This is a genomic window from Rhodococcus sp. NPDC003383 (assembly GCF_053589115.1).
This window is the reverse complement of sequence record NZ_JBSFRG010000025.1, coordinates 1-54927: the sequence shown is the minus strand read 5'-3', so window position 1 is coordinate 54927 and position 54927 is coordinate 1. Positions and strand designations below refer to the sequence as shown.

Annotated in this window: 56 protein-coding genes, 2 tRNA genes and 1 other RNA gene (1 of these 59 only partly in view); 28 read left to right on the top strand and 31 right to left on the bottom strand. The window is 68.9% G+C overall.

Annotated features, from left to right (window positions below):
* From ACWDTS_RS20520 to ffs, 3 genes are all read right to left on the bottom strand, one after another.
* Positions 1–1016 carry the 5' portion of a hypothetical protein gene (locus tag ACWDTS_RS20520; RefSeq protein WP_248674277.1) on the bottom strand. The gene continues 409 nt to the left of window position 1, outside the view, so the window shows 1016 of its 1425 coding nt (coding positions 1–1016); the start codon lies at positions 1014–1016; the stop codon falls past the left edge of the window.
* Positions 1017–1290: 274 nt separating this feature from the next.
* Positions 1291–2580 carry an aminotransferase class I/II-fold pyridoxal phosphate-dependent enzyme gene (locus ACWDTS_RS20515; protein ID WP_450109728.1) on the bottom strand — a complete coding sequence of 430 codons (1290 nt, stop codon included), beginning with the start codon at positions 2578–2580 and terminating at the stop codon, positions 1291–1293.
* A 47-nt stretch (positions 2581–2627) separates the two neighbouring features.
* Positions 2628–2722: signal recognition particle sRNA small type (gene ffs, locus ACWDTS_RS20510), an RNA gene on the bottom strand.
* A 117-nt stretch (positions 2723–2839) separates the two neighbouring features.
* Between ffs and ACWDTS_RS20505 the strand changes: the two genes are divergently transcribed.
* Positions 2840–2927: transfer RNA gene (locus ACWDTS_RS20505), tRNA-Ser, on the top strand.
* Positions 2928–2994: 67 nt separating this feature from the next.
* On the opposite strand, the gene ACWDTS_RS20500 is transcribed toward ACWDTS_RS20505, so the two are convergent.
* Entirely contained in the window at positions 2995–3390 is a 396-nt protein-coding gene (locus tag ACWDTS_RS20500) for a hypothetical protein (protein ID WP_450109729.1), read from the bottom strand.
* A gap of 76 nt (positions 3391–3466) precedes the next feature.
* Between ACWDTS_RS20500 and ACWDTS_RS20495 the strand changes: the two genes are divergently transcribed.
* Positions 3467–4003, top strand: a complete 537-nt coding sequence (locus ACWDTS_RS20495) for a signal peptidase II (protein WP_450109730.1) — start codon at positions 3467–3469, stop codon at positions 4001–4003.
* A 34-nt stretch (positions 4004–4037) separates the two neighbouring features.
* Here the strand turns inward: ACWDTS_RS20495 and ACWDTS_RS20490 are convergent, their stop codons facing one another.
* A complete protein-coding gene (locus tag ACWDTS_RS20490; RefSeq protein ID WP_450109731.1) occupies positions 4038–4982 on the bottom strand; it encodes a GmrSD restriction endonuclease domain-containing protein in 945 nt (314 codons plus the stop codon).
* A gap of 125 nt (positions 4983–5107) precedes the next feature.
* On the opposite strand from ACWDTS_RS20490, the gene ACWDTS_RS20485 reads away from it, so the two are divergent.
* Positions 5108–5773 carry a YoaK family protein gene (locus ACWDTS_RS20485; RefSeq protein ID WP_450109732.1) on the top strand — a complete coding sequence of 222 codons (666 nt, stop codon included), beginning with the start codon at positions 5108–5110 and terminating at the stop codon, positions 5771–5773.
* 9 nt (positions 5774–5782) lie between these two features.
* On the opposite strand, the gene ACWDTS_RS20480 is transcribed toward ACWDTS_RS20485, so the two are convergent.
* The 4 genes from ACWDTS_RS20480 to ACWDTS_RS20465 form a co-directional block, all read right to left on the bottom strand.
* Positions 5783–6337 carry a hypothetical protein gene (locus ACWDTS_RS20480; RefSeq protein WP_450118917.1) on the bottom strand — a complete coding sequence of 185 codons (555 nt, stop codon included), beginning with the start codon at positions 6335–6337 and terminating at the stop codon, positions 5783–5785.
* A complete protein-coding gene (locus ACWDTS_RS20475; protein WP_450118916.1) occupies positions 6334–6918 on the bottom strand; it encodes a hypothetical protein in 585 nt (194 codons plus the stop codon). The genes ACWDTS_RS20480 and ACWDTS_RS20475 overlap by 4 nt, the downstream gene beginning before the upstream one ends.
* A gap of 225 nt (positions 6919–7143) precedes the next feature.
* Positions 7144–7698 (bottom strand): COG4315 family predicted lipoprotein, encoded by a 555-nt coding sequence (locus ACWDTS_RS20470; protein ID WP_450118915.1) that lies wholly within the window; start codon positions 7696–7698, stop codon positions 7144–7146.
* A gap of 227 nt (positions 7699–7925) precedes the next feature.
* Positions 7926–8501, bottom strand: coding sequence for a TetR/AcrR family transcriptional regulator (locus tag ACWDTS_RS20465; protein ID WP_248674278.1), 576 nt, complete (start codon positions 8499–8501; stop codon positions 7926–7928).
* Between the two features lie 100 nt (positions 8502–8601).
* Between ACWDTS_RS20465 and ACWDTS_RS20460 the strand changes: the two genes are divergently transcribed.
* The 10 genes from ACWDTS_RS20460 (at position 8602) to ACWDTS_RS20415 (ending at position 17882) form a co-directional block, all read left to right on the top strand.
* The gene (locus ACWDTS_RS20460; protein ID WP_450118914.1) at positions 8602–9741 is read left to right on the top strand and encodes an acyl-CoA dehydrogenase family protein; all 1140 of its coding nucleotides are present in this window, start codon (positions 8602–8604) and stop codon (positions 9739–9741) included.
* Positions 9742–9799: 58 nt separating this feature from the next.
* Positions 9800–10984 (top strand): acetyl-CoA C-acetyltransferase, encoded by a 1185-nt coding sequence (locus ACWDTS_RS20455; RefSeq protein ID WP_450109736.1) that lies wholly within the window; start codon positions 9800–9802, stop codon positions 10982–10984.
* 66 nt (positions 10985–11050) lie between these two features.
* Positions 11051–11812: an SDR family NAD(P)-dependent oxidoreductase gene (locus ACWDTS_RS20450; protein WP_450118913.1), complete on the top strand. Its 762-nt coding sequence runs from the start codon at positions 11051–11053 to the stop codon at positions 11810–11812.
* 135 nt (positions 11813–11947) lie between these two features.
* Positions 11948–12505, top strand: coding sequence for a TIGR03086 family metal-binding protein (locus tag ACWDTS_RS20445; protein WP_197253263.1), 558 nt, complete (start codon positions 11948–11950; stop codon positions 12503–12505).
* 103 nt (positions 12506–12608) lie between these two features.
* Entirely contained in the window at positions 12609–13184 is a 576-nt protein-coding gene (locus ACWDTS_RS20440) for a TetR/AcrR family transcriptional regulator (RefSeq protein ID WP_197253261.1), read from the top strand.
* A 60-nt stretch (positions 13185–13244) separates the two neighbouring features.
* Positions 13245–13901, top strand: coding sequence for a hypothetical protein (locus ACWDTS_RS20435; protein ID WP_450109738.1), 657 nt, complete (start codon positions 13245–13247; stop codon positions 13899–13901).
* A gap of 103 nt (positions 13902–14004) precedes the next feature.
* On the top strand, positions 14005–14964 hold the full coding sequence (gene gluQRS / locus ACWDTS_RS20430; RefSeq protein ID WP_450118912.1) for a tRNA glutamyl-Q(34) synthetase GluQRS: 960 nt from the start codon (positions 14005–14007) through the stop codon (positions 14962–14964).
* A gap of 76 nt (positions 14965–15040) precedes the next feature.
* Positions 15041–15994: a hypothetical protein gene (locus tag ACWDTS_RS20425; RefSeq protein ID WP_450118911.1), complete on the top strand. Its 954-nt coding sequence runs from the start codon at positions 15041–15043 to the stop codon at positions 15992–15994.
* A gap of 93 nt (positions 15995–16087) precedes the next feature.
* Positions 16088–17026 carry an RDD family protein gene (locus ACWDTS_RS20420; RefSeq protein ID WP_450118910.1) on the top strand — a complete coding sequence of 313 codons (939 nt, stop codon included), beginning with the start codon at positions 16088–16090 and terminating at the stop codon, positions 17024–17026.
* A 100-nt stretch (positions 17027–17126) separates the two neighbouring features.
* Positions 17127–17882, top strand: coding sequence for a queuosine precursor transporter (locus ACWDTS_RS20415; protein WP_450118909.1), 756 nt, complete (start codon positions 17127–17129; stop codon positions 17880–17882).
* Between the two features lie 19 nt (positions 17883–17901).
* Here ACWDTS_RS20415 and tgt read toward each other — a convergent pair whose 3' ends face one another.
* On the bottom strand, positions 17902–19143 hold the full coding sequence (gene tgt / locus ACWDTS_RS20410) for a tRNA guanosine(34) transglycosylase Tgt (RefSeq protein WP_450118908.1): 1242 nt from the start codon (positions 19141–19143) through the stop codon (positions 17902–17904).
* 102 nt (positions 19144–19245) lie between these two features.
* Positions 19246–21969 carry a cation-translocating P-type ATPase gene (locus ACWDTS_RS20405; protein WP_450118907.1) on the bottom strand — a complete coding sequence of 908 codons (2724 nt, stop codon included), beginning with the start codon at positions 21967–21969 and terminating at the stop codon, positions 19246–19248.
* Positions 21970–22081: 112 nt separating this feature from the next.
* Here ACWDTS_RS20405 and ACWDTS_RS20400 point away from each other — a divergent pair, with 112 nt between their 5' ends.
* Together ACWDTS_RS20400 and ACWDTS_RS20395 are read left to right on the top strand one after the other, a co-directional pair.
* Positions 22082–22498, top strand: a complete 417-nt coding sequence (locus ACWDTS_RS20400; protein ID WP_450109744.1) for a pyridoxamine 5'-phosphate oxidase family protein — start codon at positions 22082–22084, stop codon at positions 22496–22498.
* Between the two features lie 33 nt (positions 22499–22531).
* On the top strand, positions 22532–23395 hold the full coding sequence (locus tag ACWDTS_RS20395; protein WP_450118937.1) for a cation diffusion facilitator family transporter: 864 nt from the start codon (positions 22532–22534) through the stop codon (positions 23393–23395).
* A gap of 9 nt (positions 23396–23404) precedes the next feature.
* Here the strand turns inward: ACWDTS_RS20395 and ACWDTS_RS20390 are convergent, their stop codons facing one another.
* Positions 23405–24007, bottom strand: coding sequence for a LysE/ArgO family amino acid transporter (locus ACWDTS_RS20390; protein WP_197252142.1), 603 nt, complete (start codon positions 24005–24007; stop codon positions 23405–23407).
* Between the two features lie 72 nt (positions 24008–24079).
* Here ACWDTS_RS20390 and ACWDTS_RS20385 point away from each other — a divergent pair, with 72 nt between their 5' ends.
* A complete protein-coding gene (locus ACWDTS_RS20385) occupies positions 24080–25012 on the top strand; it encodes a LysR family transcriptional regulator ArgP (RefSeq protein ID WP_197252130.1) in 933 nt (310 codons plus the stop codon).
* On the opposite strand, the gene ACWDTS_RS20380 is transcribed toward ACWDTS_RS20385, so the two are convergent.
* Complete coding sequence (locus ACWDTS_RS20380) at positions 25001–25474, bottom strand: MarR family winged helix-turn-helix transcriptional regulator (protein ID WP_450118906.1); 474 nt, start codon at positions 25472–25474, stop codon at positions 25001–25003. The genes ACWDTS_RS20385 and ACWDTS_RS20380 overlap by 12 nt on opposite strands.
* Before the next feature lie 74 nt (positions 25475–25548).
* On the opposite strand from ACWDTS_RS20380, the gene ACWDTS_RS20375 reads away from it, so the two are divergent.
* The gene (locus ACWDTS_RS20375; RefSeq protein WP_450118905.1) at positions 25549–26823 is read left to right on the top strand and encodes a multidrug effflux MFS transporter; all 1275 of its coding nucleotides are present in this window, start codon (positions 25549–25551) and stop codon (positions 26821–26823) included.
* Between the two features lie 66 nt (positions 26824–26889).
* Here ACWDTS_RS20375 and ACWDTS_RS20370 read toward each other — a convergent pair whose 3' ends face one another.
* Positions 26890–27729 carry a mycofactocin-coupled SDR family oxidoreductase gene (locus ACWDTS_RS20370; protein WP_450118904.1) on the bottom strand — a complete coding sequence of 280 codons (840 nt, stop codon included), beginning with the start codon at positions 27727–27729 and terminating at the stop codon, positions 26890–26892.
* A 309-nt stretch (positions 27730–28038) separates the two neighbouring features.
* Between ACWDTS_RS20370 and ACWDTS_RS20365 the strand changes: the two genes are divergently transcribed.
* Together ACWDTS_RS20365 and ACWDTS_RS20360 are read left to right on the top strand one after the other, a co-directional pair.
* The gene (locus ACWDTS_RS20365) at positions 28039–28716 is read left to right on the top strand and encodes a TetR/AcrR family transcriptional regulator (protein WP_450118903.1); all 678 of its coding nucleotides are present in this window, start codon (positions 28039–28041) and stop codon (positions 28714–28716) included.
* An 85-nt stretch (positions 28717–28801) separates the two neighbouring features.
* Positions 28802–29425 carry a class I SAM-dependent methyltransferase gene (locus ACWDTS_RS20360; RefSeq protein WP_450118902.1) on the top strand — a complete coding sequence of 208 codons (624 nt, stop codon included), beginning with the start codon at positions 28802–28804 and terminating at the stop codon, positions 29423–29425.
* Positions 29426–29432: 7 nt separating this feature from the next.
* Here ACWDTS_RS20360 and ACWDTS_RS20355 read toward each other — a convergent pair whose 3' ends face one another.
* The 6 genes from ACWDTS_RS20355 to ACWDTS_RS20330 all read right to left on the bottom strand — a co-directional run bounded on the left by ACWDTS_RS20355 (position 29433) and on the right by ACWDTS_RS20330 (position 37996).
* On the bottom strand, positions 29433–30737 hold the full coding sequence (locus ACWDTS_RS20355) for an ROK family transcriptional regulator (protein ID WP_450118901.1): 1305 nt from the start codon (positions 30735–30737) through the stop codon (positions 29433–29435).
* 64 nt (positions 30738–30801) lie between these two features.
* Entirely contained in the window at positions 30802–32700 is a 1899-nt protein-coding gene (locus tag ACWDTS_RS20350; protein ID WP_450109749.1) for an ABC transporter ATP-binding protein, read from the bottom strand.
* The gene (locus ACWDTS_RS20345) at positions 32697–34424 is read right to left on the bottom strand and encodes an ABC transporter ATP-binding protein (protein WP_248675266.1); all 1728 of its coding nucleotides are present in this window, start codon (positions 34422–34424) and stop codon (positions 32697–32699) included. Before ACWDTS_RS20345 ends, ACWDTS_RS20350 begins: the two co-directional genes overlap by 4 nt.
* 42 nt (positions 34425–34466) lie before the next feature.
* The gene (locus ACWDTS_RS20340) at positions 34467–36806 is read right to left on the bottom strand and encodes an MMPL family transporter (protein ID WP_450118900.1); all 2340 of its coding nucleotides are present in this window, start codon (positions 36804–36806) and stop codon (positions 34467–34469) included.
* A 41-nt stretch (positions 36807–36847) separates the two neighbouring features.
* Positions 36848–37447 carry a TetR/AcrR family transcriptional regulator gene (locus ACWDTS_RS20335; RefSeq protein WP_197252103.1) on the bottom strand — a complete coding sequence of 200 codons (600 nt, stop codon included), beginning with the start codon at positions 37445–37447 and terminating at the stop codon, positions 36848–36850.
* An 87-nt stretch (positions 37448–37534) separates the two neighbouring features.
* Positions 37535–37996, bottom strand: coding sequence for an RrF2 family transcriptional regulator (locus ACWDTS_RS20330; protein ID WP_450109751.1), 462 nt, complete (start codon positions 37994–37996; stop codon positions 37535–37537).
* Between the two features lie 171 nt (positions 37997–38167).
* Between ACWDTS_RS20330 and ACWDTS_RS20325 the strand changes: the two genes are divergently transcribed.
* Positions 38168–39103 carry a sterol desaturase family protein gene (locus ACWDTS_RS20325; RefSeq protein ID WP_450109769.1) on the top strand — a complete coding sequence of 312 codons (936 nt, stop codon included), beginning with the start codon at positions 38168–38170 and terminating at the stop codon, positions 39101–39103.
* Here ACWDTS_RS20325 and ACWDTS_RS20320 read toward each other — a convergent pair.
* Positions 39084–39770, bottom strand: coding sequence for a YceI family protein (locus ACWDTS_RS20320; protein ID WP_450118899.1), 687 nt, complete (start codon positions 39768–39770; stop codon positions 39084–39086). The two genes, ACWDTS_RS20325 and ACWDTS_RS20320, sit on opposite strands and share 20 nt — an antisense overlap.
* Before the next feature lie 144 nt (positions 39771–39914).
* Here ACWDTS_RS20320 and ACWDTS_RS20315 point away from each other — a divergent pair, with 144 nt between their 5' ends.
* The gene (locus ACWDTS_RS20315; protein ID WP_450118898.1) at positions 39915–40385 is read left to right on the top strand and encodes a VOC family protein; all 471 of its coding nucleotides are present in this window, start codon (positions 39915–39917) and stop codon (positions 40383–40385) included.
* A 32-nt stretch (positions 40386–40417) separates the two neighbouring features.
* Here the strand turns inward: ACWDTS_RS20315 and ACWDTS_RS20310 are convergent, their stop codons facing one another.
* The 4 genes from ACWDTS_RS20310 to ACWDTS_RS20295 all read right to left on the bottom strand — a co-directional run bounded on the left by ACWDTS_RS20310 (position 40418) and on the right by ACWDTS_RS20295 (position 43476).
* A complete protein-coding gene (locus ACWDTS_RS20310; protein ID WP_197252099.1) occupies positions 40418–40633 on the bottom strand; it encodes a hypothetical protein in 216 nt (71 codons plus the stop codon).
* A 23-nt stretch (positions 40634–40656) separates the two neighbouring features.
* A complete protein-coding gene (locus ACWDTS_RS20305; protein ID WP_197252098.1) occupies positions 40657–40971 on the bottom strand; it encodes a hypothetical protein in 315 nt (104 codons plus the stop codon).
* A 61-nt stretch (positions 40972–41032) separates the two neighbouring features.
* Positions 41033–42532, bottom strand: coding sequence for an amino acid permease (locus tag ACWDTS_RS20300; RefSeq protein WP_197252097.1), 1500 nt, complete (start codon positions 42530–42532; stop codon positions 41033–41035).
* Between the two features lie 56 nt (positions 42533–42588).
* A complete protein-coding gene (locus ACWDTS_RS20295) occupies positions 42589–43476 on the bottom strand; it encodes a universal stress protein (protein ID WP_450118897.1) in 888 nt (295 codons plus the stop codon).
* Positions 43477–43709: 233 nt separating this feature from the next.
* Between ACWDTS_RS20295 and ACWDTS_RS20290 the strand changes: the two genes are divergently transcribed.
* The 3 genes from ACWDTS_RS20290 (at position 43710) to ACWDTS_RS20280 (ending at position 46624) form a co-directional block, all read left to right on the top strand.
* Positions 43710–45221, top strand: a complete 1512-nt coding sequence (locus ACWDTS_RS20290) for a DUF222 domain-containing protein (RefSeq protein ID WP_450118896.1) — start codon at positions 43710–43712, stop codon at positions 45219–45221.
* A 111-nt stretch (positions 45222–45332) separates the two neighbouring features.
* Positions 45333–45815, top strand: coding sequence for a DUF2243 domain-containing protein (locus ACWDTS_RS20285; protein ID WP_248675248.1), 483 nt, complete (start codon positions 45333–45335; stop codon positions 45813–45815).
* Positions 45812–46624 carry a cytochrome c oxidase assembly protein gene (locus ACWDTS_RS20280; protein WP_248675247.1) on the top strand — a complete coding sequence of 271 codons (813 nt, stop codon included), beginning with the start codon at positions 45812–45814 and terminating at the stop codon, positions 46622–46624. Before ACWDTS_RS20285 ends, ACWDTS_RS20280 begins: the two co-directional genes overlap by 4 nt.
* A 46-nt stretch (positions 46625–46670) precedes the next feature.
* Here the strand turns inward: ACWDTS_RS20280 and ACWDTS_RS20275 are convergent.
* From ACWDTS_RS20275 to ACWDTS_RS20265, 3 genes are all read right to left on the bottom strand, one after another.
* Positions 46671–46761, bottom strand: a tRNA-Ser gene (locus ACWDTS_RS20275).
* A 54-nt stretch (positions 46762–46815) separates the two neighbouring features.
* Positions 46816–47283 (bottom strand): nucleoside deaminase, encoded by a 468-nt coding sequence (locus ACWDTS_RS20270; protein ID WP_450118895.1) that lies wholly within the window; start codon positions 47281–47283, stop codon positions 46816–46818.
* Positions 47284–47844, bottom strand: a complete 561-nt coding sequence (locus ACWDTS_RS20265; RefSeq protein ID WP_197256317.1) for a tRNA adenosine deaminase-associated protein — start codon at positions 47842–47844, stop codon at positions 47284–47286.
* Positions 47845–47892: 48 nt separating this feature from the next.
* Between ACWDTS_RS20265 and ACWDTS_RS20260 the strand changes: the two genes are divergently transcribed.
* Together ACWDTS_RS20260 and ACWDTS_RS20255 are read left to right on the top strand one after the other, a co-directional pair.
* Positions 47893–48855 (top strand): prephenate dehydrogenase, encoded by a 963-nt coding sequence (locus ACWDTS_RS20260; RefSeq protein WP_450118894.1) that lies wholly within the window; start codon positions 47893–47895, stop codon positions 48853–48855.
* Positions 48843–50213, top strand: a complete 1371-nt coding sequence (locus tag ACWDTS_RS20255; protein WP_450118893.1) for an amidase — start codon at positions 48843–48845, stop codon at positions 50211–50213. Before ACWDTS_RS20260 ends, ACWDTS_RS20255 begins: the two co-directional genes overlap by 13 nt.
* Here ACWDTS_RS20255 and ACWDTS_RS20250 read toward each other — a convergent pair.
* Positions 50189–50794, bottom strand: coding sequence for a putative glycolipid-binding domain-containing protein (locus tag ACWDTS_RS20250; protein ID WP_197256319.1), 606 nt, complete (start codon positions 50792–50794; stop codon positions 50189–50191). The genes ACWDTS_RS20255 and ACWDTS_RS20250 overlap by 25 nt on opposite strands.
* 73 nt (positions 50795–50867) lie before the next feature.
* Positions 50868–51905 carry a hypothetical protein gene (locus tag ACWDTS_RS20245; protein WP_450118892.1) on the bottom strand — a complete coding sequence of 346 codons (1038 nt, stop codon included), beginning with the start codon at positions 51903–51905 and terminating at the stop codon, positions 50868–50870.
* An 89-nt stretch (positions 51906–51994) separates the two neighbouring features.
* On the opposite strand from ACWDTS_RS20245, the gene ACWDTS_RS20240 reads away from it, so the two are divergent.
* Positions 51995–53146: a GIY-YIG nuclease family protein gene (locus tag ACWDTS_RS20240; protein WP_450109762.1), complete on the top strand. Its 1152-nt coding sequence runs from the start codon at positions 51995–51997 to the stop codon at positions 53144–53146.
* Between the two features lie 49 nt (positions 53147–53195).
* On the opposite strand, the gene ACWDTS_RS20235 is transcribed toward ACWDTS_RS20240, so the two are convergent.
* Positions 53196–53804 carry a hypothetical protein gene (locus tag ACWDTS_RS20235; RefSeq protein ID WP_450109763.1) on the bottom strand — a complete coding sequence of 203 codons (609 nt, stop codon included), beginning with the start codon at positions 53802–53804 and terminating at the stop codon, positions 53196–53198.
* Between the two features lie 294 nt (positions 53805–54098).
* Between ACWDTS_RS20235 and ACWDTS_RS20230 the strand changes: the two genes are divergently transcribed.
* A complete protein-coding gene (locus tag ACWDTS_RS20230; RefSeq protein ID WP_450118891.1) occupies positions 54099–54815 on the top strand; it encodes a flavodoxin family protein in 717 nt (238 codons plus the stop codon).
* Positions 54816–54927: the final 112 nt, after the last annotated feature.

The window sequence follows — 54927 nt, the reverse complement described above, 5'->3', positions numbered from 1 at the left end:
ACGTCGTCGAGCGCGGCACGGAGCCGATCACCGTCGAGATCCTCGTGGTTACGCAGGTGCGCGAGCATCTTCCAGAAGTCCCGCGAGCAGTTCGCCCGCATCGCGACCCACGGCAGCAGCCCGAAGATCATGTCCCCGGTTCCGTGAGTCGTGTAGTCGCTGTCCACCGAGGTCGCCTCGAGATCGAGCAGCACGGCGCCGCAGTCCTCCCGCACCGCGATCGCGGCGCCGGGTTGTGCGGGCGCCTCGACGAGCTGAACCCGATCCCACCGCCACACCACACCCCACGCGCGGGCAGTGGCCCGGACGCGAGATCCGGTCGCGTTGCCGTCGACGAGGTCGCGTACCCGCTCGCCCCCACTCGACACGATCTCCACCATCAGCGCCTCGACGACCTTGCGATCGCCGACCCCGCGATGCCGGTGCACGACGATCTCGGGCAGCGGCCGGTAGGTCGCGGGGACGGGCATCATCCGGTTGATCCCGGGGAACAGATCTTCGAGAGAAGCCGACGACGTCAGCTCGAACGGGGCGAGGAATCCGTCGACGGTGGGCCGGAAACCCTTCCCCTCACGGTCCTGCAGTGGATCGATACGCCGGCCGACGAGGGAGGGCTTGTCGGTCAGTGTCTCCAACGCGAGCACGAGTCCGTGTCCCGGGATCTCCCACAACGACGCACAGGTCGCGGGAGCGCCGACGAACGGACGAGCCGACGAGCCCGCCCGCAGCGCCCCGGTCGAGACGCCGAACGACACCTCGGGTCGTGTGCGATCGACGATGTGCCGGTACGCGAGCAGAACTGCCGGACGGACACCGTGATCGCTGGCGGGGTTCGCTCCGATCCGCGCGGGCAGGAACGGATCGACCGCCGCGGCGGGCGGAACAGGAGGTCGCGGGACCGTCGAGGCGTCGATATCGAGCGCCAGGAGAAAGACATCGAGCACGCCGTGGCATCCCGTAACGGACGCGACGGCGGTTGCGCCGGCTCCGGATTTCACGAGAGCGCGGTATTCCATCACACTCACCACTTCCGAACCCGCCGCGGAACTCGCGGCGACCCTGATCGGGCAGTATGGCATCTCCTGTGGAAAAAGCCCATTCCGGATATTTTCCGAGGTCACAGCCCTGTGTCGGGGAGTTGTCCACGGCCGGTCCACCGTCGGTCCACGGGTTGTCCACAGATTTGTCCACAGCCTGGGCACAACTCGCTCGAAACGGACGGACACCCGGGAAAGCAACCGCCGCCGCACCCGGTTCGGGTGCGACGGCGGAAGGAAGCCGGTGGCTCGCTCAGCCGGCGAGGGCCTTCTCCGTGGCGGCGAGCAGCACGCACGTGGCGACGCCGTCCATGGCCTTGGCCAGTTCGTCGAGCGACGGGAAGCTCGGCGCGAGCCGGATGTTCTTGTCGTCGGGGTCGTTCTTGTAGGGGAACGCCGATCCGGCGCCGGTCAGCGCGATGCCGGCGTCCTTCGCCAGCGCGATGACCCGCTTCGCGGTGCCCTCGACGACGTCGAGGCTGATGAAGTAGCCGCCCTTGGGTTCGGTCCAGGACGCGACCTTCGACGCGCCGAGACGATCCTCGAGGATGCGCAGCACCAGCGCGAACTTCGGCGCGAGGATCTCGCGATGCTTGGCCATGTGGGCACGCACGCCGTCGGCGTCGCCGAAGAACCGCAGGTGCCGCAGCTGGTTGATCTTGTCCGGGCCGATCGTCTTGATGCCCAGGAACTTCTGGTACCAGGCCAGGTTGGCGGCGGACGCCCCGAAGAAGCTGACGCCCGAACCGGCGAAGGTGATCTTCGAGGTCGAGGCGAGCGCGAAGATCCGGTCCGGGTTCCCGGCCTCGGCGGCGAGGCCGAGGATGTCGATGGCCGGCGCGCAGTCCTCGACGAGGGGGTGCACCGCGTAGGCATTGTCCCAGAAGATCCGGAAGTCGGGAGCCGCGGTGGGCATCGACACCAGCGCGCGGGCGACGTCCAGGGAGTAGACGGCACCGGTCGGGTTCGAGTACGTCGGTACCGTCCACATGCCCTTGATCTGTGGATCCGCGGCGACCAGCTCGGCGATGAGGTGGGTGTCCGGACCGTCGTCACGCAGCGGCACCGGGATCATCTCGATGCCGTAGGACTCGGTGATCGCGAAGTGACGGTCGTAGCCGGGGGCCGGGCACAGGAACTTGACGACCGGTTCCTGCGACCACGGACGCGGCGAACCGACGGTGCCGTGCAGCAGCGACGCGACGATCAGGTCGTGCATGATCTCGAGGCTCGCGTTGTTACCGGCGACGAGGTTCTCGACCGGGATGTTCAGCAGCTCGGCGAAGATCGCGCGCAGCTCCGGCAGGCCGGTGAGGCCGCCGTAGTTGCGGCAGTCGGTGCCGCTTCCGTCGCGGTAGTCGCCCTCGCCCGGCAGCGACAGCAGCTCTGCGGAGAGGTCGAGCTGTTCGGGGGACGGCTTGCCGCGGGTCAGGTCCAGCGTGAGCTTCTCGGTCTTCAGCCGGTCGTAATTGGCGGACTGGCGCTCGTGCTCTGCAACGAGTTCCTCATGGCTCATCAACCCGATCTGGGTTTGGACAGGCATGCGGAAGAACCTTTCACCGTGCACGGCGACACGGGCATCGGCGGAGACTAAGGGGACCCCGCGCACCCGGCAGAGCCCGTTGACCCTTGCTGCCTTCCGGCCCTGGGGGAGTTCACAGGATGCGCGCCGCGCGGGATCCATCGGCAAGTGTAGAGGACATGCCACCCAGGCGTGGAATCGCCCCGAGGCGACCCCGAGAAAAGTCACCGCCACCTGCTCGTTTGGCAAGAATCGCGGAGTGTTCGGTATGCTTCCCCACGGAGGATTCGCCTAGTGGCCTATGGCGCTCGCCTGGAACGCGGGTTGGGTTAACGCCCTCAGGGGTTCAAATCCCCTATCCTCCGCCACGGGAAACGCCCGTGACCGGCAGAAATGCAGGTCACGGGCGTTTTCCTTTTCGCGGTGCACCGCGGGTCAGTGCTCTGCTCGCGGCACCAGCCGCAGCCCGCCGGCCGGTGCCGGTGCCGGCACCGAAGCAAGCTGCTCACCGATCTCGCGGGCCGCCTCGATCTGCTCCCTCGTCGCCCGCAGCTGGCGACGGAACACCTCCTGACGGCGGCCGTCCTCGAGGACGAGGGCGATGCACCACAGACCGAGCCACGACGTCCTCGGTGCCCCCTCGGGGGTCGCCTCCGACAGGCGGCGGCCCCGATACCGGTCGAGAAACTGCACCGTCGCCGCGTTCACATCGATGTCGAGGGCGATCGACAGCGCGAGCATCGCGTCGTCGGAGGGCTGCCAGTCCTCGGGCAGAACAGGGTCGTCGACCGGACCGCCGGTGGTCAGGTGAAGGCGCGGCTCAGGCTCCATACAGTCATGGTCGCTTCCTCCGGTCTCCCGACGGGCCCGGACACGCCGGGTCGACCGTCCCACCTCGAGGAACCCGATGCTCGCAATCGTGCCGCGGATCGGGAACGATGACGCCGTGCCGTCGACCTCCCGATTCCTGCCCTGGATCCTCGCGTTGGCAACCGGCGTCGTCGTCGCCGACCAGCTCAGCAAGTGGTGGGCGGAATCGACCGTGTCCCCGGGCGTCTCGACGCCCGTCGTCGGCGAATTCCTCGAGTGGCGGCTCGTCTACAACCCCGGCGCGGCATTCGGGCTCGGCGCCGACTCCACCTGGGTGCTGACCGTGGTCGCGGGCGTCGCGGTCGTCGCCCTCACCGTGCTGGCGGCGCGAACCCTCTCTCCTGCATGGGCGCTCGGCGTCGGCGCGCTGCTCGGCGGCGTCACGAGCCACCTGGGTGATCGCCTGTTCCGCGCGCCCGGGTTCGCTCGCGGGCACGTCGTCGACTTCATCGCCTACAACAAGTGGTTCGTCGGCAATGTCGCCGACATCGCCATCGTCGGCGGCGCGGCCTTCCTGACGGTCCTGACCCTGCTGGGCATGCAGGCACGTCCGGCAGCCGTCTCCGCGGGCTGATCTCGCGGAAACTGCTCTGCCACAGCAGTTCCGGCTACTCGCAGGCAACCCCGTCGCGGTCGCCGTCCATCTCCGGGCGGTAGCCGGGTTGTCCGGCATACAGCGGTGCCGCTCCGGCCGCGCGGGCCGCGGCACAGTTCGCGAAGTACACACCGGTCGACGCCGGGACGGAAGGCTCGGGAGTCTGCGTCGCAACCGGTTCGGATGCCGCGGCTCCGTCGCACTCGGACAGCACCCGCGCGATCGCGTCGTGTTCGGCCTGCGTCACCCACAGCCCGTACGCCGCCTTCACCTGGACCTGCCGTGCCACATAGGTGCACCGGTACGCGCGGTTCGGCGGCAGCCAGGTGGCGGCATCACCGTCGCTCTTCTTCTGGTTCGTCGGGCCGTCGACGGCCTGGAGGTTGCGCGGATCGTTCGCGAAGTCCACGCGGGTCTGCGCGTCGAGTTGCTGCGCGCCCTTCTGCCAGGCGTCCGACAACGCGACGACATGGTCGATCTGCACGGCCTCCGACGTTCCCTGGCCGCGGGTGAACGGGATCGTCGTGCCGGTGTAGGCATCGTGCAGGGTGCCCGACAGGACGACGCAGTCGCGGGTACCCGGCTTGAACTCGATGTCGACGAGGTCGCGGCGCAGGATGTCGTTGCGAGTGTCGCAGCCGTTGTGGCCGCCGTCGACGTCGACGTCGTCGCTCCACGCCTGCCCGAACAGCTCGCGGTCGTAACCACTCTTCGGTGCGCGGCCCTTGATCGGCAGTTGCGCCAGGACCGCCAGCGCCGCCGTCGCCTCGGACGTGGAGGCTCCGCTCGGCTGAGGTTCGGAGTCGGTGGGTGCGGGGGCGGCGGTGACCGGCGCCGATCGGGAGACGGTCGCGGTCGTGGGGTCTGCGGTCACGCCGCATCCCGTAAGGGTTGCAATCGCGGCGACGGCGGCAACGAGCCGGCCGCCCCGGTTGAAGGTCGCCGATCGGCCGGTCACTCGAAATACTCCTGGTCGGGATGGATCCGTGGACTGTCGCCCGACCACACTGCCTCGTTGCACGAGGTAAGCAAAATCGGAGGCGTGGCACGTCGCACACCCACCGAATCATTAGCATTTGGGGAGTGGTCGGATACGACAGGAAACTCCAGGGCTTGGCAATCGCCCTGTCCTCCCTCGCGGGATTCGTCGACGCCCTCGGTTTCGTCACGCTCGGCGGGGTGTTCGTCTCCTTCATGAGCGGTAACTCCACCCGCATGTCCGTGGGTATCGCCGACGGACATTGGTCGCAGGCCGCACTCGTCGCGGGGATCCTCGGGTTGTTCGTCGCGGGCGTCGTACTCGGCGGCGTCGTCGCGGAGATCACCGGCCCGGATCGCCGCAGCCGCAAGTTCGCGGTCCTGGCGACGGTGTCCGCCCTGTTGTTCGCCGGCGCGGTCGCGGCGGCGCTCGGCTGGACGCCGGTGGCGATCATCGCGATGACCCTGGCGATGGGCGCCGAGAACAACGTGTTCCGGCGCGACGGCGAAACCAGCGTGGCGCTGACCTACATGACGGGCGCGCTGGTCAAGATCGGCCAGCGCGTCGCCGCGGCGATGTTCGGGGGACCCCGATGGTCCTTCCTGCCGTATCTCGGGCTGTGGGCCGGGCTTGTGGGAGGCGCCGTGCTCGGCGCACTCGCCCACCGCGCCCTCGGTCTGCACGCGCTGTGGATCGCGACGGCGGCCGCAGGGGCGCTCACCGTCGCGGTGAGATACCTCCCCTACAAGCCCGCTACCCGGCCGATGTGAAGCGTCCGCTCAGACCGAGAGCAACCGCTGGAAGAAGTCGCGGTAGCGCTTCAACGCGAGCCGGAGATCTTCGGTGGACGCTTCGTCGCCTCGGGCCCACTGCTCCTCGAGCCGCGACCGCGCGTCCGCGAAGCCGCTCGTGAGCCGCTCGACGACATCGGACACCAGACCGTCCGCCTTCCGGACACACTCCCGGGGATCGTCGACGAAACCGGCCTGGACCTCGTCCCAGCGCGACCTGAGTCCCGACAACTCTTCCTGCCCGAAAAGTTCGTCGCGAGAGTCCGATTCGGGCGCCGCGGAGGTCCTCTCGGCTTGCGCGCTCGGTGTACCGACATCGCCGGCCGCCCCGAGATCACCGGCGGGCGGAGCAGCACTCTCGGTCCTCGCGGCCGTCTCTCCCGTCGACACGGGGGTGTCCGCCGGCACTCCGGCGTCCGTCGGTACTGCGCTTTCCCCGGTCGTCGGGTCGGTGCGGTAGGTCGACGATCCGGCTGCCTCGGTCGATGGTGCTACTCCCCCGGTCGTTTCGGTGCTGCCGGGATGCGGTTCCTGGGTGGTCATGCGCGCGCCTCCTTCGGGTTGCCCTGCTCGTTGTCCCGCGCGAGGAGCGATTCGAAGAGCGTTCGATAGTGCACGAACGCCTCGCGCTGGTCCTCGGTGCGGACAGTGCCGTTCTGCTGCGTCAGGTAGATGCCGTGCGCAGCGCGATAGTTCTCGACGACCGTCGGGTGATCGACCGAGATGTCGGCCGCGCGCCGGTCGAAGTCGTCGACCGGGTAGCCGCGCTCGCGCATGACTTCGGTGACGAGCCGGTCCGCGGCGCCGACCGCACCCGAGGGATCGTCGATGAACGAGGTCTGCACCGTCCGCCAGGTCTCCTGGTACCTCTCGCGTGCTTCGGGCGAGAGCGCCACGATGTCGAGCGCTTCCCGCTTCTTCTCGCGGGCCGCGAGCTCGTTCTCGGCGGCACGTCGTTCGCCGACCTCGTCGACGGTCCGCTCGTACTCGGGCCCGAACCGCTCCTTCAGGTGCTCCGTCCGCGTGCGGCCGCGCGCGGCGCGCGCGGCGACAATCGCGGCGACGACGGCGATCACGGCGATCACCGCGAGCACCCCGATCAGGATCCATCCCCACACAGGCATCTCGTCGACCTCCTCGTCCCCGAGCGGATACCCGAAAGGCGGTGGCGGAAACGTGATGGGTCGACCTCGTGTCGGCACGACGTCCCGCAGGGATCGATCCGACGCGGGAACGGTTCGGACGGAACGGTTTACGGCTTCATTTGACCGAATCCATTACACGGGTGGGAAATTCGACGCGGGTGAGTCACCGCGCGACCCGGCCCGCGCGGTGACTTCGTGGCGAGATCAATTCGGCGTGGTCACCTTCTGGCCGGCGGGGTCGAGAACCCACCACACGCCGTCGTCTCCCTGGCCTTTGACCTCGCCGGGGGCGGTGTCGTCGACGAAGAAGTAGATCGGCCATCCGTTCACAGTTATCTGTTGCTTGCCGTCCGGTCCGGGAATCGTGCCGATCTGCCCGCCGACGCCCTCGACCTGCGGGGTGGTCGTATCGGTGAGGACCGGCGGCCACTCGACGAGGCACTGTCCGGTGCAGGAGCTCGTGCCGGAACCGGGGGTGTCCTGGTCGAAGATGTAGACGGTCATCCCGCTGCCGTCGACGATGATGTCGCCCAGTTCGGACCCTGCGACCGCGAGGGCCGCCCCCGCCGCGCCGGCAGGTGGAGGAGAGGCGGCTTCCGTCGTTCGGGTCTCGTCGCTGGTGTGCGTGGTCCCGTGGTCGTAGGCTCCGCTGTCGGTGTCCGTGTCGCCGTTGTCGGAGCAACCGGCCAGTACCAGGACGGCTGCGACGGCCACCGGCGTCGCGGCGCGCACAACTCTTCTCCGCACGAATCTGTTCATAGGAATCGGGTCCTTCTTCCAGTCGGTGCCCGTACCTGCGTACCGCAAGGCAGGGCCGGAATCTGCCGGACGCACCCCTCCGCCGACCTCGACAAACACTGTTGTGGGTCCGTTCGATTCTCTCACCGGGAAGGGTCACATCGGGGCGGATCGGGCCGACTGCAAGGAGATTTCGCCCTGGCGACAGCGCGGTCGGCGGCCGCCGGATTCCTGCTGAACGCTGTGCCTCAGGCGGTGACACCCGTTGTCAGAATGGAGGCGAGTTCGCGGTAGGCGCTCGCATCGTCGAGCCCGGTGGCGGCACGGACGCGGCCCTGCTGGATGCGCACCATCATCGTCGCGGCGAGGTCGGCGGCGAAGGCCGCGTTCACTCCTCGGAAGTCGCCGGTGGCGACGCCCTCGGTGATCAGTTCCTGGACGCGGCGGGCAGCGATCCGGGTGTTGCGTTCGTACACCTCGCGAGCCGGGGCGAAGGCGTCGAGGTCGTTCATGAACTGCTCCGAGGCTGCGGCGAGCGCCTCACCGACGGCCGTGAGATATGCGGCGATGCGATCCGCGGCGCCTGCGGCGGCGACCTTGGCCTCGACCTGTTCGGTCGCCCTTTTGAAGAAGTGCACCGTCGCCGCCGTGACCAGCTGTTCCTTGCTGCCGGCGAGGGTGTAGAGGGTGGACTTGGAACATTGGAGGCGCGCAGCGATCGCATCGAGCGTCAGATGTGCGAAGCCCTCCGCGAGGAACAGCTCCACCAGCCCGTCGAACAGTTCGGTGCGACGAGCGGTGGCGAAGGACGAGCGGGAATCCATACGAGCGATAGTACTGGGGGACTGATTGCAGTACGCCCCGGTCGGCAGTACTGTGAAGCAGAACCCAGTACTACTTTCCGTATTCCCCGAGGAGAATCCTGTGGCCGTCGACCGTCTCTTGCCCACCGACGAGGCCCGTGACCTCATCCAGCTCACCCGCGACGTGGCCGACAAGGTGCTGGCACCGATCGTCGACGAGCACGAGAAGACGGAGACCTATCCCGAGGGCGTCTTCGCCACCCTCGGCGAGGCCGGGCTGCTGAGCCTGCCGTACCCCGAGGAATGGGGCGGCGGTGGCCAGCCCTACGAGGTGTACCTGCAGGTTCTCGAGGAACTCGCCGCCCGCTGGGCCGCGGTCGCCGTCGCGGTCAGCGTCCACAGCCTCGCCTGCCACCCGCTGATGGCCTTCGGCACCGAGGAGCAGAAGCAGAAGTGGCTGCCGGACATGCTCGGCGGCAACACCATCGGCGCCTACAGCCTGTCCGAACCGCAGGCCGGTTCCGACGCGGCCGCACTCGCCTGCAAGGCCACCGCCACCGAGGGCGGGTACCGCATCACCGGCTCGAAGGCGTGGATCACCCACGGCGGCATCGCCGACTTCTACAACCTGTTCGCCCGCACCGGCGAAGGCTCCAAGGGCATCTCGTGCTTCCTCGTCCCCAAGGGCACCGAGGGACTGACCTTCGGCAAGCCCGAGGAGAAGATGGGCCTGCACGCCGTCCCCACCACCTCGGCGCACTACGACGACGCGTTCGTTCCGGAGGAGCGCCGCCTCGGCGCCGAAGGACAGGGTCTGCAGATCGCCTTCAGCGCCCTCGACTCCGGGCGCCTCGGCATCGCCGCCGTCGCGGTCGGGCTCGCGCAGGCCGCGCTCGACGAAGCCGTTGCCTACGCCCAGGAGCGGACGGCGTTCGGCCGCAAGATCATCGACCACCAGGGTCTCGGCTTCCTGCTCGCCGACATGGCCGCCGCGGTCGACTCGGCCCGTGCCACCTACATCGACGCGGCCCGGCGCCGCGACGCGGGCCTGCCGTACTCGCGCAACGCCTCGGTCGCCAAGCTCGTCGCCACCGACGCGGCGATGAAGGTCACCACCGACGCCGTCCAGGTCCTCGGCGGCTACGGCTACACCCGCGACTTCCGCGTCGAGCGGTACATGCGGGAAGCCAAGATCACCCAGATCTTCGAGGGCACCAACCAGATTCAGCGACTGGTCATCAGCCGTCACCTGGCCGGCTGACCCGCCGCCTCTCCCCACTGCCCCACTGCCCTACTGTCCTACTGCCGAAAGCTCACTCATGACCACCTCTGTGATCGTCGCCGGCGCCCGCACCCCCATGGGACGGCTGCTGGGCTCGTTGAAGGACTTCTCCGGCTCGGACCTCGGCGCCGTCGCCATCAAGGGCGCACTCGACAAGGCCCACGTGTCCCCCGACCAGGTCGACTACGTCATCATGGGCCAGGTCCTCACCGCCGGGGCCGGCCAGATCCCCGCCCGCCAGGCCGCCGCCAAGGCCGGCATCCCGATGGACGTCCCGGCCCTGACCATCAACAAGGTCTGCCTGTCCGGACTGACCGCGATCGCGATGGCCGACCAGCTCATCCGCGCAGGCGAATTCGACATCGTCGTCGCCGGTGGGCAGGAATCGATGAGCCAGGCACCGCACCTGCTCGAGAAGAGCCGCACCGGATTCAAGTACGGCGATGTCACGATGCGCGACCACATGGCGCACGACGGGCTCTACGACGTCTTCACCGATCAGGGCATGGGCAACCTCACCGAGTACGCCAACGTCGACGAGCGGGCCGTGTCCCGCGAGGAGCAGGACGAGTTCTCCGCGGCGTCGCATCAGAACGCGGCCCGCGCCTGGAAGGACGGCCTGTTCGACGACGAGGTCGTGCCGGTGCCGATCCCCCAGCGCAAGGGCGACCCCGTCCTGTTCACCGCGGACGAGGGCATCCGCCCGGACACCACCGCCGAATCGCTCGCCAAGCTGCCGCCCGCGTTCCTGAAGGACGGTACGGTCACCGCCGGGTCGGCCTCGCAGATTTCCGACGGTGCCGCCGCCGTCGTCGTGATGAGCAAGGCCAAGGCCGAGGAACTCGGACTGTCCTGGATCGCCGAGATCGGCGCGCACGGCGTGGTGGCCGGCCCCGATTCGACCCTGCAGTCGCAGCCGTCGCGGGCCATCGCAAAGGCCTGCGAGCGTGAGGGTATCGCCCCGACCGATCTCGATCTCGTCGAGATCAACGAGGCATTCGCCGCGGTCGGCATCGCGTCGGCCCGCGAACTCGGCCTCGACCGGACGCGGATCAACGTCAACGGCGGCGCCATCGCGCTCGGCCACCCTCTCGGGATGTCCGGGGCGCGCATCGTGCTGCACCTCGCGCTCGAACTCGGCCGCCGCGGCGGTGGTACCGGTGTCGCCGCGCTCTGCGGTGGCGGCGGTCAGGGCGACGCTCTCATCGTGCGCGTGCCGTGAGCTGAGCGCCCTGTCTCTTCCGGTTGCGAGAACCCCGTGACCGTCCCCCCGACCAGGAGAAATTTCATGAACATCGACGGAGCCGTCGCAATCGTCACCGGTGGTGCCTCGGGCCTCGGCAACGCCACCGCCCGGGCCCTGCACGAACGCGGAGCCCAGGTGGTGCTGATCGATCTGCCGAGCTCGCGCGGTACCGACGCGGCAGCGGCCATCGGTGAGGGCGCGCACTTCGTCGCCGCCGACGTCACCTCCCCCGACGAGGTCGCCGCAGCCCTCGATTTCGCTGCCGGTCTCGGTGATCTGCGGGTCGCGGTCAACTGCGCGGGTGTCGCCACGCCCGGCAAGGTCCTCGGCCGCAACGGGGCCCTTCCCCTCGAGGAGTTCGAACGCGTCGTCCGCATCAACCTCGTCGGCACGTTCAACGTGATCCGGCTGGCCGCGGAGAAGATCGCCGCGACCGATCCGATCGACGGCGAGCGCGGCGTCATCGTCGACACCGCCTCGGTCGCCGCCTTCGACGGGCAGATCGGTCAGCCCGCCTACGCCGCGTCGAAGGGTGGGGTCGCGGCCCTGACTCTGCCGCTGGCCCGCGAGTTTGCCCGGCATCTCATCCGGGTCGTGACGATCGCGCCCGGAATCTTCGAGACCCCGATGATGGCCGGTCTCCCCGAGGAAGCGCAGCGTTCACTCGGCGAGCAGGTTCCGCATCCCTCGCGTCTCGGTAAGGCCGACGAGTACGCGGCGCTGGCCGCCCACATCATCGACAACCCGATGCTCAACGGCGAGACGATCCGCCTCGACGGCGCCATCCGTATGGCACCGCGCTGACCGCGGTATCCGATCGCGCCGTGCCGGCCACGGACCGTAGGTAGCGGCACCGACAGCTACCCACGGTTCCTCGGCCGGCACGTCGGCGAGCGAGTTACCGCCTCGGATCGCTGGGCTTCGACCACAATCGAGGTCATGACGAACGCAGCGTCCCCCGCCGACCACTACCGCGACCTCGCCGCCAAGTTCACCGCCACCGTCGAAGCGGTCCCCACCGACCGGTGGAGCTCGCCGTCTCCGTGCGACGGCTGGACCGCGCGCGACGTGGTGCAGCACGTCGTCGAGACCCAGCGCGACATCGTCACCAAGGTCGGCCTCGAGCTGCCGTCCGAACCGTCACCGGAAGCGGATCCGGTCGGGGCGTGGATCGCGACCCGCGACGCGATGCAGGAGATCCTCGACGATCCGGCTCGCGGAAACCTCGAGTACGAAGGCTATTTCGGGCGAACGTCCCTCGCCGCGACCGTCGACCGGTTCTACACCTTCGATCTGGTGGTGCACGGGTGGGACCTGGCACGCGCGACGGGCCTCGACGAAACCATCGCCGACGCCGACCTCGATTTCGTCGAGTCCGCGGCGACCGCGATGGGGGAATCGATCCGCATGGCGGGTGTGTGCGGTCCGGCCGTCGACGTGCCCGAGGGCGCCGACCGCACCACCCGGGTCCTCGGGTACCTGGGCCGGCAGGCCTGAGCGTCGCATACCGGCGTCGTGCCTGGTCGCCGTGGTGCCGGTCGGTCTCCGGTAGCGGTACCCATACCGTCGTATGTCCGATTGATGCAGGTACGGTGCATCCATGCGCGCCCGTCCGTACGCCACCACGAACCCCAACCGGCTCGCCGCTGCCCTGCTCCAGGTCGCGGCACGCAGCGGCTTGGACTCGGCGAGCGTGCGCGAGGTCGCGAGTGAGGCCGGGGTCTCCATCGGCGCGGTACAGCATCATTTCCCGACGAAGGACGCGATGCTCGCGTTCGCCTTCCGGGCGCTCGCCGACCGGGTCCTGGCCCGGCTGAGCAGCACCGATCCCGACATCGACCCGTCCCGCACCTTGTTCGCGGCCCTGAGCCAGTTGCTGCCGCTCGACGAACAGCGAGCCAGCGAAGCGCAGGTCATGGCGGCCTTCACGGTCCGCGCGGTCACGTCGCCGCCGCTCGGGGCGATCCGCCACGCGACGCTGTTCACGATGCGCACGGGAGTGTCCGCCGTATTGATCCGGATGGGCATCCCGGAGCCGGAGACACGGGCGACGCTGCTGCTCGCCGCCGTCAACGGTCTCGCTCTCGACGCGATCGCATGCCCAGCGCTGTATCCGCCGGAGTTCCTCACCCACTCCCTGCACACCCAGATTCAGCTGGCCCTCGCCGACGACTGATGCGACCATCATTCGGTCTACCGAGTGAATGATCCCGTCACCCGGAACGAGGGCTCCGCGATGACCGAGGTTTCACCTTCCCCACGCGCGGAACAGCGCTGGACCGCCTCGGCGTTCGTGCTCGTGTCGATGGCCGTGCCGTTCCTGCTTCCCTCGCACTACTCGCCGGGTTACACGTGGTTGCTTCCCGTCATCGAGGGATCGGTTCTCGTCGCGCTCGTCATCGTCGACCCCGGTCGTATCGACCGCCCGGGCAGATGGGTGCGGGCGCTGTCCGTCGCCCTGGTGGTCGTGATCGCGGCGGGGGCGGCGTGGAGTGCGGCGCGGCTGGTGTGGGATCTGCTGCACAGCGCACCGACCGCCACGGTCGCGATCGACCTGCTGCTGTCCGGTGCGCTGGTGTGGATGCAGACCGTCCTGGCATTCGGCTTCCTGTACTGGGAACTCGACGGTGGTGGCGCCGTGAACCGGCACCTGCGGCCCCGGGCCCATCCCGACCTGGCGTTCCCCCAGCAGCTCGAGCCCGAACTCGCGCCCAGCGGGTGGCGGCCCGTCTTCGCCGACTACCTGTTCCTCGCCCTGATCAACGCCACCACGTTCGGTCCCGCCGACGTCCTGCCCCTGGCGCGGTGGGCGAAGCTGACCATGGCCGTGCAGTCCCTGCTGTCGCTGGTGATCCTCGGTCTGGTCGTGGCGAATGCGGTGAACCTCCTCTGACGGTGTTGCGTTGTGGCGGTCCCGACCGCCACAAAGGCACACGGGCGGCGGAGCCGCACTCAGGCACACGGGCGGCGGAGCCGCACCCGGATAGGGTGCAGGAATGTTCTATTCGGAGGCCGAGGCACCGGTGGGAGCCGGGCGGTTCGCGCCGAGTCCCTCCGGCGACCTGCATCTGGGCAACCTTCGGACCGCCGTGCTCGCGTGGTTGTTCGCCCGCAGCACCGGACGCCGGTTCCTGGTGCGCGTCGAGGATCTCGATCGGGTCCGGCCCGGCGCGGAGCACACTCAGCTCGCGGACCTGGCGGCGCTCGGCATCGACTGGGACGCCGAGGTCGTCCACCAGTCGCGGCGGCTTCGACTGTACGAGGAGGCGATCGACCGGCTCACCCGGGCCGGGCTGACCTACGAGTGTTTCTGCACCCGACGCGAGATCCAGCAGGCCACCTCCGCGCCGCACGCGCCGGCCGGTGCCTATCCGGGCACGTGCCGCAGGTTGTCGAGTGCCGAACGGGCCGAGAAGATGGCGTCGGGCCGCCCGCCGGCCGTGCGGTTGCGGGCCGGAACGGACTTCTTCACGGTGCACGACGTGCTGCACGGCGATTTCACCGGAATCGTCGACGATCTCGTGCTGCGACGCGGCGACGGGACCCCCGCCTACAACCTGGCGGTCGTCGTCGACGACGCCGCGCAGGGCATCGATCAGGTCGTGCGCGGCGACGACCTGCTCTCCTCCGCACCCCGTCAGGCGTATCTGGCTGGGCTGCTCGATCTTCCGGCGCCGGTGTACGCGCACGTCCCGCTCGCTCTCAACGCGGAGGGCAAGAGGCTGGCCAAGCGCGACGGCGCCGTGACCCTCGCCGATCAACGCGCCCTCGGGCACACTCCCGCGGATGTGCTGGGCCGGATCGCCGTGTCCCTCCGCCTGGCCGATCCCGGGGAGCCGGTGACGCTGCCGCTGCTGCTCGACCGCTGGAACCCGGCGCTGCTGCCCCGGCATCCGTGGGTGTTCGAGATCGAGCCCGTCCGGCCCGACGAAGCCGGGATCGCCGGACAAAGTTGATCATGCTGCGCGACGACCGAATCGGACGTAGTGTGCGGAATTGACTTGACGCTCAGCCGCCTCGAGAGGACGAGCTATGACGACCGGCGGTTACGACCCGAACCAGGACCCGTACAGGCAGGGCAACAGCCCCGAGAACCCGGATCCGAAGAATCCGCAGGGTGGCTACCCGCCACCACCGTCCGGCGGTTATCCGCCCCCGCCGGGCAACTACCCACCTCCCGGGAACTACCCTCCGCCCCAGGGCAACTACCCGCCCCCGCCAGGGAGCTACCCCCCGCCGTCAGGGAACTATCCCCCGCAAGGCAATTACCCGCCGCAGGGGAACTACCCCCCGCCCCCGGGTAACTACCCGCCCCCGCCGGGGAACTTCTCGTCGCAGCCTCCCGGCTACTCCCCCGTCCCGACGCAGCTGAGCGTGGGCGACGCCATCTCGTACGGATGGTCGAAGTTCAGCGCGAACGCCGGGGTGTGGATCGGTTTCATGATCGTGGCCCTCGTCATCCAGGGTGTGATCAACCTCATCTTCGGCGGTTTCAACACCGACGGTGACTTCACGCTGTGGCGCGCGATCGGCACGATTGTGAGCGCGATCGTCGGTTACCTCATCCAGGCCGCGTACGTCCGCGGGGCGCTGCACGAGATCGACGGCAACAAGCCCGCGTTCGGCTCGTTCTTCCAGTTCACCAACGTCGCCGCGGTGATCATCGCGAGCGTGCTCGTCGGCCTCGCCACCGTCATCGGGTTCGTGCTCCTGATCATCCCCGGCCTGATCGTCGTGTTCCTGACCTGGTGGACGCTGCCGTTCGTCATCGACAAGAACCAGGATGCGATCACCGCGATCAAGTCCAGCATCCAAGCGATCTCGTCCAACGTGGGGACGCTGCTGCTGCTCGCGCTGGCCGTGGTGGGGCTCAACATCGTCGGCGCGCTGCTGTGCGGACTGGGTCTGTTCGTCAGTGTTCCCGTGACGCTCATCGCCTCGACCTATGCGTACCGAGTGACCACTGGGGGTCCTGTGGCACCCTGATCGGGCAGCGTGCGGACATTTCGACCATATCGACGAGGGCTGCACGGGCGTTGTACCGTGCAGCATCCGCACGCCCGACGACAAGGGAGAGACATGACCACCGGGGGATATCCGCCTCAGTCCGATCCACACAGTCCGGGGGCATACCCCGCACCTCAGTACGGCGGACCGCAGGCATCCGGGCAACCGGCCGACTACACCACGCACTTCCCGAACCCGATCACCTCGGGCTACGAGCCGCCCCAGCAGAATCCCCCGCAGTACGGTGCCCCGGCGGGCGGACAGCAGTACGGTGCCCCCACCGGTGCGCCGCAGTACGGTGCCCCGCAGTACGGCGGTCCGCAGTACGGCGGTCCGCAGTACGGTGGCCAGTCCTCGACGCCGCAGTACACCGCCCCGCCCGCCGGCCCCCAGTACGGTGCGCCGCAGTACGGCGACCAGCAGGCCCCGCAGTTCGGTAACCAGCAGTACGGTGCCCCGCAGCAGCCCGGCCAGCAGTACGGCGCCCCCCAGTTCGGCGCTCCTCCGGCCGACCGGTTCGGCGCTCCACAGTTCGGCGCACCGCAGCCTGCCTCCGGCCCGGGTGCCGGGCAGCCGGGCGAGCTGCTCCCGCGACTGGGCGCGCGCGTCATCGACGCACTGATCGTGGGTGTCCCGTTCGCGATCCTCACCGCGATCGTCGCCATCGCCGACGTCTTCTTCCTGACCGCGGTGGTCGGCCTGCTCTCCGGCGTCGCGATGCTCGGCTACGCGACGTACTTCGAGTCCACGAAGGGCGCGACGGTGGGCAAGAAGGTGCTCGGTCTGTCGGTGACCGGCCCGAACGGCGGACTCCCCACGCTCGAAGAGGCCGCGAAGCGCAACGCCTACCTGGGGCTGCAGGCGCTGACCTGGATTCCGATCCTCGGCTGGCTGTTCAACATCGCCTCGTTCGCCGCATACATCGGCGTCGCAGTCACCATCGAGCAGAGCCCGACCAAGCAGGGCTTCCACGACAAGTTCGCGGGCGGCACGCAGGTCGTCAAGTCCTGATCCGTCCCACCCCGACCGCGGGCCCCGTCCACTCCGGACGGGGCCCGCGGCGTTTTGTCCGTACTTCGCGTTGTCGCGCCGCGAGTGCTTGGATGGCCGGGTGACAGAGCATGCATCGACCCCGAAGAATCCCGCCACCGGCCCGGTCGCCACAACCGATCATGCGGCGTTCGCGCACGTGGCGCGCAGCTACTACCCGGGGATCGTCGCATTGTTCACGACGGTGCTCATCATCTCCAACATCTGCGCGACGAAGGGCGTCGCATTCTTCGGCGACGCCGACGTCGCGGTCGGCTCACTGCAGATCCTGCCGATCCTGACGGACGGCGGTTTCTTCCTCTTCCCGCTCGCGTACATCCTGGGCGACGTCCTGAGCGAGGTGTACGGGTTCGCGGCGACCCGGCGCGCGGTGCTGTTCGGGTTCGGCGCGGTCGCCCTGGCCGCCCTGTGCTTCTGGATCACCGGCCTGCTGCCGCCCGCCGACTTCTACGAGAACCAGGAGGCGTTCGACGCCGTCCTCGGGGTCGTCCCGCGCATCCTGCTCGCCGGCCTCTCCGGTTACCTCGTCGGCCAGTTGCTGAACTCGTACGTGCTGGTGCGGATCAAGGAACACACGAAGGAGAAGTACCTGTGGGCCCGGCTGATCGGGTCCACGGTGGTCGGCGAGTTCGCCGACACGCTGATCTTCTGCGCGATCGCGGCGGGTGCGATCGGCATCTCGACGTGGACGGACTTCACCAACTACGTGATCGTCGGATTCCTGTGGAAGACGCTGGTGGAGATCGTCGTCATGCCGATCACGTACCGCGTGATCGCGCACGTGAAGAAGCACGAACCGACGTACTCGGCGGTCTGACCCCTATCCGGCGCTCCGACTAGGGGCGGGCACCCGCGTAGAACCGGCCGAGGGTGTCCGCCTTGTACTCGGCGAACCAGCCGCCCTCGATCGACGCGCGGATCTCGTCGACGAGCCGCACCGTGAACCGCTCGTTGTGGATCGTGCACAACGTCGACGCCAGCATCTCCTTCGCCTTGAACAGGTGATGGATGTAGGCGCGGGTGTAGTTCGCGCACGTGTAGCAGTCGCAGTTCTCGTCGATGGGCGTGAAGTCCCGCCGGAAGCGGCTGGTGTTGATGTTGAACCGGCCGTCCGGGTGGTAGATGGCCGCGTTGCGGGCGACCCGGGACGGATTCACGCAGTCGAAGGTGTCGGCGCCGTGTTCGATCGCGACGAACACGTCGTCGGGTTCGCTGATGCCGAGCATGTGGCGGGGTTTGTGGGCGGGCAGTTCCTCGGTGCACCAGCGCACGATGGTGCCGAGGTTCTGCTTCTCGAGCGCCCCGCCGATGCCGTATCCGTCGAATCCGCGCCCGGACTCGCCGACGATGGATTCGAGGCCGCGGCACGCCTGTCGCCGCAGATCCTCGTACTGCGCACCCTGCACCACACCGAACAACGCCTGGTACGGACGGTGAGCGCGTTCGGCGGTGAGCTTCTCGTGCTCGGAGATGCAGCGCACCGCCCACGCCTGCGTCCGCGCGAGCGACTCCTCCTGGTAGCGCCGCGTGTTCATCAGGGTGGTCAGCTCGTCGAACGCGAACATGATGTCGGCGCCGAGCTGGTGCTGGATCCGCATCGACACCTCGGGGGTGAACCGGTGCCGGGAGCCGTCGAGGTGCGACTTGAAGGTGACGCCGTCGTCGTCGACGTGCGCGAGCCGTTCCTTGCCCTTGGCGATGACGTCGTCGGACTGCACTCCGACCGCCTCCATCGCCAGCACCTTCTTGAATCCGACGCCGAGGGACATCACCTGGAATCCGCCGCTGTCGGTGAACGTCGGGCCGTCCCAGTTCATGAACTTGCCGAGCCCACCGGCCTCGTCGACGATCTCCGGTCCCGGCTGCAGGTACAGGTGATACGCGTTGGCGAGCAGGGCCTGCGCCCCGAGGTCCTTCATCGACTCGGGCAGCACCGCCTTGACCGTCGCCTTGGTGCCGACACCGACGAACGCCGGCGTGCGGATGTCGCCGTGCGGGGTGTGGATGGTGCCGGTGCGGCCCAGACCGTTGTCCAGCCGGGCGCCGACGGTGAAGAACGGGTCGGGCGGAGTCGGCACTGCGGAGTCGGTACTGCGTGGGGCGTTCACCCGACGATTGTGCCAGGTTACCGTTCACCGGACCTCGACCGGCCGGTGCGTGAGCGGCCGTTTCCGTGATCGCTACGGCTCGACGTCCCCGCTGCTGCGGCGTCGTGCCACGCCTCGCGCGACGGCCTTGCCGACCTCGTCGACCCACAGGACGACCGAACCCACCGCCACGGCCAGCGCCCACTGCGGCAGCGTCAGGGACGTGGTGTCGAAGAATCCCTGCAGCACCCCGGCCTGCACCACGCAGACCTGCAGCACGATCACGGCGGCGATCGCGATCCACACGCTGTGGTTGGTGAACGTCTGCAACGAGAAGACCGATCCCAGGTTCGACCGCACGTTGAACAGGTTGAACACCTGGAAGAACACGAACGTCGTGAACGCGAGGGTCGTCGCGAACAGCGGGTCGCCGGCGCTGTCCGGGAAGAGATCGGGAGCGAAGTACAGCACCGCGATCGTGCCGGCGGCCATCACGACACCCAGCCCCAGGATCCGCCGGACCCGGGCCGCGTTCAGCAGTGCCTCGTGGGCCGCTCGTGGCGGGCGTTTCATCGTGCCCGGCTCGGCCGGGTCGACGCCGAGCGACAGGGCCGGCGGCCCGTCCATGATGATGTTCACCCACAGGATCTGCAGCGCGGTGAACGGTGCGCCCCCGGCCAGCCCCAGCGCCCCGGCCGCGAGGAAGATCAGCACGAATCCCCACGCGGTGGTGAGCTGGAACTTCACGAACTTGACGATGTTGTCGTAGATTCCCCGGCCCTCGGCGACCGCGGCGACGATGGTCGCGAAGTTGTCGTCCGTGAGGATCATGTTCGCGGCGCCCTTGGACACGTCGGTACCGGTGATCCCCATGGCCACGCCGATGTCGGCCTGCTCGAGGGCGGGTGCGTCGTTCACCCCGTCGCCGGTCATCGCGACGATCTCCCCGCGGGCCTGCAGGGCCTTGACCACCCGGATCTTGTGCTCGGGTGCCACCCGGGCCAGCACCCCGAACTCCGCCGCGCGGTCCTGCAGGGCTGCGTCGTCGAGCCGGTCGAGATCCGCGCCGCTCGCGGCGCTGCCGGGGATGCCCAGTTGCCGCGCGATCGCCGTGGCCGTCACCAGGTGGTCGCCGGTGATCATGTGCACGACGATTCCGGCGCCGTGCGCGACCTCGATGGCGTGCTTGGCCTCCGGCCGCGGCGGATCGACGATCCCGACGACCGCGTACACGGTCAGTTCGTCCACGCACCGTTGCAGGGCGTCGGCGTCGCCGCGGGGCACCGCGTCCAGGTCGCGGCCCGCGATCATGAGGGTGCGCAGGCCCTCGCCGGCGAGGCCGTCGATCGCGGCCCTGATCCGGTGGTGGTCGGCCTCGTCGAGCGGCATCGGGCCGCCGGCGCCGAGCATCGTCGTGGCCCGGTCGAGCAGCACACCGGGCGCGCCCTTCACGAAGACCCGGTAGCCGCCCTCGGGAACCGCGTGGAAGGTGGCCATGTACTTGTAGGCCGAGTCGAACGGCACCTCGGCGAGCCGCGGCAACGCACCCCGCGCCCCGTCGACGTCGATGCCGCCCTTCTCCGCCAGCACGACCAGCGCGCCCTCGGTGGGATCGCCGACCAGGACGCCGTCGTGGACGGCCGCGTCGTTGCACAGCGCCATGCCCAGCAGCGCCGCCGTCATGTCCGGTGCGGGCAGGCCGTCGCCGACCAGGATCTTGCCGTCGGTGCCGTAGCCGCTGCCGGTCACCCGGAAACTGCGGCCGCGCACGAGCAACCGCTGCACCGTCATCTCGTTGAGGGTCAGCGTGCCCGTCTTGTCGGTGGCGATGTGGGTGGTGCTGCCGAGGGTCTCGACCGCGGACAGTTGCTTGACGATCGCGCCGCGCGCGGCGAGCCGGGACGCACCCATGGCGAGGGTGAAGGCGACCACGGCGGTCAGGCCTTCGGGGATCGTGGCGACCGCGAGGGAGACGGCGGTCAGGAGCAGATCCGACCAGGACTGGCCGCGCAGCAGGCCCAGCACGAAGACGAGGGTGACGGTGACCAGCGCGACGATCGTCAGCGTTCCGGCGAGCTGGCCGATGCGGCGTTGCAGCGGGGTCTGTTCCACCCCCGCGGTGCCGAGGAGGGTGGCGATCGCCCCCATCTCGGTGTGCATGCCGGTGGCGGTGACGATCATCTCGGCACGCCCGCGGGTGACCTGCGTGTTCATGAACAGCATGTCGGTGCGGTCCCCGAGGGGCGCGGCCGGCTCCGCGACGGGGTCGATCTCCTTGTCGACGGGATGCGATTCGCCGGTGAGCGCGGCCTCGGCGACCTGCAGGCGCACGGCGGTGACGAGCCGTCCGTCTGCGGGGACGGTGTCGCCGGCCTCGAGCAGCACGACGTCCCCGGGGACCAGGTCGGCGCGCGGCAGGTCCGCTTCCCGTCCGTCGCGGCGGACCTGCGCAGTCGAGACGGACATCTGCCGCAGTGCCTGCAGGCTGTTCTCGGCGCGGGCCTCCTGCACGTAGTTGAGGACCGTGTTCAATGCGATGACCGCGAAGATCACGACCGGGGTTTCCCATTCGCGGGAGACGGTCGCGCTGACCACTGCGGCGATCACCAGCACGAGGGTCATCCGGTCGGCGAGCAGCGCGGCCACCTTGCGCCACACCGGAACTCGCGGCGCCTCGGCGAGCAGATTGGGTCCGTGTTCGGTGCGTCGCCGTTCGACCTCGACGGCGGACAGCCCTGTCCCGGGGTCGACCCCGAGCGCTGCGGCGACCTCGACGGGCGACCGGGTGTGCCACGGCGATTCGACGACGTCGGTCATGGGCTCCCACGCTATCGGTGGATCGCCCGGCGTGCCCGGCGTTCCACTGCACGGCCACGCTGTTCGTGATGTGCTGGACGGGCAGGTACATCGTCGAAGGATCGGAGGAGCCATGAGCGAGCCGTCGGATGCGGACGCGGTCACCGTTCTGGAGGAAGACGAGTGCTGGGAGCTGCTGCGAACCGAGAAGGTGGGCCGGCTCGTGGTGACCGCGGACGGCCGTCCGGACATCTTTCCGGTGAACTATGTCGTCGGCGACCGGAAGGTGTACTTCCGGTCCGGGGAAGGCAGCAAACTGTCGGAGCTGGCGGTGCACGCGGAGGTCGCGTTCGAGGCCGATGTCGTCGGCGAGCGCACCGCGTGGAGCGTCGTCGTTCACGGGAGGGCACGAATCCTCACGCATTTCAACGAGATTCAGGCGGTGGAGGAACTCGGTCCGACGCCCTGGGTATCGACACCGAAGTACAACTTCGTGGAGATCACCGCGACCGAGATCACCGGTCGTCGTTTCGCGCTCGTCGAGCACTGACCGGTGACCGAACCCGGGCAGCACCGCCTGCTCATGCGGTGCATGCTCCTGTCGGTGGCGACCGCCCTGACCACGATGGCGCTCAAGGCCGGGGCGGCGTGGATCACCGGGTCGGTGGGTCTGCTGTCCGACGCACTCGAGTCGGGCGTCAACCTGGTGGCCGCGGTGGTGGGGGTCTTCGCGTTGCGGGCCGCGGCGAAACCCCCGGACGAGAATCACGATTTCGGGCACGGCAAGGCCGAATATCTTTCCGCCGCAGTGGAAGGCGCGATGATCTTCGCGGCGGCCGCGGCGATCGTGTGGACGTCGGTGCAGCGGCTGCTGCAGCCCCAGCCACTGACCGAGCTGGGGCTGGGCCTGTTCCTGTCGGCGGGGTCGTCGGTTCTCAATCTCGCGGTGGGATTACTGCTGTTGCGGGTGGGACGCCGCCACCGGTCGATCACGCTGATCGCCGACGGCAAGCACCTGCTCACCGACGTATGGACGTCGGTGGGGGTTCTCGTCGGTATCGGCCTGGTCGCCCTGTTCGGCTGGTACGTCCTCGATCCGATCGTGGCGTTGCTCGTCGGCCTGAACATCCTGCGTATCGGCTACGGCCTGGTGCGCGAATCCGTTGTCGGATTGCTCGACGCGGCGCTGCCCGCCGACGACGTCGCGCAGGTGCAGCAGGTGCTCGATCGATACCGCGACGAGTCGGTGACGATCCTGCCGCCCCGCACCCGGGCCTCGGGCCGGCAGCGTTTCGTGTATCTCACGGTGCGCGTGCCCGGCGACTGGACGGTGCGGGCGGGACACGATCTGCTCGACCGGGTCGAGGACGATGTGCGCTCGGCCCTGCCGGGAACCACGGTGTTCACCCACCTGGAACCCATCGGCAAGGTCGCGCGGCGTCGCTGAACCTGCAGGTCAGTTCCCGACCGCGAGACCCACGCCCAGGCTCACCATGAGCACCGCGACGGCGCCGTCGAGGATCCGCCAGGCGCCGGGTCGCGCGAACCACGCCCGCAGATACCGCGCGCCGTAGCCGAGCGCACCGAACCACACGATGCTCGCGGCGACGGCGCCGGCACCGAACCACCACTTGCCCGGGTTGCCGTGGGTGTTGGCGACCGATCCGAGCATGAGGACGGTGTCGAGGTAGACGTGCGGATTGAGCCAGGTCAGCGCGAGACAGGTCGCGAGCGCGGCACCGACGGTGATCGCCCCGCCCGGGGCCGCGCTCAACGCGGACGGTCGCAGGGCGCGCCGGGCCGCGAGCAGACCGTACGAGACGAGGAAGATCACACCGCCCCAACGAATCACTTCGAGCGCGCCGGGGGCTCGATCGAGGACGGTCGCGATCCCGGCGATACCGGCGGCGATGAGCACCGCGTCGGACAGGGCACACACGACGATCACCGGCAGCACGTGCCGGCGCGCGATGGCCAGGCGCAGGACGAACGCGTTCTGCGCTCCGATCGCGACGATCAGCGAGAGTCCGGTGAGGAAACCGGCGAGGACGAGGTTCACGACGACCACGTTAGGAAAGGTCACGAGATAAGAACAGTTGATTTTCCTTAAGGAACATTAGAGTTTCTTCATATGGATCTGGACTTCGCTCAACTACGCACGTTCGCCGCGGTGCTGGACGAGGGCACCTTCGACGGCGCCGCCGCGGTCCTGCGGATCACCCCGTCCGCCGTGAGCCAGCGCATCAAGGCCCTCGAACAGCAGGTCGGGCAGGTGCTGGTGCGCCGGACCCGACCGGTGACCGCGACCGGGCCCGGGGAGGCGATCATGCGGCTGGCCCGCCAGGTGGCCCGGCTCGAGCAGGACACCGCGGAGGCGCTCGGCCTCACCGCGAGCGCGGACAACTACGTGACCGTCCCGCTCGTGGTCAACGCCGACTCGATGTCCACCTGGATGCTGCGGGCGCTGGCCCGGATGCCGCAGCACCACCGCGCGTTGTTCGAACTGCTGCGCGAGGACGAGTTCCATTCCACCTCGCTGCTGCGGGACGGCACGGCGATGGCGGCGGTCACGTCGGTACCCGATCCGGTGCAGGGCTGCACGTCCGAAAACCTCGGCGCCATGCGGTATCACGCGATGGCGAGCGTCGACTTCGCGGCGCACTGGTTTCCCGACGGGATGACCACGGCCGCGTTGCGCGAGGCGCCGATGCTCACCTTCGACCGCAAGGACGACCTGCAGAACCGCTTCCTCCGGCGACACACCCGCAGCCGGTTCGACCCGCCGCGCAACTACGTGCCGGGTGCGCGCGAGTTCGTCGACGCCGCGCGCCTGGGGCTCGGCTGGGGCATGCTGCCCGAACCGATGCTCGATTTCGCGCTCGGCGACGATGTGCTCGACCTCGCACTCGGCGGCGATGCCGATCTGGTGCAGCTGGCCCCGGACGAGCCGTTCGACGTGCCGCTGTACTGGCAGCGCTGGCGGTTGGAATCGCCCGTTCTGGACGCGCTCACCGAGGTGGTGCGGCGCACGGCGCGGGAGGTGCTGCGCCCGTCAGTCGCCTGACATCGAACCCAGCCGGGCGAGCAGCGGGGCCGCCTCGAGAAGTTTGGCCGCCTCGTCCTCGCTCATCCCGTCGAGGAGCCGGCGGACGCCGTCGAACCACATGTCGTCGATCCGGCTGTTGTTGCGCTCGGCGAGGGGTGTCTGGTGCAGCCGGTGCGAGCGGCCGTCGTGGGGGTCGACCTGCCGTTCGACGAGGCCGCGGTCGACGAGGCGGCGGACCGTGGTGCTGACGTTGCTGCTCTGCAGGCCCAGATAGCGGGCGACCTCGGACACGGTGCTGCCGGGGCGTTCGGCCAGCATCCGGAGCACTTCGATCTCCGACTGGGGAAGCAGGGACAATCCCGCCTCCTTCTCACCGAAACGACGCAGTGCCCAGACCAGCGAGCGGGCAGTCCGGGCCAGGCGCCGGACGTCCTCGCCGGAGGGGGTGGTGCCGTCGGCGGCGGGGGGATCGTTGGACACGCCCGCAGTCTAGTCGCTATTTTAGATATAATTTTAGATCTACTTCTAGATACATCCCCACTCGAAGGGTCGTCTTGAACCAGCACTCCCAGCACGCGGGCACCGCCGTGGCCGAGCCCGCCGACGCCTCCGCCACTCCCCCGGTCCCGGCTCCGGACACCCCGCACTTCCCCGCGAAGCTCGTCGCCACGCTGGCGCTGCTCGCGGCGGTCGCCCCGCTCGCGATCGACATGTATCTGCCGGCGTTCCCCGAGATGGCCGTCGAGTTCGGCACCAGTGCGTCGGCCGTGCAGCTCACCCTCACGACGTTCCTCATCGGCCTGGCCCTCGGCCAGCTCGTGTTCGGGCCGCTCTCGGACCGGTTCGGTCGCCGGCCGCTGCTGCTCGTCGGCACCCTGGTGTGTGCGGTGTTCAGCGCCGCCTCGGCCCTCGCCCCCACCGTCGAACTGCTCGCCGCGTCGCGCTTCCTGCAGGGCTTCGCCGGTGCGGCCGGCATCGTGCTCGGCCGCGCGGTGATCTCCGATCGCGTGCACGGTCCGGCCGCAGCCAAGCTGTTCGGGCTGCTCGTGGTGGTCAACGCCGTCGCTCCCGTCGTCGCCCCGCTGGTCGGCGGCACGGTCGTCACCAATGTCGGCTGGCGCGCCGTGTTCTGGGTGCTGGCCGGGCTGTCGCTGCTGATGTTCGCGTGTGTCCTGGCGCTGGTGCCGGAAACCCATCCGAAGGAACGCCGCTCCATCGGTGGTGCGGCCGCGATGCTGGGTGACGCCTGCGCGCTCCTCCGCAACCGCCGGTACGTCGGATACACCCTGGCGTACGCCTTCGCGTTCGGCGTGATGTTCGCCTACATCTCGGCGTCACCGTTCGTGCTGCAGAACGTCCACGGTCTCTCGACCGGCTGGTACACAGTCTCGTTCACGGCCAACGCGATCGGCCTGGTGATCTTCAGCGTGGTCAACGGCGCGGTCGCGGGCCGGTTCGGCGAACGCGCGACGCTGCGCATCGGCCTGACGTTGCTCGCCGTGTTCTCCGTCGTCATGCTGGTCGACGCGCTGGCCGGTCCGGTCCTGTGGGTCACGCTGGTCACGTTGTGGTTGACGATGGGCAGCCTCGGCCTGGTCATCGCGAATGCCACCACCCTGGCGCTCGGCGAGGCGCAGCGCGCCGCGGGCACCGGCTCGGCCATTCTCGGCGCCCTGCAGTTCCTGCTCGCCGCGGCGATCTCGCCGCTCGTCGGCATCGGCGGCGAGGAAACCGCTCTGCCGATGGGGATCGCGATGGTGCTCAGCGCCGCGATCGCCCTGGGTGCTCTCACGCTGACCGGATCGCGCTCGGCCGATCGCACCGCATAACCGCGCGGCCGCACACACGGCCCGACCGATTTCGTATCGGTCGGGCCGGGTTGCGTTGCGCCCGTGCTACTTCAGCATGCTGCCGGCGTCCACCGTCAGCGGCAGGCCCGTCACGTAGCGGGACTCGTCGGACGCCAGGAACAGCACCGCGTTGCTGATGTCGACCGGGTCGACCCAGCCGACCGGCAGCACGTGCATCAGCTTCGCCACCAACTCCATGTCCTCGGGACCCGGGTTCTCGAGGTCGGGGCGGAACATCTTGAAGGTGCCCTCGTTCATGAACATCGGCGTCGAGACGTTCGTCGGGTGCACCGAGTTGACCCGGATCGAGTGCTGGCCGAGTTCGACCGCGAACGTGCGCATCAGACCGACCACACCGTGCTTGGCGGCGATGTAGTGCCCCGTGTGCGGGTACGCCTTGAGCCCGCCCACCGAGCTGGTCAACACGATCGAGCCGCCACGGCCACCCGAGATCAGGTGCGGCACACCGGCCTTCACGGCCTTCCAGACGCCCGACAGGTTGACGCCGATCATGTCGTCCCAGTCGCTCTCACTGGTCTCGTGGAGCGTCTCGCCGCCGTTGCCGATGCCGGCGTTGGCGACGATGATGTCGAGCCTGCCGAGCTGTTCGACGGCGCCGTCCAGCGTCTCCTTCACGGCCTCGTAGTCACGCACATCGACCTGGGCCGTCACGATGCGCCGATCGAGGTTCTTCACCAGTGCGGCCGTCTCGGCCAGGTCCTCCGGAGTGGACGGCGGGATCGGGCTGCCCTCCGTGATCGGTCCGCAGATGTCGATCGCGATGATGTCGGCGCCCTCTTCGGCCAACCGCACCGCGTGGCTGCGCCCCTGACCTCGCGCCGCACCCGTGATGAACGCGACCTTCCCCTCGACCCGTCCGGCCATGGTTTCCTCCCTGCTCTCGACGATGTGCGTATCAGTCCGAATTCGGTTGCTCAGCTGTCCGTTCCGGAACGGTCCCTACGTTCCGCACCCGAGGCCGAGCACGCCGGAAGAAGGCTGCCGTCGAGACGTCGAACACGAGGCCACCCCCTCGGACGTGCGGTTCGCGCGGTGCGGCGAAGTCAGAAAAACTGATCGATCGATCAGGCTGATACAGTGGCCACATGCTTGCATGAGGCGTAGATCACAGTCAAGACCCGAGCGGGTTCATCGCTGCGATCATGCGTCCGACGTGGACCGGAGGTGTTCCGAGTGGGTAGGCCACAGGTGAGCGAGGGCAAGGAACCCGGGGCGCGCGAGCGACTGCTCGAGGCGACCGCTCAGATCATGGAGGAGGAAGGCTACGCCGCGGCGACGTCGCGGCGCGTGGCCACGCGGGCCGGTGTGAAGCCGGCCCTGGTCTACTACTACTTCCCCACGATGGACGACCTGTTCCTCGCGGTGCTGCGCTCCGGCGCGGAGACCGTGCTCGAACGTCAGCGCCGGGCACTGTCCGAGGAGGATCCGCTGCGGGCGCTGTGGCGGATCGCCTCCGACACCCGCATGACCCGGCTGCACACCGAATTCATGGCCCTGGCGAACCACCGCAAGGCGATCGGCGCGGAACTGAAGGCGTACGCCGAGCGGGTCCGCGACATCGAGACGACCGCGCTGACCGTCGCGCTGCGCTCGCACGGCGTCGACCTCGACGAGTTTCCGCCCGTCGTGATCGCGATGTTCCTCACCGGTCTCGCCCGCACCATCGTCAACGAGGCGGCCATCGACGTCACGCGCGGACACGACGAGGCCCATCGGTTCATGGAGCGCTACATGGGACGGTTCGAGTCGCTGACCGCCCTCGCCGGACGTACCCGGGCCGCGGACGACACCGACGAACCCCCGAAGATCGAACCCGACGAATCGCCCGAGCCGGTGCCGGATCCCGACTGATCACCCCTTGCCGATCCGGCAAGGGAACTTGCCCTTCCGTCGGTGCGTCACGCACAGTCGGGGCAGCACACGGAAGGACGCCATCATGCCCGACGCATTCGACAGGGAGTTCTGGGAGGACCGCTACCGGGGTCGCTCCACGATCCACCGTCATCCCAATCCCCAGCTCGTCGCCGAGGTCGCGGACCTGCCGCCCGGCCGGGCACTGGACGCCGGATGCGGCGAGGGCGGCGACGCCCTGTGGCTCGCCGCGCGGGGCTGGCACGTGACCGCGGTGGACATTGCCGAGGCCGCTCTGGACCGCGCGCGTGCGCGCGCCGCCACCGCCGGGGCCGACGTCGCGAACCGGATCGAGTGGGTGCGCGCGGATCTGAGCGAATGGACACCGCCGCGCGGCGGCTACGATCTCGTCTCCTCCCACTACGTGCACGCGCCCGGACCGCGCGAGGAGCTCCTGCGGCGCCTGGCCGGCGCGGTCGCGCCGGGGGGAACGCTGCTCGTCGTCGGCCACGACCACCCCGCCCACCCGCACCACGGAGATCACACGGCACCGGAATCACGGGTCACCACAAGCGAACTCGCGACCGGACTGGAACCGGACCTGTGGGAGGTCGCCGTCGCCGAGTCGCGGACCCGCACGGTCGACGGACACGACGGGCAGGAACTCGTCATGCACGACGCGGTGCTCCGCGCCGTCCGACGCCCCTGACGCAGGCTCAGCCGCAGAAGCGGTCGGCGGCGGGGTCGTAGGACGGGCGCGCCGCCCGGCGGGCCAGTGTCGCGACCGGGTCGGTGTACACCGCGGACAGCGACGCACCGAGCGCGCCGGCGTCGCCGATCCCGTCACCGAACGACGAGAAGGTGAGCGGCAGAGCGGGCAGCGCGCTCGCCCGCGCATAGCTGCGGGCGAGGACCTGCCGACCGGGACGGTAGGCCTCGAGCCCCCGCCCTCCGACCGCGACGACGTCGGGGTTGACGATGTCCCGCATCACCGCGACCGCCCGCCCGATCGTCTCGGCTCGTGAATCCAGCAGCGCAGCAGCAGCTTTCGATCCGGATTCGACGGCGGCATACAGTTCGCCGATACCGCGGGACGCGGCTTCCCAGCCGAGCACGCCGTCGCGGACCGCGGCGTCGAGCAACGTCCGGTCGGCCACGGTCACCTCGAGGCATCCGACCCGGCCGCACGGGCACGGCACGTCCGAACCCGTCGCGAGGTGACCGATGGTGCCGGGGCCGCGACCCGGTGCGGGGATGCGTCCGTCGACGATCCATGCGGCACCGAACGGTTCGTCGACGTGCAGATAGAGATAGCTCGACGGGCTGGGGCGGCCGGCGAGTTCCAGTGCCCACAGTTCCGTTTCGGCCATCGCGTCGACGTGCGGGGTGACCGTGACCGGCACGGGTATCGCGGCGGCCCACGCCGCGTCCGGCACGTCGTCCCAACCGAACCGGTGGCCGCCACCGGCACGGCGCTCGGCGCGGCCGTCCCCGACCACCCCGACCCACAACGCACACCGGGTCGGGTAGGAGAGACGATAACGGTGCAGCGCCGACGCGACGACGGGCAGCGCCGCGTGCGCGGTGGCCGGGGCGTCGAATTCGAGGCAGTCGAGCACCTGCCCGCGAAGATTACCTGCGACACAACGCATTTCGTTCCCGTCGACGTGGACGCCGACGGTGAAGTACGCGTCGGTGTTCAGGTCGAGCGGAATCTGCGGCCGGCCCACCATCCCGCCGGCGGCCAGCTCGGGACGGTCGCGCAGCAGTGAGCGGCCGAGGAGTTCACCGACGATACGGTTGACGGCGGACAACGAGAAGCCGGTGTGCCGCGACAGTTCGCTGCGGGTCGCGGGACCGACCCTGCGCAGCACCCGCAACACCTGCCCCGCGGGTGTGACCGCGCCGGACGCGGGGTTGCCCGCACGCGGCACGGGCGCGAACGAACGCGCGGTCTGGGTCCGCGTCACGGTCGACGACGTGGCGCGTGCGGCGATCCGGAGTTTCGACGCGTCTGCCATGCCGTCATTGTCGGCGCGGCAGCGCTGTTACTGAACGCTTACGCTCAGCGAGCGCAAAAGGGGATCAGTCCACCAATGCACGGAACTGCGCGTCGTACAACCGGGTGTAGGCACCGCCCGCGCGGAGCAGGTCCTCGTGCGTGCCCTGCTCGACGATGCGCCCGTCCTCCATCACCACGATCCGGTCGGCGTCGCGGATCGTCGAGAGCCGGTGGGCGATGACGAAACTCGTGCGGTCGTCGCGCAGCCGCGCGGTGGCCTGCTGCACGAGCAGTTCGGTGCGGGTGTCGACGGAACTGGTGGCCTCGTCGAGGATCAGGATGGACGGCTTGGCCACGAAGGCCCGCGCGATCGTGATGAGCTGACGTTCACCGGCGCTGAGGCTGCCCGATTCCTCGTCGATGATCGTGTCGTAACCGTCGGGCAGGGCACGCACGAAGCGGTCCACGTAGCTCATGCGGGCCGCGGACAGGATCTGGTTCTCGGTGGCATGCGGGTTGCCGTAGGCGATGTTCTCCCGGATGGTGCCGCCGAACAGCCAGGTGTCCTGCAGCACGATGCCGATCCGCGACCGCAGCTCGGCCCGCGACATCGAGGTGATGTCGACACCGTCGACGAGGATGCGGCCGGAATTCAGCTCGTAGAACCGCAGGATCAGGTTGATCAGCGTGGTCTTTCCGGCGCCGGTCGGGCCGACGATCGCGACCATCTGGCCCGGTTCGGCCCGCAACGACAGGTGCTCGATGAGCGGACGCTCCGGATCGTACGAGAACGACACGTCGTCGAATTCGACGCTGCCGTGCCGGCCCCAGGGCAACGTCGGCGCCGGGGACTCGGGCTCCTGTTCGGGCTCGTCGAGGAGCGCGAACACCCGTTCCGCGGACGCGGCGGCGGACTGCAGCAGGTTCACCATCGCACCGATCTGGGCGAGCGGCTGGGCCAGCTGGCGCGAGTACTGGATCAGCGCCTGCACCTCGCCGAGGGTGATGGTGCCCGACGCCACGCGCAGGCCGCCGAGCACGGCGACACCCACGTAGCTGAGGTTGCCGAGGAAGGTCACCAGCGGCATCACGGTGCCGGACACGAACTGGGCACGGTAGGCGGACCGGAACAGCTCGTCGTTGGTTTCGGCGAAGCTGCGCTCGACGTCGGCGGTGCGCCCGTACGCGGTGACGATCTCGTGGCCGGTGAACACCTCTTCGATCTGGCCGTTGAGTTTGCCGGTCGCTTCCCACTGCGCCGCGAAGTGTTTGCGGGACCGGCGCGCGACCAGGGCCGTCGCGACGACGGACGCGGGCACCATGAACAGCGCCACGAGCGCGAGCAGCGGCGAGATCCACAGCATCATCACGACGAGGCCGATCAGGGTCAGCACGGCCAGCACGAGCTGGCTGATCGATTCCTGCATGCCCGTCGACACGTTGTCGATGTCGTTGCTGACGCGGCTGAGCAGGTCGCCGCGCGAGTGGGTGTCGAAGTAGCGCAGCGGCAGGTTGTGGATCTTGCGTTCGACCCGCGACCGCAGGTCCCGCACCACCCGCTGGACGATCTCGTTCAGGCCGTACGCGGCCACCCAGATCAGCGCCGACGACAGCAGGTACAGCGCCAGGACGACGAAGAGGATCCGGCCGAGGGCACCGAAGTCGATGCCCTCCCCGGGCACGGCGGCGGTCCCGGACACCATGTCGGCGAACTGGTCGTTGCCTTCGCTGCGCAGCTGCGCGACGGCCTCGTCCTTCGTGAGCCCGGCCGGCAGCTGCAGGCCGATGACGCCGTCGAAGATGACGTCGGTGGCGCGCCCGAGCAGCAGCGGCGCGACCGCCTGCGCGATCACGCCGAGGAGCACCATCAGCAGCACGCCGTAGACGATGAAACGCTGCGGGTGCAGCAGCCCGAGGATCCGCTTGATCGACGCGAGTCCGTTCTGCGGCTGGGCCGGGAGGGTCGGGGTCTGGGTGCTCATACGGCGGCCATCCGCTGGGACTCGACGATCTCGATGTACTCCCGGCAGTACGACAGCAGCTCGATGTGGGTGCCGGACCCGACGACCGCTCCGTCGTCGAGCACGATGATCCGGTCGGCGTCCTGCACGGTCGACACCCGCTGGGCGACGATCAGGACGCATGCGTCGCGGGTCTCGGGCACCAGGGCCTCCCGGAGTCGGGCATCGGTGGCGGGGTCGAGCGCGGAGAACGCGTCGTCGAACAGGTAGATCGAGGGCCGGCGGACCAGTGCGCGGGCGATGGCGAGGCGCTGCCGCTGCCCGCCGGAGACGGTGGTGCCGCCCTGCGCGACGACCGTCTCGAGCCGCTCGGGCAGGGCCGCCACGAAGTCCGCGGCCTGCGCGACCTCGAGGGCGTGCCACAGTTCGTCGTCGGTGGCGTCGGGCCGCCCGTACCGGAGGTTCTCGGCGATCGTGCCGGAGAACAGGTACGCCTTCTGCGGCACCACGCCGATCTCGCGGCGCAACGCCGCCGGGTCGATGTTCCGGACGTCGATTCCGCCGACCTCGATCGAACCGGCGGTGACGTCGATCAGCCGCGGGATCAGGCGCATGAGGGTGGTCTTGCCGGACCCCGTGCCGCCGATGATCGCCGTGGTGGTGCCGGGTTCTGCCCGGAACGCGATGTCGTGCAGCACGGGCGCGTCGGCGCCCGGGTAGGAGAAACCGACGCCCTTCAACTCGACGGCGACCGGGCGCGGCAGTGCCGTCACGGCGTTCTCCGCGCACGACACCGACGGCTCGGTGCCGAGGACCTCGAGGATGCGGTCGGCGCAGACGGCCGCGCGCGGCGCCATCAGCGCCACGAACGAGGCCATGAGCACGGCCATGAGGATCTGGGTGACGTAGGTGATCAGCGCGGTCAGCGACCCGACCTCCATCGCGCCGCTGTCGATGCGCTGCCCGCCGAACCACAACACGGCGACGGTGCTGGCGTTCGCGATGAGGATGACGGCCGGGAACAGCACCGCGTTGATCCGCCCGACGCGCAGCGCCGTCATGGTGAGGTCGAGGTTCGCCGCGTCGAAGCGGGCGCCCTCGGAGTCCTCGCGGACGAACGCGCGAACCACACGGATGCCGGTGATCTGTTCGCGCAGCACCCGGTTGACGTTGTCGATCTTGGTCTGCATGATCCGGAACGACGGCAGCATCATCGCCATCAGACCCAGGATCGTGAGGATGAGGACGGGGACCGCCACAGCCACGACCACCGAGGTTCCCCGGTCCTCGCGCAGCGCCATGACGATGGCGCCGATCCCCATGATGGGAGCGATGACGACGATGGTGCAGGTCATCATGACGAGCATCTGGATCTGCTGCACGTCGTTGGTGTTGCGGGTGATCAGCGACGCCGCCCCGAACTTGCCGTGCTCGCGGGCGGAGAACTGCCCGACACGGTGGACCAGCGACAGCCGGATGTCGCGTCCCACGGCCATCGCGGTCCGGGCCGCGAAGTAGACGGCGCCGATCGCGCAGGCCACCTCGAACGCCGCGATCACCAGCATGATCGCGCCGGTGCGCATGATGTAGCCGATGTCGCCGCGGGCCACACCGTTGTCGATGATGTCCGCGTTGAGGCTGGGCAGGATCAGCATCGCCACCGTGGACACCAGTTGCAGCACGACGACTGCAACCAGTGCACCACCGTGAGGCGCGAGGAAACGCCGAAGAAGCCTGACCAACATGGGCATCAACCTACCTGGGCGGACACGTCACGCCGTGATCGTTCACGCGTGGACCGTGTCCCGCTCGGACGCCGCGGCCAGTTCGCGGGTGAGCTTCTCGCCCTCGACGTCCACGTTCGGCAGGATCCGGTCCAGCCACTTGGGCAGCCACCAGGCCTTGTCGCCGAGCAGCGCCATGACGGCCGGGATGATGACCATGCGCACCACGAACGCGTCGAAGAACACCGCGGCGGCAAGCGCGAAGCCGATGGACTTGATGAACGCGTTGGGTTCGGCGATGAAGGCCGCGAAGACCGAGATCATGATGATCGCCGCGGCGCTCACCACCCGGGCGCCGTGCCGGAAACCGGTCCGGACGGCTTCCTTCGCGGTCGCGCCGTGCACGTAGTCCTCGCGCATGCGGGTGACCAGGAAGACCTGGTAGTCCATCGCCAGGCCGAACACCACGCCGATCAGGAAGATCGGCATGAAGCTGACCAGCGGCTGCGGGTTCGAGATCAGACCGCCCCAGCCTTCCTGGAAGATCGCGACGGTCGCACCGAAGGTCGCCAGGACGCTGAGCAGGAAGCCGAGCGTCGCGGTGAGCGGCACCAGGATCGACCGGAAGACGAGCATCAGCAGGATGAACGCGAGTCCGACCACGACGGCGAGGTACGGGACGAGGGCGCTCTGCAGGGTCTCGGAGACATCGCCTTCTAGGGCGGTCTGTCCGGTGATGCCGTAGGAGATGCCGGTGCGGGCCTCGAGATCCGCCTCGCCGGCGCGCAGGTCGGCGACGAGATCCATGGTGGCGGCCTCGCTGGGGCCGGACTTCGGCGTGACCATGATCTGCGCGGTATCGCCGGCCTCGTTCACGGCGACGATCTGCGCGTTGACCACCTCGTCGTGCTCATACAGGTCCTGCACGACCGCACCGAACGCGGCGGGCGCCGACATGTTCGCCTCGCGTGCATCGGCGACGACGAGCAGCGGGCCGTTGCGGCCGGGCCCGAACGCCTCGTCGACGAGGTCGTAGGCCTGGCGGGAGCTGGTCTGCGGATCGCCGGTGGCCTCGGTGGGCAGCGCGAGGCGCAGGTTCAGTGCCGGGACGGCAGCGATACCGAGGATCAGGATCCCGGCGACGAGCGGAATCAGCGGCTTGCGGGTGACCCAGCCGATGTAGCGGTGGGCGGCACCCGGCTTGTCGGTGTCCGCTTCCGGATCGTTCGCCTTCACCCCGGGGACGCGTCCCGCGAATGCCTTGTTGCCGAACAGGCCCAGGATCGCCGGCAGCAGGGTGATGGCGATGAGCACGGCGATGAACACGGTGAACGCTGCGGCGTAGCCCATGGCGGACAGGAACGGGATACCGACGACGCTGAGCGCGACCAGGGCCACGATCACGGTGAGGCCGGCGAACACCACGGCGGATCCCGCGGTGCCGACCGCGCGTCCGGCCGCTTCGGCGCGGTCGGCGGTGACGGTGATCTCGTGGCGGAACCGGGAGACGATGAACAGCGAGTAGTCGATGGCGACGGCCAGGCCGATCATGATGGCCAGCGTGGGGGTCATCGAGCTCAGGTCGGCGAAGCCGGTGGCGATGGTGATGCCGAGGCTGCCGATGCCGACGCCGATGATCGCGGAGATCAGCGGCAGACCGGCGGCGATGAGCGAACCGAACGTCAGGGCGAGGACGACCGCGGCGACGCCCATGCCGATGAGCTCGGTGAGTCCACCGGGCATTTCGGCTTCGGCCGCGGCGGTGCCGCTGACCTGCACGTTCAGGCCGGCAGACCGGCCGATGTCGGCGGCAGCGGCGATCCGGTCCGTCAGCGCGGCGTCGACGTCGGTGATGCTGCCCTGGAACGGGACGGTGACGTACCCGACGGTGCGATCGGGGCTGAGCGGCGACAGCGCGGCGGCGTCCGCGAGCGCGGCTTCCTCGGTGCCGCCCTGTTGCCGGGCCGCGGCCTTCATCTGCTCGACGAGGCCCGCGTTCGCGGTGACCGGGTCGACGAGGAGCGCGGGCTGCTGCTCGGGGGTTGCGGCGACCGGGTCGACCTTGGCACCGGGTGCGACGCGGTCGATCCCGCGGACCGCGGCGAGCACGTCGTTCATCGCCGCCATGTTCTGCGGCTCGTCGAGGGTCTGCCCGTCCGGCGCGGCGAACACGTAACGCGCGCTGAGCGCGTTCATCGGGTCGCCGGCGTTCGGGAAACGCTCGGCCATCAGGTCCTGCGTCTGCTGCGCCGGGGTGCCCGGGATGGAGAACGAGTCGGTGGTGGGTCCGGACAGGGTCGCCGCACCCACGCCGAACAGGACGAGGATCGCGATCCAGAGGGACAGGACCGTGCCTTTCCGCCGGTAGGCGAATCTGCCGATCCGATACAGGTAGGTAGCCACAAGGCGCCTTTCTTCGGATGTGTCGCAGGCGGAAAAGCCGACTACGAGATTCCTTGCCGCAATTGCGCGAACGCGGCGCGGATGAGGTCTTCGGGGGATTGCGCGCCGGAGGTTCCGGCGATCCACAGATCGATGGCCGCACGGATCGCGGCCGCTGCGCAGTAGTTGAGCAGCACGGGGTAGATGTCGGTGCCGGAGTCGTGTCCGCTGCGTTCGGCGATCGCCTCGACCAGCAGCGGTCCCGTCCGCGTCTGCAGCTCGATGCTGCGCGAGACGAGAGACGGGCTCTGCTCGACGAGTTCGAACATCGCGCACAGCTCGTCGAAGTCGTCGATCTCGGCAACGACCTCCAGTGCCGCCGCCTCGATCGCATCCCACACGTGTTCGTCCGACGGCCGGTCGCGCAGCCGCTGGAGCCAGTTCTGCAGCAGAGCGTCGAGGTGCTCGAGGACCGCTTCCTCTTTGCTGGCGAAATAGTTGTGGAAGGTGCGCGTGGAGACGCCGGCTTCGGCGGCGATGGCGTCGGCGGTGACGGCCTCGATGCCCCGAGCCCGGGCGAGACGGGCTGCGGCGGCGCCGAGGGCAGCCCTGGTGGCAGCCTTCTTGCGGTCGCGCAGTCCGAGTTCGGTCACGTCATCCAACGTACAGAACTTGCAGAACTCTGTAACTTTGCAGACTTGTGCAGTTTTATGTGGTTGCCCACACTCGCCGGGCAGCCATGCGGTAGATCACACCTCGCGGCGGGTCCACGCTCCCGGATCGGCAATGAGCTCGGAGACGAAGCCGGGCAGGTCGTCGTCGACGATGTCGGCGAGCGTGACCTCCTCGAGGACCGCGCGCAGGTTCACCCGGAGCGCGATCCACACATCCCGCAGCCTCTCCGCCGGGCCCGTGTACACGACGTCCTCGGGTCGCTCCCCCCGCACCGACGCCAGCGGGCCCTCGACCGTGCGGATGATGTCCGCGACGGAGATCTCGTCGGCCGGCCGCGCGAGCCAGTAGCCGCCTTCCGGTCCGCGGCGACTGCGCACCAGACCGCCGCGCCGCAGATCCGCCAGCACCGCTTCGAGGAACTTGTGCGGGATGTGCTGCGCCTTCGCCAGCCCCTCGGCCTTGGCCGGGGCGTCGCCCGCGGCCGCCAGCTCGAGCAACGTGCGCACGGCGTAATCCACCCTCGCGGTGATGTGCACTGCCGCCCCTCCTCGCCGTTCCCCTCGCGGACGCCACCGGATTTCCTATCCGACCAGGGGGAAAGTATGCCAGGACCGGACGGTCGGGGTCGCGGCCCCGGAACCACCCGGAGTGACCCCTGACACATTTCGGTAGATTGAATGCCTGTCCGCACGACACCGGAGGGCGACATGTGGGAGACCGTGGTCCACTCGTGGGGTTCGCTGCTCGAGCCGCTACAGGATCCGGTGGCGCTCGCGATCCCGGCGTTCCTGCTGTTCCTGATCCTCGAGTGGACCGCCGCCCGCACCCTCGAACACGTCGAACCCGGCGCGGACGGCAGGACCCGCCCGCCGCGCGGCGGCTACGAGTTCCGTGACGCGCGCGCGAGCCTGTCGATGGGACTGGTGTCCATCGCGACCAGCGCGGTGTGGAAGGTCGTCGCGCTCGTCGGCTACGCGGCGATCTGGGTGTACGTGGCGCCGTGGCACCTGCCCGCCGACGCCTGGTACACGTGGGTGATCCTGCTCGTCGGCGTCGACCTGCTGTTCTACTGGTACCACCGCATCGCGCACCGGGTCCGCATCGTCTGGGCCACCCATCAGGCGCATCACTCGAGCGAGTACTTCAACTTCGCGACCGCGCTGCGTCAGAAGTGGAACAACAGCGGCGAGATCCTCATGTGGATCCCGTTGCCGCTGTTCGGCATTCCCCCGTGGATGGTGTTCGTCGGGTTCTCGGTCAACCTCGTCTACCAGTTCTTCGTCCACACCGAGCGGGTCGGGACGCTCCCCCGGCCGATCGAGTTCGTGTTCAACACACCGTCGCACCACCGGGTGCACCACGGGTGCGATCCCGAATACCTGGACCGCAACTACGCGGGCATGTTCATCGTGTGGGACCGCATGTTCGGCACGTTCCGGCCCGAAACCCACCGGCCCACCTACGGGCTCACCAAGCCGGTGGGCACCTACAACATCTGGGATCTGCAGACCCACGAGTACCGGGCGATCGCGCGGGACTGGCGGTCCGCGTCGTCGTGGCGCGACAAGCTCGGCTACGTGTTCGGGCCGCCCGGTTGGGTACCGGCCGACCGGTCCGCGGCGGTCAGTTCTTCGCGAAGCTGACCAGGAAGTCGACGCTGCCGCGGTCGTCGACGGTGACGAATCCGAGGCTCGGGGCCTCCACCCCGAAGTCCGACCAGACCACCGGGACACTGCCCGAGGCCACGAGGTCGGCGCCCGAGCGCAGCACCTCGACGTCCACGGTCACCGGCAGCGACCGCTCCTTCAGGGTGAGCGTCCCGGCGACCGGCAGCGTCGCGGTCGTCCCGTCGGTCGGCACTCCCGACAGGTCCACCGGTTCGGCGAGGACGAACGTGGCGGTCGGATAGGTGTCGGTGTTCATGACCCGGCCCCGGAACTGGCCGTCGCGCTGCGAACTGTCGGTGGTGATCCCGGCGACCTGCACGGTCACCTCCGCGGCGGTGAGCTTGTCGGCCTCGATCGTCGCGGATCCGGTGACCTGGTCGGTGCTGCCGACGACGGTGACGTCGGCGCCGCGCAGAATCTCGTGCACGGTGTACCCGGCGGCCGTGCGATTGACCTCCGAGCCGGGCGTGATCGTCCAGGCACCCTCGAGGTCGCCGGTCGCGGCCTCCGCGCCGGACGTCGACACCGCCGCGGCGGGCGCGTCGTCCTCCGCGATGAACGTCCCGTACACCCACGGAACGACGAAGAAACCGAGCAGCACGATCACGACGACCGCCGCGAGGGACCACCAGAGTTTGCGCATGGCCACGACCCTAATTGCGGTGTCGGCGGTTCGCAGGTTCCGCGCGCGGTGTCAGCTTCCGGATTTTCGGGCCGTGTCGAGATCCCGGCCCGCGGCTCCGTCCCAGAATCGAACCGGCGAAACAACTTCGGAGGATGGTTCCCCATGACACACGTACGACAGGCACACGTACGACAGGCACACGTACGACGTTTCGACCACGTCGGCATCACCGTCTCGGACCTGGACGCGGCGACGGCATTCTTCGTGAAACTGGGATTCGAGGTGGAGGGCACCGGATCCGTGGAGGGCGAGTTCCCGGAGACCGTCTGCGGCCTTCCCGGCACGCACTGCAACATCGTGATGCTGCGGCCGCCGGACGGCGGGTGTCGGCTCGAGCTCTCGGCCTTCGTCACGCCCGACCACGTGCCCGGATCTCCGACGGCGATGCCCAACGAACTCGGGCTGCGCAACGTGTCCTTCGAGGTCGGTGACCTGCAGGCGGCCCTCGACGCGATGGCCGCGGACGGGTACGGACTCGTCGGCGGCATTGGCACGTACGAGAACAGCGTGCGCATGGCCTACGTGCGGGGACCCGACGGGATCATCGTGTCCCTGTTCGAGCAGCTCCGCTGACGTTCGAGCAGCTCGGCTGACGTGCAGGTGGGTTACTTGGGGGTGCCGGACCGGATGATGCGTTCGAGCGACCGGTACAGCTCGTCGACGTCGTGGACGTTCTCAACGTCCGGGGGCACGTCGATGAGGAGCACTGACTGACCGGGACCCGCGATCGGGCCACCGCTCCCGGAGCCTTCCTCGCTGTCGATGTGGTGGGCGGTCCCGATCACCTGGCCGTCGGGACCGACGATGACGGTGAGCTTCATGGCGGTTCCGTTCTCGTGTCGTCTCATGTCGTGTCACGGACCGGAATGTCGTCGAGCAGGACGATCTCCAGCCGGAACGCCACGGTGATGTTGCTGTCGTTCCGGATCTTGAACTCGTAGAACACTTCCGACGGATGCAGCTCGTTCGGGCCGGCCCGGCACTTGGCGATGTCGTAGGTCACCAGCACGACGCGCTGGGGCGGGACGTCCTTCGGATCCGCGATGAAGAGGACGGGCCCGCGATCGGCGTCGGGTTCGCCGTGCCAGTTCCACGACCAGCACTGAACGGCCCCCGCCCCGATGGTGAAACCCCGGTCGATTCTCAGACGCTGCGGCATCGTGGCCTCCGGTCGGATGCTCGGGAATATTCGATTCGCACCTTCGCCCTGCCCGTTCCGGTCAAGGCGAGGACGTCGGTGATCCGTCCGCGTTCTGTCTCGCGAGAACCGAATGATTCCGGCTGTAGGTGAAGTAGACGACGACGCCGATGACCATCCACACCACGAACCGCAGCCACGTCTCCACCGACAGGTTGATCATCAGCCACACGCACGCGAGCACCGAGAGGATCGGCACCACGGGCACGAAGGGAACCCGGAATCCGCGTTCGAGGTCCGGACGCATGCGCCGCAGCAGGATCACGCCGATCGAGACCAGGACGAACGCGAACAGCGTGCCGATGTTCACCATCTCCTCGAGGGTGCCCAGCGGAATCAGGCCGGCAAGGATCGCGACGACCACCGTCACGACGACGGTCGTGCGGACCGGGGTGCCGTGGCGGCCGGTGTGCGAGAGACGTCGGGGCATGAGGCCGTCGCGGGCCATCGCGAAGAGCACGCGCGTCTGCCCCAGCATGAGCACCATGACGACGGTGGTCAGGCCGGCGAGAGCGCCGATGGAGATGAGGTTCTTCGCCCAGTCCATGCCGTTGAGCGCGAACGCCGTCGCCAGGGTCGACTCGTCCCCGGCGAGTTCGGTGTAGTTCACCATGCCGGTGAGGACGAGACTGACCGCGACGTACAGGACGGTGACGATCGCGAGCGAGCCGAGGATGCCGATCGGCACCGCCTTCTGCGGGTTCCGGGTCTCCTCCGCGGTCGTCGCGACGACGTCGAACCCGATGAACGCGAAGAACACCAGGCTGGCCGCGGCGAGCAGGCCGTACCACCCGAACGTGCTGCCGCCGGCGCCGGTGAAGAACGAGAACAGCGACTGGTGCAGACCCTCACCGGTGTCGCCCGCCTCCGACGGCGGAATGAACGGCGAGTAGTTGTCCGCCTGGATGTAGAACGCGCCGAGGACGACGACGAAGATCACGACCGCGATCTTGATGGAGGTGATCACCAGCGACACCCGCGACGACAGTTTCGTGCCGGTCGCGATGAGCACGCCGATGACGACGGTGATGAGGACGGCGCCCCAGTCCACCTTCACCGACCCGAGCATGAAGGACGACGACAGTCCGCCGATCACCTCACCGAGATACAGCGACCAGCCCTTGGCGACGACCGCCGCGGCCAGCGCGAACTCGAGGATGAGGTCCCAGCCGATGATCCACGCGATGAACTCGCCGAACGTCGCGAACGAGTACGTGTAGGCGCTACCGGCGACCGGCACCGTCGACGCGAACTCGGCGTAGCACAGGGCGGCGAGGGCGCACGCGATCGCGGCGAACACGAAGGCGAGGGACACCGACGGGCCCGCGACATTACCGGCGGTCCGGGCCGTCAAGGTGAAGATGCCGGCACCGATGACGACGGCAACACCGAAGACGATCAGATCCCACGCGGTGAGGTCTTTTCGGAGCTTCGAATCCGGTTCGTCGGTGTCGCGAATGGACTGCTCGACCGATTTGGTGCGGAAGAGTCCGCTCCTGCGTGCGCCGCCGACCTGAGTCATGGCAACTCCTCTCCTTGGAGGAAGGTACCGCTGCGGCTACCCCTGCGAGTGGAAACTCATACAGCCGATTTCGAGCTCGATCCGCCGTCCGGCATCACCAGGACATCCGTGCCGGCAAAGCGCAGTACGTGCTGGGCTACGCTGCCGAGCATCGCGTATTCGAGTGCGGAACGCGCCCCAGTCCCGACGACGATCAGCTCGGCGCGGTACTCGTCGGCGATTTCCGGGATTCTCGTGGCGGCATGACCGGATTCGATGCGGCTGTCGGCAGGTTCGGGGATCAGCGTCGAGGCGAAGTCGTCGAGGTGGGAGCGGGCCTGCTCGGTGCTCACGTGCCGCAGCTGCGCCAATCCCACGTCGTCGGCGCCGTGCATTCGCATCAGCTGTTCGCCCATGACGACCGACACGTGCACGAGGATGTGGTCGGCGTCGGGTGTCCACGCTGCCGCGACGCGGGCGGCCGCCGTGGATGCGGGAGTGGTGTCCACGGCCAGGAGAACGGTCCGGTAGGGGCCATCGGACGGATTCCGGACCACCAGCACCGGCGTGGCGCTGGTTCCGACGAGTCGTTCGGCGGTGCTTCCCAGCAACGCGATGGGCAGCCGCCCACCGTGCGCGCCGACGACCAGGAGGTCGGCGTCGCACTCACCGGCGACGGCGCCGACGACGGAGACGATGTCACCGGCCCGGACCACGCCGTCGACCTGTGTGTCCCCGACCGCTGTGTCATTGAGCGCTGTGTCGCCGACGCATCGGTACAGATGCTCCGCCAGGAGTGCATTCGCCCGCCGCAGCTTCTCCGGTGCGGCGGAGGCCGGCACATACACCGCGGTGAGCTGTGCGTGATGCTCGCGGGCGAGCTGCGCGGCGCGGCGGACCGCGTGCGTCGCACCGTCGGACAGGTCGGTGGCGACCAGGATGTGCCGAAGGGATGACGTCTCCATAGCTTCTACAGCCCCTCACGTCCGGCGTGGATGCGACGAATTGCCCACTTCTCCGCTTCGGCGACGAAGAAGACCGTCAGTCCGACGCCGAGCACCTTCGCCCACTCCACCGGAGTGAGGCCCGAGGATCCGAACAACACATTTACCAAATGGCGCTGCGGTTAGCACTCCACCGCGGCGCCGCAGCCTCAGCTTCCCCGCTACTTGTCGGACCCCCTCGATATAGTTCGAACATGCTTTCGATGGGGGTGCGAGAAGGCGAGGTCGGGGCGCGGCTGTCCGCCCTCGACGAGGCTGTCGACGGCCTGCTCGAAGACGACCTCACCGGCTTGTCGAACGACGACCTGGTCGAGTTCTTCCAGCGCTTCGAAACCGTCCTGCGCAAGGCCGCAGCCGTCGGCCATCGAATGATTGTCGAGACCGTCGAACGACGGGTCCCGGAGGACCTCGGGTGCCGCTCGATCAACGACTTCCTCATCGGCACGCTGCGGATCTCCGCCGCGGACGCGACCCGGCGGGTCAAAGGCGCGAAGAAGGTCGGCACCTGGCATTCCCTCGACGGCGAGGACCTGGAACCGGAACTGCCCGCCACCGCTGCCGCGGCGCGCTCTGGCGCGATCGGACCGGATCATGTCGCGGCCGTGGCGAAGGTGATGCGGAAGGTGCCGCACGGGGTCGGGTTCGACGAGATCACCGTCGCCGAGCAGATCCTCGCGGACGCGGCCTGCTCGGTGACGCCCGAGGAAGTCGCCAAGATCGGGGCGCATCTGCTCGCGTATCTGAATCCGGACGGGGACGTGCCGGACGAGAAGGAACGCAAGCGGCGCCGGGGTCTGCGGATCGGCAAACAAGGAACGGATCTCATGACCCCGATCTCCGGGCTCCTCGACCCGGAAACCCGGGCGCTGCTCGAACCGGTGCTGGCGAAACTCGCCCGGCCCGGCATGAACAACCCGGACGACCCCGAATCACCCTCCGGTGACGTCGAATCCGAGACCCTCGACCGCGACGCGCTGGCGAAGGCCGCGGCCCGCGACACCCGCACCGCGGCGCAACGCAACCACGACGCGTTGAAAGTCGCCCTGCGGCAGATCTTGTCGTCGGGTGTGCTCGGCAGCCACCGCGGGCTGCCGGTGACCGCGATCCTGACCATGACCGTCAAACAGCTCGAAGAGGAGTCCGGCATCGTGACCACCGCCTCCGGCGGTCTGGTGCCGATCCGCGACGCGCTGCGGATGGCCGAGAACGCCCACCCGGTTCTGGCGATTTTCGATCATCATGGCCGGCCCCTGCACCTCGGCCGCGCGAAACGCTTGGCGTCGGCCGATCAACGGCTGGCGTTGATCGCCGCCTCCGGTGGCTGCACCCGCCCCGGCTGCGACGCCCCCGCGACACTCACTGCCGTCCATCACATCACCGAATGGCGGGACGGTGGAGCCACCGACATCACCAACGAGGACCTCGCCTGCGACGCGTGTCATGCGCTAGTGCACGACGGGCCCGGCGGCTGGCAAACCCGCGTCGCACCGGCAGGTTCGGAGTATCCGGGCCGCACCGAATGGATCCCGCCGCTGCACATCGACCCCGAGCAGAAGCCTCGGGTCAACCACCGCCATCACCTCGGTGATCTGTTGTCGGCGGCGTTGGCGCACTATCGTGCCCGCCGCGAAACCGAGCTGCGCGAGCACCGGCGTCGATGGATGCGGGAACCGGTTGCGGATGCTAGCGGTGGCGAGGTTCCGTAACGGATCGCCGGCTCAACGAATCAACCCGTACGGACAATCCCGACTCGTTTCGGAACGACCCGTGTGGGTACCGACTCTCCTACGGCATGAACGGAAGGCGAGTGAATCCGCATGGACTCCCAGGCACGTCGCCCTACACAGCACGGCCGCAACATCGTCGCCGGGATTCTGCTCGGACTCGGTACCGTGGCGTTCCTCGACGAGGCGGTCTTCCACCAGCTGCTGCACTGGCACCACTTCTACGACAAGTCCACCTCCGATGCGGGACTCGTCTCGGACGGGCTCTTCCACGCGTTCAGCTGGTTCGCGACCGTCGCAGCCCTGATGCTGGTCTTCGGGCTGGCGCGCGACGGCACCTTCCGAGTTTCGGCCTTCGCCGCCGGCTGGCTGACCGGAGCCGGGTTCTTCCAGCTCTACGACGGCCTGTTCCAACACAAGGTGCTGGGTCTCCACCAGATCCGCTACGACGTGAACCTGACGCCCTACGACCTCGTATGGAACATCGTCGCCGCCCTTCTCTTGGCCGCCGGCATCGCGTTGTGGGTCGTGACTGCACGACGTGCCCGCCGCTCCGACGTCCCCTCTGACGCATGAACCACCACGCGGGCAGCGCCTTCCTCGGTCCGGGCGAATGGGTGACCGTCCTGCTGATTGTCGGCGCGGTCGCCGCCTATCTGCTCGCAGTCCGCCGGCTGCGGCGCCGCGAGGTCTGCTGGCCGGTGAAACGGACGTCGGCGTGGGTTGCCGGATGGGCCTCGGTGGGCGTGGCACTCGTCGGTCCCATCGCCGATCGCGCCCACGACGACTTCGTCGCCCACATGGCCGCGCATGTACTTCTGGGCATGCTCGGTCCACTGCTCCTCGTGCTGGCGGCACCGGTCACCCTTGCTCTGCGACTACTCCCCGTTCCCGCGGCCCGGCTCCTGGCACGGGCGTTGGCATCGCCCCCGTTCGCGGTACCGACCAACCCGTTCGTCGCCGGCGTACTCGACATCGGCGGGCTGTGGGTGCTCTACCGCACCGGCCTGTACGCGGCGACGCACACCGAACCGGCACTCCATGTCCTGGTGCACGCGCACGTCCTGGCCGCCGGGTATCTCTTCACCTTCGCCGTGCTGGGTGGACCGGATCCCGCCCCACACCGCGCCTCACCACCGTGGCGCGCCGGGGCGCTCGTACTGGCGATCGCAGCGCACAACATCCTCGCGAAGGTCATCTATGCCGATCCACCCGACGGTGTGCCCGTCGAACAGGCTCGCGCGGGTGCCGAACTGATGTACTACGTCGGGGCACCGGTGGAGATCGCGCTGCTCGTACTGGTGTGCCGCCCCTGGCTCCTGCCGCGTACCCGTGCGCGAGACAGTGCCCGATCTGTGCCCGAAGCCGGTTCCCTCCCGCACTGACGGGACGAAAAAAGTCCCCCACCTGCGTGAACAGGTGGGGGACTCTTGGCGGTGGCGGAGGGATTTGAACCCTCGGACGGGGGTTACCCGTCACACGCTTTCGAGGCGTGCTCCTTAGGCCGCTCGGACACGCCACCGCTAAAAGACTTTACCGGATCGCGTCGCTGAGTTGAAATCGGCTGGTCAGAGCCCTAGGCAAGGTCTCGGTGGGTGCGGAAGAAGTCCTCGAGGACCCCCGCGCATTCGGCCTCGAGAACACCACCGCGCACCGCGGGCCGATGTGTGAGGCGACGGTCGCGCACCACGTCCCACAGCGACCCGACCGCGCCGGTCTTCGGTTCCCACGCCCCGAACACGACCCGGCCGACCCGGGCGAGCACGATCGCGCCCGCGCACATCGTGCACGGCTCGAGCGTCACGGCCAGGGTCGCGCCCTCGAGCCGCCACCCGTCGCCGTACACCCGCGCGGCTTCCCGCAACGCGAGGATCTCGGCGTGCGCGGTCGGATCACCGGTCGCTTCCCGCGAGTTCGCCGCACGTGCCAGCTCGGTGCCGTCGGCCGCGAAGACCACCGCACCCACCGGGACGTCCCCGGCGGGTGCCGTTTTCGCGGCCTCGAGCGCGACCCGGATCAGTTCCTCGTCGTCCCGCAGACCCATCTACTTCTGCAGCTTGTCCAAGGTGGAGGACAACACGTCGTCGAACCCGCAGCGCTGCGCGATCTCCTCGATCTGCTCGTCCGGGTACAGCTCCGTCTCCGACAGGATCACCGCCAGGACCGGCTCGGGCAGACCCATGTCGGCGAGGATCGCCAGGTCCCCCTCTTCCCACGGCTCGACCTCGTCCAGCTCGTCCGGGTCGATGTCGGGAATCTCGATGTTGAGTGCCTCGAGCACGTCGGCGGCGATGTCGTAGTCCACCGCCATCGTCGCGTCGGACAACAGCAACTGCGTCCCCGCCGGAGCCGGACGCACAATCACGAAGAACTCGTCGTCCACGTTGAGCAGACCGAAGACCGCGCCGGAGCTCCGCAGCTCTCGCAGCTCCGTCTCCGCCGTCGCCAAACTCGTCAACGCAGCAGAAGTCAGGGCCCGGCACTTCCACCGGCCTTCCTCCCGCGTGACAGCGACGGCGAAGCCGTCCAGGTCCTCCGACGAAGCACCGGATGCCCCGGATGTTGTCACCGAAGGGCTCTTGTCCCCTACACGCTGTGCAGCCATGCGCGCAACGGTAGTCGGCCCGGTCCCGTGAATGAAGTCCGATGGCGAATGTGCCAACCTGATGCGGTGTCCAGTGCAGTTTCCGCCCCGCCCGTCTGCGTGCTCGGCCTCGGCCTGATCGGCGGTTCGCTGCTGCGTGCCGCCGTCGCCGCGGGCCGCGAAGCCTGGGGATACAACCGTTCGTCCGGTGCCGTCGACGCCGCGATCGCCGACGGCTTCGACGCCTCCACCGACCTGCCCACGGTGCTGCGCCGCGCGGCCGCTTCCGACGCGCTGGTCGTCGTCGCGGTGCCGATGCCTGTGGTCGACTCGGTACTCGCCGCGGTCGCCGAGCACGCCCCGAACGTCGCCCTGACCGACGTGGTGAGCGTGAAGTCCGCGGTCGCCGCGGCGGTCTCGGCACGGGGACTGTCCGCACGCTTCGTCGGCGGGCATCCCATGGCCGGGACCGCCGAATCCGGATGGGAGGCCGGCACCGCCGATCTCTTCCGCGACGCCGTGTGGGTGGTGACCGTCGACGACGGAGCCGACCCCGACGTGTGGCAACAGGTCGCCGGACTCGCCCTCGACTGCGGTTCGGTGGTCGTGCCTGCCGAGTCCGGGGAACACGACGCGGCGGTCGCGCGGATCTCGCATCTGCCGCACATCCTCGCCGAAGCCCTCGCCCTCGCCGGGGCCGGTGGCGGCGACCTCGCGCTGGCGCTGGCGGCCGGTTCCTTCCGCGACGGCACGCGCATCGCCGGGACCGCACCCGCGCTCGTCGACGCGATGTGCGAGGGCAACGCGACCGCCCTGCTCGCGGCGCTCGACGAAACCCTCGAGGTGCTGCGCACCGCCCGCGAGCAGCTCGCCGACGGCCGCACCGGCGACCTCACGTCCGCGGGCCACGCGGCCCGGCAGCGCTACGAGCAGCGCGAACGCAAGCCCATCACCGGGATCGTTCCCGGCGACGACAACTGGATCGAGCAGCTGCGCGACGCCGGGCGTCGCGGCGGGGTGTGGACGTCGTGAATCTGCGCGACACCGCGTCGGCCCTGGCCAAGCGCGACCTCACCGCGACCGACCACGTCCGGCAGGTCCTCGCCGAACTCGACGCCCTCGACGGCACGCCCTGGAGCAACATCGTCGCCGCCCGCAACGACGCGGCCGCGCTCGAATCCGCGGCCCGCGCCGACGCGGAGCTCGACGCCGGCAGCTGGATCGGCCCCCTGCACGGCGTCGCCGTCGCGATCAAGGACAACATCGACGTCGCGGGAATGCCGACACGCTGCGGCAGCGCCGTCCTCGCCGACGCACCCCCGGCCCGTCGGGACGCCCGGATCGTCGAGCAACTGCGGGAAGCCGGAGCGATCGTCGTCGCCAAGACGCACCTGCACGAGTTCGCATACGGCCCCACCGGTCTGGTCAACGCGGACGGTCCGGCCTCGCACCCGCACGATCCGGCGCTGATCAGCGGCGGTTCGTCGTCGGGCTCGGCGGTGCTGGTCGGCAGGGGCATCGTGCCGCTCGCGCTCGGCACCGACACCGGGTGCAGTGTCCGCACACCCGCTGCGCTGTGCGGGATCGTCGGGCTCAAGCCGAGCAGCGGCGCTCTGCCGTTGGACGGCGTGTTCCCGCTGTCCACCACGTTCGACCACATCGGCCTGCTCACCGGCGACGTCCTCGACGCGGGGCTGGCGTGGGGTGCGCTGCCCGGGGTCGCGCACCTGCGCACCCCGGTGTCGGGACTGCGCGTGGGCGTACTGCGCGGCGGCATCTGGAACATCGACGACGCCGAGGTCGCCGCGGCGCTCGACACCGCCTGCCGCACCCTCCGCGACCTCGGCGCCGAGGTCGTGGACACGACACTGCCCGAGACGGACGAGATGCTCGGCGCGTATCCGATCGTCACCGGATCCGAGGCGTACGAAACGCATCAACGGTGGTTCGAGGACGACCCCGGCAGATATTGCCCGCCGACGGCGGCGCTTCTGGCCGCGCAGGCCGACCGGCCCGCCTCCGAATACCTGCGGGCGCTGCGCGCGGCCGAACGCCTGCGCGGCGAGGTGCTGCGGCGACTGCGCCGAACCGAACGACTCGACGCCCTGCTCACCGTCACCACCGGGGTGCGGTCGGCGCCGGTGGACAGCGACCCCGCCGAGCTGCGTGCTCCCCTGCTGCAGCGCTGCATCCCGTTCAATGTGCTCGGGGTCCCTGCACTGTCCGTACCGGCCCCGGACGGCCACGATCACCCCGTCGGCCTGCAAGTCGTCGGACTGACGAGCGGGCCCGGCGGACACGGCAGCCATCCCTGCGAGTCCACGGCGCTCGCGCTCGCCCTGGCCGTCGAGGGCACACCGGACGATCAGATGCGTTCGGCGAGCCCGTGATAGTCGACGACGAAACCGTCCGCGTCGACCGTGACGGTCGAACTCGATACCGGTGACATGACGTGGATGCCGTCGGCGGCGCTGCTGTAGATGAGCGTCGCCTCCTCGACGCTGAGATCGAGCAGGTTCACGTACACGACGGGAACCTCGAGATCGTCCGCGCCGGACTGCAATGCGTACCGCCGGATCGGCAGCGCATTGAAGAACGGGCTGAGGATCACGTCGACGTCGAGTGCACCACCGAACGCAGACCGCTGATGCTGCGTCCCGTTGTCGACCATCCAGATTCCCTCACCGGACCGGCTGATCGACATGTGCTTCTCACCCGAGGCCAGCGTCGTGCGCACCGACAACCTGCGGGTGACACCGTTCTCGTCGGTCACGAGGTCGTAGGACGCACTGAAGGCCGGATGCTCGGCGCACGCACCCCCGACGATACGGCCGGACGACTTGATGCGACTACCGCTCAACTGCACACGGACCGATTCCATACGCGGCGCATCGACCGCCCGCCACGTCAGAATCGCGGGCCAGGTCGATGCGCTGCTCGCCGCAGTGCTCGCGGCATCAGGGGCTGGCATGCTCACGGTGTCTACCGTAAGCGACGAACGGCAGGTAAGTGGCCTCGGCGCTCGATTCGAAACCACTCCCTGTTCACACGGCCGGAACAATCGGTTCGTCACGGTCCCGGCCGGCGAGCCGATTCGAGAACACGGCCAGGGCCGCGGCACCCACGGCAACATTGAGCAGGGCCCCGAACTCCGCGACCGCGAAGTCGACGACCTCGACGAACAGCACCGTGATCAGGGCCGCCGCACTGAACACCCGCAGCGCCCACCCGCGCCGCCCCCACAGCCCGGTCAACCCCACCACGCACAGCAGCGTCGTCACCGTGACCCCCACGAACTGGAACCACACCGTGAGGTCGCGGTCGCTGCCGTTCAGATCGTCGGCGAGGGTGACCACCGCGTGGACGAGCATCAGCCCGGAGAAGACCGTCAGTGTCACCGCCGCGGCCCAAGTGCCGCGATCCCCGCGCAGGGCGGGCGGCACCATCCGTTTCACGCCGGCACCGACCCGCGACCGACGGTCGTCGCGGTCGCGGCAGCGGGCCAGCAACCGCTCGATCTCGTCGGCCGCTTCCGGGTCCGCGCCACCTGCCCGCGCGGATCTCAACTGCGCGGTCGCGCGGGCCCGCTCGGCGGGTGTGAGCCCGCGCATCACCCCGTCCACCGCGGTCGAGGCGGCGTTCGCCAGATCCTCCCGGGCCGTGACCGGCCGGAACCCGTGGATCGCACGGTTGGCGAGCAGCAACAGCAGCACCACGACGTACATGATCGCGACGGAGGGCCGATAGAAGTAGTCGTTCGTCTTGGTGAGGAACTTGCCGATCTCGTCGAGGAACAACCCGAAGCCGATGCCTCCGGCGACGATCCCGAACGCGTGCGGGGTGCGCCCGAGATAGGTGAGCAGCCCGCACAATGCCACGACCATCAGCAACCCGCCCCACAGCGAATGCGCGATGTGCAGGGTCGCGCCCCCGACCTGGGGATACCCCGTCAGATGCAGGTACAGACGCACCAGCAGGATCGTTGTGACGGCAACGATCACCAAACCTTCGATGCGCGACGAGGCGCTCGCGTCACGCAGCAACCGCGACGCGGACCTGCCGCGGAGTCGGACCCCGTCCATGATCGACGAGCGTAGCCGCGACACGGGACGATCGAGGACGATGCGCGCGGTGCGGGGTCTGGGGCCGTTGTCTGGCCTAGAGTCGCCTCATGCGCACCGTGTGGACAGTTCCTCCGAACATCGCCCAGACGCTTCTGGAATCGCCCGAGATCCAGATGTTTCTGACCAGCAACGAGCTGCCCGAGACGGCGGACGACCCACGGCAGCGGCTCACGGAGTTCACCCACGCACTCGGTGCCCTCAGCCGCAACATCGGACGCACCTTCGGTTCCGTCGACGCCGCGAACCGGGAGCTGTTCGGAGGTTCCGCAGGAACCGTCCCGGTGGCGCTGCGGCTGACCGTCCTGCGGGCGATCGTCACCGAGGTCGACGACCGCACCCCGACTCCCGATCCGCTGCCGGCCACCGTCGTCGATCAGCTCGGCGCCTACGTGTACGCGCTGTTCGACCCTCGGGACCGCACCGTGCTGCACATCGGCAGCGGTCGCGGAAACCGCATCTTCGCGCTCACCTGGGCGGCGCTCGGTGAGACGCACAAGCTCACCGCTGCGGGCGAGAGCGCACCCCAGAGCACCCCCGAGATCGACGCGGCGCTGCGCCGCGTCCGTGGCGTGTACGACTCGGGATACGCGGTGGAGCATTTCGTCGTCGCCGACCATCTGCTTCCCGCCGCGGACGGCGATCACGCCGCCGGCGCAACCGCGCAGGCGGTGGTCGCCGCGCTGGGTCTGCTCGAATCGCATCGCGGTGAATTCGTACTGACGAACCTTGCCGGGACCACCGGCGACTCGGAGGCGGATCGGGTTGCGCGACCGATCGCCGAACTCGTCCGCCAGTACTCGGCGAAGGCTGCACCGGAGTTGCCGACGCCGTGCGTCGTCCTGCGGATCACGGAGGCGAAATCGGCATCGCCGGAGCAGGTCCGGGATCTCGCCGATCGGCCGTGGCCGGCCGGCACCGCAGCACGCCGTGTCGACGGACTGCCGATACTCGTGGTCGCCGACAACATCGTCCGCGGCGCATACCGAGCGACGGGCTGGGAAGCCGCCTCGCGCACCGAGGAGAACGGCGGCACGATCCTGTATCGCTTCCTCGGGGAGTCCGATCCGGAACTCGAGAAGATGTTCGTCGACACCCGGGTGACCCCGGATCGGTTGGGTCTCAAGCGCTGGCCGTCGCACGGATGGGCTCCGCGTCTGACGAAGGCGATGCCGCGCCCCACTCCCCGGCCGCGTCCCTGAAACCCTTCGGCCCGAGCGTGCAATCGCCGCTCGGGCCGAAGTCCATCCGTCACCTACCGGCGGACGTCAGGATCGGCGCGTGCAGGTCGTAGTAGTGCACGTCGCCCAGCAACCGCATCTCCTCCTCGAACAACGGCCGCAGATCGTCGGGAATCTCGATCCGCTCGTGTGCGCGGGCCTCTTCCTCGGACGAGAAGTACACGGTTTCGACGTAGCCGTCGTCGCCGTACGCCGCGAGCGTCCCACCGAGGATCTCCGGGCGCAGTTCGTGCACCCGATCGGCCCCTTCCGCGAGCACCTCCCGCATCCGCGGCAGGTCGTCGCAATGGCCCTCCATCACCTGCACGAAACCTGCCTCGTCCGATCCGCCGCCCATCCACGTGTCGACGTCCCGGCAATCGTGGACCGTGATCGGGCCGTCGAAGCACCGCTCGACCTCTGCCCACCACTCACCCTGTTCCGGGCGCTCGCTGTTGCGGCGGGCCATCTCCTCGGACTCGAATCGCACGACGGAGACCCAGGTACCGTCGTCACTGAAACCCGAAGTGCTGCCCAAGTATCCGTGTGCCTCCGGTCGAAATTCGCGGGTCCACCGTTCCATGCAGTCCAGTAGCGCGTCCCGATCACGCACCGCGCCCTGCCACACCTGAATGAACATCACAACTGCCTCACCGAGCTGTTCTCGATGGCCTGGCAGCAACCGTCCACCACCGGCATCGCCGGCGGCCGGCAGCCTCGGCCACCGCAGATTCCATGATTCGCCTGCGGGGGCCGGCAGACAACCGTCCTGCTGTCCGACGTTCGTTGCTCTTCGAACTTCGAAATACCTCGAAAATATTGTGCTGCAATAGAGCTTGACCGCAGCCGCCGACGGCCGAGACACCAGCGCGGTGCCGGCAGCGCGCCGCTGACTTCCCGTCGCGCGGTTGACTCCGGCTGGACGGGAGTTGCCATGACCGACGCGCAACCACGCTACGACGACTTGCGTGCCCTCTACCTCAACTGCACTCTCAAACGCTCACCCGAAGTGAGCAACACCCACGGGCTGATCGATGTCAGCACCGCCATCATGAACGTCCAAGGAGTCTCGGTCGAAGTGATCCGACCCGTCGACCACGACATCGCCACCGGGGTGTGGCCCGACATGACCGAACACGGCTGGGCAAGCGACGAGTGGCCACAGATCTTCGAGAAGGTGCTCGCCGCCGACATCCTCGTGCTCGCCGGTCCGATCTGGTTGGGCGACAACAGCTCGATCACCAAGCAGGTGATCGAGCGGCTCTACGGCGGCTCCCACCTGCTCAACGACGCCGGACAATATCTGTACTACGGACGGGTCGGCGGTTGCCTGATCACCGGCAACGAAGACGGCGTCAAACATTGCGCCAGCAACATTCTGTACTCCCTGCAGCACATCGGATACACCATCCCGCCGCAGGCCGACGCCGGCTGGATCGGGGAGGCCGGCCCGGGTCCGTCCTATCTGGATCCAGGCTCAGGCGGGCCGGAGAACGACTTCACCAACCGCAACACGACCTTCATGACGTGGAATCTGCTGCACCTGGCGCGGCTGCTCAAGGACACCGGCGGCATTCCGGCGCATGGAAACCAGCGCTCTGGCTGGGATGCGGGGTGTCGCTTCGACTTCCCCAATCCCGACTACCGGTGACGTGGTGCATTCCCAGAAAAGCCGAAGACCCCCACCGGAATCGGTGGGGGTCTTCGGTAACGGGTGTTCGGCGGTGTCCTACTCTCCCACACCCTGTCGAGTGCAGTACCAT

Bases quoted from the DNA above. Each gene is read 5' to 3' on its own strand.
- ACWDTS_RS20435 (WP_450109738.1), top strand. From the start codon at position 13,245: ATGACCGAGGTTTCACCTTCCCCACGCGCGGAACAGCGCTGGACCGCC.
- gluQRS (WP_450118912.1), top strand. From the start codon at position 14,005: ATGTTCTATTCGGAGGCCGAGGCACCGGTGGGAGCCGGGCGGTTCGCG.
- ACWDTS_RS20290 (WP_450118896.1), top strand. From the start codon at position 43,710: ATGCTTTCGATGGGGGTGCGAGAAGGCGAGGTCGGGGCGCGGCTGTCC.
- ACWDTS_RS20315 (WP_450118898.1), top strand. From the start codon at position 39,915: ATGACACACGTACGACAGGCACACGTACGACAGGCACACGTACGACGT.
- ACWDTS_RS20465 (WP_248674278.1), bottom strand. From the start codon at position 8,501: ATGGATTCCCGCTCGTCCTTCGCCACCGCTCGTCGCACCGAACTGTTC.
- ACWDTS_RS20230 (WP_450118891.1), top strand. From the start codon at position 54,099: ATGACCGACGCGCAACCACGCTACGACGACTTGCGTGCCCTCTACCTC.
- ACWDTS_RS20445 (WP_197253263.1), top strand. From the start codon at position 11,948: ATGACGAACGCAGCGTCCCCCGCCGACCACTACCGCGACCTCGCCGCC.
- ACWDTS_RS20470 (WP_450118915.1), bottom strand. From the start codon at position 7,698: ATGAACAGATTCGTGCGGAGAAGAGTTGTGCGCGCCGCGACGCCGGTG.
- ACWDTS_RS20240 (WP_450109762.1), top strand. From the start codon at position 51,995: ATGCGCACCGTGTGGACAGTTCCTCCGAACATCGCCCAGACGCTTCTG.
- ACWDTS_RS20385 (WP_197252130.1), top strand. From the start codon at position 24,080: ATGGATCTGGACTTCGCTCAACTACGCACGTTCGCCGCGGTGCTGGAC.
- ACWDTS_RS20345 (WP_248675266.1), bottom strand. From the start codon at position 34,424: ATGTTGGTCAGGCTTCTTCGGCGTTTCCTCGCGCCTCACGGTGGTGCA.
- ACWDTS_RS20300 (WP_197252097.1), bottom strand. From the start codon at position 42,532: ATGACTCAGGTCGGCGGCGCACGCAGGAGCGGACTCTTCCGCACCAAA.
- ACWDTS_RS20295 (WP_450118897.1), bottom strand. From the start codon at position 43,476: ATGGAGACGTCATCCCTTCGGCACATCCTGGTCGCCACCGACCTGTCC.
- ACWDTS_RS20400 (WP_450109744.1), top strand. From the start codon at position 22,082: ATGAGCGAGCCGTCGGATGCGGACGCGGTCACCGTTCTGGAGGAAGAC.
- ACWDTS_RS20250 (WP_197256319.1), bottom strand. From the start codon at position 50,794: ATGCCAGCCCCTGATGCCGCGAGCACTGCGGCGAGCAGCGCATCGACC.
- ACWDTS_RS20370 (WP_450118904.1), bottom strand. From the start codon at position 27,729: ATGGCCGGACGGGTCGAGGGGAAGGTCGCGTTCATCACGGGTGCGGCG.
- ACWDTS_RS20440 (WP_197253261.1), top strand. From the start codon at position 12,609: ATGCGCGCCCGTCCGTACGCCACCACGAACCCCAACCGGCTCGCCGCT.
- ACWDTS_RS20480 (WP_450118917.1), bottom strand. From the start codon at position 6,337: ATGACCACCCAGGAACCGCATCCCGGCAGCACCGAAACGACCGGGGGA.
- ACWDTS_RS20515 (WP_450109728.1), bottom strand. From the start codon at position 2,580: ATGCCTGTCCAAACCCAGATCGGGTTGATGAGCCATGAGGAACTCGTT.
- ACWDTS_RS20305 (WP_197252098.1), bottom strand. From the start codon at position 40,971: ATGCCGCAGCGTCTGAGAATCGACCGGGGTTTCACCATCGGGGCGGGG.
- ACWDTS_RS20320 (WP_450118899.1), bottom strand. From the start codon at position 39,770: ATGCGCAAACTCTGGTGGTCCCTCGCGGCGGTCGTCGTGATCGTGCTG.
- ACWDTS_RS20420 (WP_450118910.1), top strand. From the start codon at position 16,088: ATGACCACCGGGGGATATCCGCCTCAGTCCGATCCACACAGTCCGGGG.
- ACWDTS_RS20245 (WP_450118892.1), bottom strand. From the start codon at position 51,905: ATGGACGGGGTCCGACTCCGCGGCAGGTCCGCGTCGCGGTTGCTGCGT.
- ACWDTS_RS20425 (WP_450118911.1), top strand. From the start codon at position 15,041: ATGACGACCGGCGGTTACGACCCGAACCAGGACCCGTACAGGCAGGGC.
- ACWDTS_RS20395 (WP_450118937.1), top strand. From the start codon at position 22,532: ATGCGGTGCATGCTCCTGTCGGTGGCGACCGCCCTGACCACGATGGCG.
- ACWDTS_RS20285 (WP_248675248.1), top strand. From the start codon at position 45,333: ATGGACTCCCAGGCACGTCGCCCTACACAGCACGGCCGCAACATCGTC.
- ACWDTS_RS20500 (WP_450109729.1), bottom strand. From the start codon at position 3,390: ATGGAGCCTGAGCCGCGCCTTCACCTGACCACCGGCGGTCCGGTCGAC.
- ACWDTS_RS20495 (WP_450109730.1), top strand. From the start codon at position 3,467: ATGCTCGCAATCGTGCCGCGGATCGGGAACGATGACGCCGTGCCGTCG.
- ACWDTS_RS20260 (WP_450118894.1), top strand. From the start codon at position 47,893: ATGTGCCAACCTGATGCGGTGTCCAGTGCAGTTTCCGCCCCGCCCGTC.
- ACWDTS_RS20310 (WP_197252099.1), bottom strand. From the start codon at position 40,633: ATGAAGCTCACCGTCATCGTCGGTCCCGACGGCCAGGTGATCGGGACC.
- ACWDTS_RS20355 (WP_450118901.1), bottom strand. From the start codon at position 30,737: ATGGCAGACGCGTCGAAACTCCGGATCGCCGCACGCGCCACGTCGTCG.
- ACWDTS_RS20265 (WP_197256317.1), bottom strand. From the start codon at position 47,844: ATGGCTGCACAGCGTGTAGGGGACAAGAGCCCTTCGGTGACAACATCC.
- ACWDTS_RS20325 (WP_450109769.1), top strand. From the start codon at position 38,168: ATGTGGGAGACCGTGGTCCACTCGTGGGGTTCGCTGCTCGAGCCGCTA.
- ACWDTS_RS20360 (WP_450118902.1), top strand. From the start codon at position 28,802: ATGCCCGACGCATTCGACAGGGAGTTCTGGGAGGACCGCTACCGGGGT.
- ACWDTS_RS20450 (WP_450118913.1), top strand. From the start codon at position 11,051: ATGAACATCGACGGAGCCGTCGCAATCGTCACCGGTGGTGCCTCGGGC.
- ACWDTS_RS20235 (WP_450109763.1), bottom strand. From the start codon at position 53,804: ATGTTCATTCAGGTGTGGCAGGGCGCGGTGCGTGATCGGGACGCGCTA.
- ACWDTS_RS20280 (WP_248675247.1), top strand. From the start codon at position 45,812: ATGAACCACCACGCGGGCAGCGCCTTCCTCGGTCCGGGCGAATGGGTG.
- ACWDTS_RS20455 (WP_450109736.1), top strand. From the start codon at position 9,800: ATGACCACCTCTGTGATCGTCGCCGGCGCCCGCACCCCCATGGGACGG.
- ACWDTS_RS20350 (WP_450109749.1), bottom strand. From the start codon at position 32,700: ATGAGCACCCAGACCCCGACCCTCCCGGCCCAGCCGCAGAACGGACTC.
- ACWDTS_RS20270 (WP_450118895.1), bottom strand. From the start codon at position 47,283: ATGGGTCTGCGGGACGACGAGGAACTGATCCGGGTCGCGCTCGAGGCC.
- ACWDTS_RS20475 (WP_450118916.1), bottom strand. From the start codon at position 6,918: ATGCCTGTGTGGGGATGGATCCTGATCGGGGTGCTCGCGGTGATCGCC.
- ACWDTS_RS20405 (WP_450118907.1), bottom strand. From the start codon at position 21,969: ATGACCGACGTCGTCGAATCGCCGTGGCACACCCGGTCGCCCGTCGAG.